This is a genomic window from Streptococcus infantis, from assembly GCF_047464215.1.
Classification (GTDB): domain Bacteria; phylum Bacillota; class Bacilli; order Lactobacillales; family Streptococcaceae; genus Streptococcus; species Streptococcus infantis_P.
This window is the reverse complement of the sequence record NZ_JASHCG010000005.1, coordinates 1-57,671: the sequence shown is the minus strand read 5'-3', so window position 1 is coordinate 57,671 and position 57,671 is coordinate 1. Positions and strand designations below refer to the sequence as shown.

Here is a 57,671-nt window from a genome sequence, read left to right as displayed (position 1 = left end):
CTAAGAAGGACACTATCCTCCCACTCTGGCACGAAAGCCTTACGAATGAGGCGACCTTGTTCCAAGCGAACAGGAATATTTTGCAAGTTTGGATCAACACTAGACAGACGCCCTGTCTGAGTCAAATCCTGAACATAGCGGGTATGAATCTTGCCATCCGCTAAAATCCAATCCTGCAAACCAATCACATAAGTCGATTGAATCTTAGCAATCTGACGATAATCTAAAATTTTCTTGACAATTGGGGCAATCGGAGCTAGGCGCTCTAACACATCCACTGCTGTTGAGTAACCTGTCTTGGTTTTCTTGGTGTATTCTATAGGGAGACCTAGCTTTTCAAAAAGTAGTTCACCCAACTGTTTAGGTGAGTTGATATTAAACTCCTCACCAGCCAATTCATAAATCTCTTGAGTCAGTTTCTCAATGACAAGCTCATTTTCAGCTTGCATCTCGAGTAGAGTTTCTTTTTTAACCTTAATCCCAGCGATTTCCATCTTAGCAAGAACAAAGGCCAGAGGTTGCTCCATGTCATAGAGAAGGTCTAATTGTCCGTTTTCACTTAATTTTTCAAGTAAGACAGGCTCAGTCTCAACCAGCACAGCAGCCTTGCGAGCTAAGTGCTCCAAGAATGTTTCTCTCTCAGGGACAGCTTTCTTGACCCCCTTGCCGTAGAAGGACTCATCATCCATCAAATAAGTTTGGCCGTAGAGACTAGCGATGGTTGAAATTTCATTATTCTCTACAGTAGAGAGAAGGTATTTGGCCAAGCGACTATCAAAAGCTGGAGCCTGCAAGTCCAAATCAAAGCGATTTAAGAGAACTTTAGCTTTCTTAAAGTCATACACTTTCAGAGCTATTTTTTCTAGAAAATCCTTGAGAATCGGATCCTGCAGAAGTTCCAGCTTATCTGTAGCATAGAGCTTGTCTCCACAAGACCAAGCAAAACCAATCAAGTCATCTGTATGGTAGTTTTCACCAAAAAGTTCAAAGTGAAAGATGGAGTCCGCGCTTAGCATATCTTGACTGACTTGGTCAACAATAGTAAAGTCCAAACTCTCAGCCACATCAGCTGATGATACATTTAAAGCCTGCTTGAGTTGTTTAAAGCCCATCTCATCGTAGAATTTTCCGAGTTTTTCAATATCTGGACCGCTATAGACCAAATCATCTAGACCTATCTCGATTGGCGCTTTCGTGTCGATGGTCGCTAGTGTTTTAGACAGAAAGGCTTGTTCCTTGTCATTGACAAGATTTTCCTTCATCTTGGAAGCCTTCATGCCATCTATATTTTCATAAATACCTTCCAGCGATCCGTGTTCTAACAAAAGCTTGATACCAGTCTTCTCACCAATCTTAGTGACCCCAGGGATATTATCCGACTTATCCCCCATCAGGGCCTTGAGGTCTATAAACTGAGCTGGTGTGATTCCCATCTTTTCCATGAGATATTCTGGTGTAAAGGCCTCAAACTCAGCCACACCTTTCTTAGAAATCTCAACCACAGTATGCTCATCTGTCAACTGAATCAAGTCCTTGTCTCCGCTGACGATAGTTACATCAAAAGAATCCTTTTCAGCCAAACAACCCAGAGTCCCGATGATATCATCTGCTTCATACTGAGCTAACTCATAATGACGAATCCCAAGATGGTCTAGCAACTCACGAATAAAAGGAAATTGCTCACGAAACTCATCCGGAGTCTTGGCACGACCACCCTTATAGTCTGCATACATCTCTGTACGGAAGGTCGTCTTCCCCGCATCAAAAGCAACCAAGATATGACTCGGTTGAACACGCTCCAGTAGGTGATTTAGCATCAGGTGAAAACCGTAGATAGCATTGGTATGAAGTCCATTGTCATTTTTAAAACGATCCAGTTGCTGGTAAAGTGCAAAAAATGCTCGGAAAGCAACTGAAGAACCGTCAATTAGTAGTAATTTTTTCTTGTCCATACACCCATTATAAAGGAAAGCAGGGAAAAATACCATTAGGAAGAGCCCAAATGCTGAATAACACTTATGATGCTGGATTTTCTACTCGCGCACCACTGCTATCAACTTGGAAACCATCGATAGTCGTATTGACTGCTAAAGCTCCCGATGAATTTACATAGTAATATTTCCCTGAAACCTGAAACCACTGGCTAGCCTTCATAGCACCTGAGCTTTCAAGATAGTACCATGTTCCGTTATCCTTTAACCAGCCTGTCTGCATTTCGCCAGACGATTTCAAATAATACCACTTAGAACCATCTTTTAACCAACCTGTCGTCATTGTACCATCAGCTTGCAAATGATACCAGTTTCCATTAATCTTCTTCCAACCGACTGCTTTCTGACCATTTTCATAATAATACCAAACAGTTCCTTCTTTTTCCCAACCATTCTTAGAGGTTTCCGTTTTAATTAACGGGATATAACGTCTGTTCCCACTTCGTGAAATATAACTAATCCATTTATAGCCATCTTTTTCAAGAGTCTGATCATAATGAACACTTTCTCCCGCATAGTAATAATCGATAATCGTTGCTGTTAGTGATGGCTGATCCATAATGGCTGCTTTTTCTGTAAAAATATGTGTCCCGCTAGAGACAGGAGCAGACTGATAATTCCCTGCGCTAGCATTCCCCACGTCTTTAAAATGAATGAATCCAGTCATAGAATTGGCCTTTACCGTTCGTCGATTGTACCTTTCTCTGACTCCATAATTGTATTCTTCAATTTCAATCATATCACCAAAAACATTGGATACCCAAGCGACATGACCATACTGTCCACTCGTATCCCAAGCGATAGAACCAATTGCTGGGCGCTGATCTACGCGATAACCTTCTCGTTTAGCACGATATCCCCATTCATTAGCATTTCCATAAGCCGCCGGAATTTCAAAACCATTGATATTGCTCAAACGAAAGGCTGCAAAAGAAGTACACTGACGAGAATACATGCGCCATTTATCAATCTCCTGACTCCCATTTTTATAATAAGTAGGATAATCATCTCCTCGTGCTAGTGATCCATTGTTTGCCTGGTTGGCATGAACAGTTCCTCCACTAAATAAAAAAATACCTGCTAAAACTAGTGAAGCTGAGCCTACAGCTGTCTTTCTGAGAAAAGTTCCCTTTTTATGTCCTGCTTTAGTAAATGTCATGCATTCTCCTTCAAATAATTAGATTTTTGAGGTTGACCTCATCTATATCATTCGAAAGAAAAAGAAAAAAGTGAGAAACTTCCCACTTTCATGAATATCCTTAATCTAAATAATGAATTAAGTTCTTTTCCGTTAAAATATCTGAATAAGTGAAAGATTCAACATAGACATTAGCCTGTTTGTCTCCTTCAACATTTCCAAACTCAACGATGAAGAGCGATGGGTAAACCTCAATTAGTTTTCCTAAACGATTTTTTTGGCGTTTACGACCATTTTCTAAGGTCATTTCTACCACTTGTCCCTCATGCGCCTTAATTTCTTCTTTGATTTTTTTCATTTTAGCCACATCTGTAAATGCGTCTGTCATCTTGGTTCCTCCATCTTCGAAATACTTGAAAATTTATTATATTCTTTTTGGAAAATCAATTCTACCGTTCCGCGAGCACCGCTACGGTTTTTCTCGATAATCACTTCTACTTTATTATTTGGAATGCCTTCCTCCTCTTCACCACCACGCTCATAATAGTCATCACGATAGAGAAAGGCTACGATATCAGCATCCTGCTCAATAGATCCAGATTCACGAATATCAGACAAAACTGGTCTCTTATCTTGACGTTGCTCTACACCACGAGAAAGCTGACTAAGAGCTATAACTGGAACTTTGAGTTCTTTTGCTAAGATTTTCAACTGACGGGAAATCTCAGATACTTCTTGTTGACGATTTTCTCGACCAGTCCCTGTGATCAGCTGAAGATAGTCAATCAAAATCAAGCCTAGATTACCTGTTTCTTGAGCCAGTTTACGAGAACGAGAGCGAATTTCTGTGATCCGAATCCCTGGTGTATCATCAATGTAGATACTTGCATTAGCCAGATTACCCTGAGCAATCGTATACTTACGCCATTCTTCCTCAGTCAATTGACCTGTACGGATAGAATGCGACTCTACCAAGCCTTCCGCAGCCAACATACGATCGACCAAACTTTCAGCACCCATTTCCAGAGAGAAAATAGCAACTGTCTTGTCTAGTTTGGTTCCGATATTTTGCGCAATATTCAAAGCAAAGGCTGTCTTACCAACCGCAGGACGAGCTGCCAAAATAATCAATTCTTCCTCATGCAGACCTGTCGTCATGTGATCTAAATCTCGATAACCTGTCGCAATACCCGTGATATCTGAAGTCTGTTGCGAACGAGCTTCTAAATTCCCAAAGTTGATATTCAATACATCGCGAATATTTTTAAAGCCATTTCGATTGGCATTCTCACTAACGTCAATCAAGCCTTTTTCTGCACGAGCAATAATTTCGTCAGCAGGTTGAGAAGCTTCATAGGCTAGGTTTACAGACTCTGTCAACTTAGCAATTAGACGTCTAAGCATAGCCTTTTCTGCTACAATTTTAGCATAGTATTCCGCATTGGCAGAGGTTGGCACTGAATTGACAATCTCAACCAGATAAGACAAGCCTCCAATAGTTTGTAAATCACCCTGGCTATCTAGTATCGTCCGAACTGTGGTTGCGTCAATAGCATCTCCACGATCAGATAAATCAACCATAGCTTGAAAAATCAAACGGTGAGCATACTTAAAGAAGTCCTGTGAATCGATATATTCTCGGACAAAAACGAGTTTAGTCTCATCAATAAAAATGGCTCCTAAAACAGATTGTTCTGCCAGGATATCTTGAGGCTGAACACGCAGTTCTTCAACTTCTGCCATCAGACTTTCCTTCCTTTTACAATATTGTCAACCAATCGTAAATTAAGCTTCCTTGACACGAAGATTGATTACACTTGTTACATCTTGATAAATCTTAACCGGAACATCAATCAAACCAACTGCTCGGATTGGTGATTGAACTTGAATGTGGCGTTTATCAATTTTAATACCAAATTGTTTTTGCAATTCTTCTGCAATTTTCTTGTTGGTAATAGATCCAAAAGTTCGTCCATCTGGACCAACTTTTTCAACAAATTCAACGATTGTTTCTTCTGCTTCCAGTTTTGCTTTAATTTCCTTAGCTTCTGCAAGCATCTCTGCATGTGCTTTTTCTTCTGATTTTTGCTTACCACGCAACTCACCAATGGCTTGAGCGGTAGCTTCCTTAGCAAGGTTTTTCTTAATTAAAAAGTTTTGTGCATATCCAGTTGGTACTTCTTTAATTTCACCTTTTTTCCCTTTACCTTTAACATCTGCTAAAAAGATTACTTTCATTCTTCTGACTCCTTTTCTTTTGTTTCATTAAAAATAACTGTTTTCAGTTTATCTCCTGCTTCTTGCAGGCTCATATCTGTCAAACGTGCCGCAGCTAAGTTAAAGTGACCACCGCCACCTAACTCTTCCATAATTCGTTGGACATTAATCTTACTTCTGCTTCGCGCAGAAATGGAGATTGCTCCTTGACTATTCTTAGCAAGTACAAAGCTAGCCTCTATACCAGACATAGCAAGCATAGCATCAGCAGCCTTACTAATAACAACCGTATCGTACTCTTTATCCTCCAAAGCTTGAGCAACCAGGATTGATGGTTGTACCATTTGCCCCTGCAAAATGAGTTCATTTACCAATCGATATTCTTCAAAATCAGTGGCCGAAATTTCCTGAATGACAATGCTATCACTCCCTCTCGTTCTGAGATAACTTGCAACATCAAAAGTTCGACTAGTTACCCGAGAGGTGAAATTTTTAGTATCCAACATCATTCCCCCCATAAGAACACTAGCCTGAATACGACTCAAACGTTTCTTCTTAGAGTTTTGAAATTGAATCAACTCAGTTACAAGTTCACTAGCACTACTAGCTCCACTCTCGATATAGGTAATGACCGAATTATCTGGAAAATCTTGGTCACGACGATGATGGTCAATGACAATCGTCTGGGTAAACAAGTCATAAAACTCTTTGGATAAGGTTAAAGCTGTCTTAGAATGGTCAACCATCACCAGTAAGGAGCGTTTGGTAACCATTGTCATCGCTTGATTTAAAGGAAGAAGTTTTGAAACACCCTCATCTTCCAAATAATTGACCGCTCGAGCGATATCTGGAGACATCTGTGTAGGATCATAAATCACATAACTATCTTCCAGTACATTACTCGAAAACAACTGCATTCCAACTGCTGAACCAAGAGCATCCATGTCAAGATTCTTGTGACCAACAACAAAAACTCGATCGACACTTTTAAGTTTATCTGAGATAGCTGTCATCATAGCACGAGTTCGTGTCCGAGTACGTTTAACAGATGCTGCTGAACCGCCTCCAAAGTAGATTGGATTTTTGGTTTCATCATTCTCTTTTACAACTACTTGGTCACCACCACGAACTTCCGCTAAGTTGAGATTGAGGAGAGCAACCTTCCCAATCTGGTCATGATTCCCATCACCATAGGAAACTCCTATACTCATCGTTAGTGGCAAATTTCGTTGCTTAGCTTCCTCACGAAAGGTATCAATCACAGAAAATTTATCCTGCATCAAGTGATCAAGTACGGTATAGTCCGTAAATAAATAGAAGCGATCCATGCTCACTCTACGAGAAAACATGGCATGTTTCCCAGCAAATTCTGAAACAAAATTTGCAACAAAACTATTGATATGACTAATATCTGATTCAGACGTTTCATTTTCCAAATCATCATAGTTATCAACTGAGATAATTCCAATTACAGGACGACTTGTTACCAATTCAGCAGTCGCCTCATACTCACCAGAAACATCAAAAAAGTATAAGACACCCGAATTTCTATCCAAATGCACTGCATAACGTTTCTCCCCAACAATGGCATAAGCCCCTGGAGTAGAAATCGAACTCTTTAAAATCTTTTGAAATTGAGGAAAATCAATTTCTCCATCCTCGGTTGTCAAAATTAACTCCGCATAGGGATTGAACCATTCAATCTCACTGCTGTTCATATTTAATTTAACAACCCCGACAGGCATTTGCTCTAGGAGGGCACTCAAACTATCCGTAGCCTGATGATTGACATACTGGATTTGCTCGATATCTGTTTTTTTGTAATATTTTTTCTGGAAATTAAATAGCAAAACATAGAATACAATAAATAAAAATAGACTTGCTATAGTGATAAGATTATCCTTTACTAACACAATCAAAATGGTCATAATCGTAAAGGTTACCATAGCAATCAGATACATAAAAAAGGGATTTATTTCATTTTTTTTCATTACAAACCTCTTGCGCATTATTATACCACAAATGTAGCCAAAAAGCGACTTTTAAAGAGGGAACCCTATATTCAGATAATCGTAAAATATCTAAATCATAACCACCCGTCTAACGGGTGGTTTGCACCAGGGCTATAAGCCCAAATTACCAGCCAGCGCCTAAAGACGCTGGCTTTCACGTTGTTCAAGCCTCATTGCTCTTGACTCGTCACTTGCCTCTTAAAGAGGCGTGAGTATTACTTGCCACTATCCCTAAAGGGATTCTCATATTCTTTTACACTTAATTTATCTAGTGCTATATCATGCTTTTCCTGATCTGGTATGTATTTCCTTATCGTGGCTTCATTAAGCCCTACTGTACTCACATAATAACCTTCTGCCCAGAAATGCCGATTCCCAAACTTGTACTTGAGGTTGGCGTGTTTGTCAAACATCATGAGTGCACTTTTACCTTTTAAATAACCCATAAAACTCGAAACACTTATCCTTGGTGGAATACTTACTAACATATGTACATGGTCTGGCATTAAGTGACCCTCGATAATTTCAACACCGTTATAACTACACAAACGATGAAATATTTCACCTAAACTACTCCGATATTGATTATAGATGACTTTTCGTCTATACTTAGGGGTGAACACAATGTGATACTTACAGTGCCACTTTGTGTGTGATAAACTATGAGACTTTTGTGCCATGGTTTTCTCCTTTCGCTTTACAATTGGCTTGAACACCTTTATTGTATCGCGTTTGGAGTTTTTTTGGTATAACTTTTGATGCGCACCTAACGGAGCGAGACGGACTAATAGTCACATAACTAAAAAGTGGTTTACACTAGTGTAAACCACTTTTACAAACTAATTATTAAGATTATTTAACTTCTAGAAGACCGATATCTCCATCTTCACGACGATAGATAACATTTGTTGTTTCATCTTCAACATCTACATAGATAAAGAAGTCATGTCCCAATAAATCCATCTGTAAGATAGCTTCTTCCAAATCCATTGGTTTCAAATCAATTTGTTTTGAACGAACAACTTTTGGTTGTGCTACATCTAAGTCCTCAACTAAAGCATCTGTAAAGAGTTGACTTGTTGATACTTTATTTCTGTTCTTACGTTCAATTTTAGTTTTGTTTTTACGAATCTGACGTTCAATCTTATCTGTCACCAAATCAATAGAACCGTACATATCTTGAGAAATATCTTCTGCACGAAGAGTAATAGATCCAAGCGGAATGGTTACTTCTACTTTAGCAGTCTTTTCACGGTAAACTTTCAAGTTAACACGCGCATCCAATTCTTGGTCTGCTTGGAAGTATTTTTCGATCTTTTCGAGTTTAGAAACTACATAATCACGAATTGCTTCTGTTACTTCTAGGTTTTCACCACGGATACTATATTTAATCATATAAGTACCTTCTTTCTAAACATATTTGTTTTTCTAATTATATTATAACGCTTTCATATTTTTTTTGCAAACTTTTTCCTCATCTTGCGAGGGAAAAAGTTTTAATATTCTGACAACCAGCTGCTAAAAGCATACTTTTAAGACGATTCAAGGTAGTTCCAGTTGTATAAATATCATCAAAGAGTAAGATATTTTCTGGGGGCTTCACTCCACCTTTCAATAAAAATGGAAACTCTGCAAGTAAGCGATCCGATCGATTTTTTGAAGAACTAGCCTCAACTTCTTTTTTAACCAAAATATCCAGATATGCTAACCCAGTATCCTTTATCAAACCCTCAACTTGATTAAATCCTCTACTTGTAAAACGCTCGTCACTCAGAGGAACAATCACAATCTGATAGTCCTTATACTTCTTTAACTCTTTTTGCAATATCTCAGAAAATACCTTTCTAAGAAGATAATCACCATCAAATTTATAGTGACTAAAATATTCTTTCATGGCCTGATTATAGGAATAAAGAGCCACATGATCAACCTTTACACCTTTTTTACACCAAAATTGACAATCTTGACAGATGATTGACATTCCTTTTTTAAAACAACTAGGACAATGATTACCACCAATGCTCTCGAAAGACGAAATACAGGATTCACAAACTAGTTCCTCCTCCTTTTTAAAACAGAGGAGGTTAGTAAAAGTTATCTCTGTTTGCAAGCTTTTACCACACAATAAACACTTCATACTCCTGCCTCCTGATTCATTTGCTTAATCTCCTTTATGGCTTTCTTAATGGACAGATTGAGTCCGTCATGGAAAAATATCAGTTCTCCGGTAGGACGATCCATGCTTCTTCCAACTCGCCCACCAATTTGTACTAAACTTGACTTGGTAAAGAGTTGATGATTGGCTTCCACCACAAAAACATCTACACGAGGGAAGGTAACTCCACGCTCTAATATAGTTGTGCTTATTAATATCGTCAACTCTCCATCTCGAAAGGCCTGTACCTGCTCTAATCGGTCTTCCGTAATTGAGGATACAAAGCCTATTTTCTCATTCGGAAACTTCTCCTGCAAAATTTCTTTTAGTTTTTCTCCCTTTTTAATCTCAGAGGCAAAGATTAGTAAGGGATAGGCCGTCTTTCTCTGTTTCTCAATGTAAAGTTTTAATTTTGGAGGTAAGCCATTTTTTTCTAAATATCTATTAAAATGCGATAACCAGATTGGCTTGGGAACAATGAGAGGATTTCCATGAAAACGACGAGGTAAACTGAGACGCTTTAACTCCCCTTGTTTAACTTTTCTATCTAACTCATCAGTTGACGTTGCTGTTAAAAATATTCTCAATCCGGTCTCCTTTACACAATTATTGACAGCATGGTAAAGTACAGGATTATCAACATAAGGGAAGGCGTCTACTTCATCCACAATCAATAAATCAAAAGCTTGATAAAATTTTAATAGCTGGTGAGTGGTTGCTATAACCAAAGGAGTACGAAAATAGGGATCCGACTCCCCATGTAATAGCGCAATATCACATGCAAAATCATTTTGTAGTCGTTTATGGAGCTCTAGGCAAACATCAATTCGTGGACTGGCCAAACAAACAGCTCCACCTTGATCAATCACCTTGGCAACAACTTGGTAAATCATCTCTGTCTTACCAGCTCCTGTCACTGCATGTACCAAGGTAGCCTCCTTCTTATCTACCGCCTGAAGGAGTCCTTGTGATACCCGCTCTTGAAATGGAGTCAGTTGACCTGACCATTTTAGTACATCTTGCTGTGGAAACCTTTCTTGCGGAAAATAATAGAGATTTTGATCACTTCTTATTCGCTTCATAATCAAGCATTCTCGGCAATAAAAAGCACCAATAGGCAAATGCCATTCTTCTTCTATCTGACTACCACAACGCTGACAATATTGTTGACCCTTTTCTTTTTTCATGGATGGAATTTGTTTTGCTTGTTGTCTCTCCTCATGACTTAATTCTTGCTCGGTAAAAAGGCGACCGAGATAATTTGGATTTACTTTCATATTTCTTTATTCGTAAAATGTAGAACTTTACGCTATTTTTTAGTACAATAAAAATATGGAATACAGAACTATAAAAGAGGACGGACAAGTCCAAGAAGAAATCAAAAAATCACGCTTTATCTGTCATGCCAAACGTGTCTATAGTGAGGAAGAAGCTCGTGACTTTATCACAGCTATCAAAAAAGAACACTATAAAGCTACCCACAACTGCTCTGCTTTTATTGTCGGTGAGCGTAGTGAAATCAAGCGAACTAGTGATGATGGAGAACCTAGTGGGACTGCTGGCGTTCCTATGCTAGGAGTTCTGGAGAATCACAACCTTACTAATGTCTGTGTGGTAGTTACTCGTTATTTTGGTGGTATCAAACTAGGAGCTGGTGGTTTGATTCGCGCTTATGCTGGTAGCGTTGCTCTAGCAGTTAAGGAAATTGGCATTATTGAAATCAAAGAGCAAGCTGGCATCTCCATTCAAATGTCTTATGCCCAATATCAAGAATACGGTAATTTTCTTAAAGAGAATAATCTTATAGAATTAGAGACAAACTTTACAGACCAAGTTGACACAATGATTTTCGTTGACAAAGAAAGGAAAGACGATATCAAGGCTGATCTCATTGAATTTTTCAATGGAAAAGTTACTCTAACTGACAAAGGTTTACGTGAAGTTGAAGTACCTGTAAACCTATCGTAAAGAAAGGAAATATCATATGGCTTTTGGAAGATTAATTCAGGGACTCGCTGGAAACTTCAGTGAGCAAAGTAAAGAAACTCTTACCAAGGAGTTTGGACAATATTTATTAGAAAATGAAGAAATTCAAAGCGGATATAAACTCATTCGTGACTCAATTATCTTTACAAATATCCGAATCATCTTTACAGATAAACAAGGGGCAACCGGACGGAAGATGTCTATCAAATCAATTTTCCTCATGAACATTGTCAATGTTGAAATGGAAACTGCTGGACTTGGGATTGATGATAGTGAGATTACGATTACTTATTTAGAAAATGCCTTTTTAAAATCTCACAATGAGCATTTTAATTCTCACAAATTTGAATTTCCAAAGAAAACTGATATTGTACCTCTTTACACCTATCTATTTGACTTAGCTTATCATAATCGTTTGAATATGAATGGTTTGAATCATTGATATAAAAAAATCCTATCACTCCGATAGGATTTCTATATTTTACAAAAGTTAAAGTTAGCGTTATACTAGTAGCATCTTATATAAAGAGGTGCTAATATGGCAATTTATAACAATATCACAGAACTCATCGGTAGAACACCGATTGTTAAATTGAATAACATTGTACCAGAAGGTGCAGCAGATGTTTATGTAAAACTTGAAGCTTTTAACCCAGGATCGTCAGTTAAGGACCGTATCGCCCTAAGCATGATTGAAAAAGCAGAACAAGAAGGTAAATTGAAACCTGGTTCTACCATTGTAGAAGCAACTAGTGGGAACACTGGTATTGGTCTCTCATGGGTTGGTGCCGCTAAAGGTTACAAAGTTGTTATCGTTATGCCTGAAACAATGAGCGTGGAACGTCGTAAAATTATCCAAGCTTATGGAGCTGAACTAGTCCTCACTCCTGGTAGCGAAGGAATGAAAGGTGCGATTGCAAAAGCGCAGGAAATTGCTGCTGAGCGTGATGGTTTCCTACCATTACAGTTTAATAACCAAGCTAACCCAGAGGTTCACGAAAGAACAACAGGAGCTGAAATTCTAGCTGATTTCGGAGCTGATGGTTTAGACGCCTTTGTTGCCGGTGTTGGTACTGGAGGAACTATTTCTGGTGTTTCTCATGCTCTTAAAACTGCTAACTCAAACATTCAAGTTTTTGCTGTTGAGGCAGACGAGTCAGCTATCTTGTCTGGTGAAAAGCCAGGTCCTCACAAAATTCAAGGTATTTCTGCTGGATTCATTCCAGATACACTTGATACAAAAGCTTACGATGGTATCGTTCGTGTAACATCAGATAACGCTCTTGCACTTGGCCGTGAAATCGGTGGAAAAGAAGGATTCTTAGTCGGTATTTCTTCTGCAGCAGCTATCTATGCAGCAATTGAAGTCGCTAAAAAACTTGGAGCAGGTAAAAAAGTCCTTGCGCTTGCACCAGATAACGGAGAACGTTACCTATCTACAGCACTCTATGAATTCGAAGTATAGTCTCCTAAATACACTAAGCCCTTGTATAGGGCTTTTTGTTTACCGTTTAAAATAAAAAAAGGATTCCTATGAATCCCCTCTAACAAAAGAAAAGGAAGCAAATTAGCTTCCTTACTTTTTTATTAGTTATTCAAGGCTGCTGCCATTGTAGCTGCAACTTCTGCTTCAAAGTCGTTTGCAGCTTTTTCGATACCTTCACCAACTTCAAAGCGAGCGAACTCAACTACTGAAGCGTTAACTGATTCAAGGTAAGCTTCAACTGTCTTGCTGTCATCCATGATGTAAACTTGTGCAAGAAGTGTGTATGCTTGGTCAACTTTAGTGTTGTCAAGCAAGAAACGATCCATTTTACCTGGGATGATTTTATCCCAGATTTTTTCTGGTTTGCCTTCTGCAGCCAACTCAGCTTTAATATCAGCTTCAGCTTGAGCAATCACTTCATCAGTCAATTGAGCTTTTGATCCATATTTCAAGTGTGGAAGAGCTGGTTTACCAACCATAGCACGGCTTTCGTTATCTTGGTCGATAACGTGGTTCAATTGTGCCAACTCATCTTTAACAAATTGCTCATCCAATTCTTTGTATGAAAGAACTGTTGGTTTCATAGCAGCGATGTGCATTGAAATTTGTTTAGCAAGTGCTTCGTCTCCACCTTCGATTACAGAGATAACACCGATACGTCCACCGTTGTGTTGGTATGCTCCGAAGTGTTGTGCATCTGTTTTTTCAATCAAAGCAAAGCGACGGAATGAGATTTTTTCTCCGATAGTTGCTGTTGCAGACACATAAGCCGCTTCAAGAGTTTCACCTGAAGGCATTGTCAAAGCAAGAGCTTCTTCGTTGTTAGCTGGTTTTCCTTCTGCAATCGCTTTAGCTGTTGCGTTTACCAACTCAACAAATTGAGCGTTTTTCGCAACGAAGTCAGTTTCAGCATTTACTTCAACAACTGCTGCAACGTTACCGTCAACATAAACACCAGTCAAACCTTCTGCAGCAACACGGTCAGCTTTCTTAGCTGCTTTTGCCATACCTTTTTCGCGAAGCAATTCGATCGCTTTTTCGATATCGCCTTCAACTTCAACCAATGCTTTTTTAGCGTCCATAACACCAGCACCAGATTTTTCACGCAACTCTTTAACAAGTTTAGCTGTAATTTCTGCCATTTTGATTCTCCTATATTTTTTAAAAATAGGAGAGCCGGGCTAAGCCCCGCCCTCCTAGGTAATTACTATTTATTATGAATTAAGCGTTGTCGCCTTCTACAACTTCAACGATTTCTTCGATTGAGTCTGCTTGAGCTTCTGAAGCTGCAAATTCTGCTTCAACTGCTGCAACAGCATCTTCACCTTGGCGACCTTCGATGATAGCGTCTGCCAATTTAGCTGTGATCAACTTAACTGCGCGGATAGCGTCATCGTTAGCTGGGATGATTACATCGATATCGTCTGGATCAGTGTTTGTGTCAACCATCGCTACAACTGGGATTCCCAATTTTTTAGCTTCTTTAACAGCGATTTGCTCTTTATGTGGGTCAACTACGTACATTACATCTGGAATACGAGGCATATCTTCGATACCACCCAAGAATTTTTCAAGACGTGCACGTTGTTTGTTAAGAAGTGCAACTTCTTTCTTAGGAAGAACTTCAAAAGTTCCATCTTCTTCCATACGTTTGATTTCTTTCAAACGAGCGATACGTTTTTGGATTGTTCCCCAGTTAGTAAGAGTTCCACCCAACCAACGGTGGTTGATGAAATATTGACCTGAACGTACTGCTTCTTCAGCAACTGCGTCAGCAGCTTGTTTCTTAGTACCAACAAACAATACAACTGCATCATTAGCTGCAGCATCACGCATGAAGTCGTATGCTTGGTCAGCGTATTTTACAGTTTGTTGTAAGTCGATAACGTGGATTCCGTTACGCTCAGTGAAGATGTACTTAGCCATCTTAGGGTTCCAGCGACGAGTTTGGTGACCAAAGTGTACACCAGCCTCAAGAAGTTGTTTCATTGAAATTACTGCCATGAGTATTTCTCCTTTTTGTTTTTTTCCTCTTCTTGATTTCAGCTTGCAAAACGACCTGAAGGCAACAGCTTCACAATTCATCAAGAATGAGTATTATCGTTTACACGACAAGTTACATTGTATCATAGTTGAGCCTTTTTTTCAAGTAATTTTGCTAGTTTTTCAATGAAAACTCAAACGTCTCACACTAACTTCTACCATAGTGGAACTGACTCTGACACGGAATTCCACTGTTTTTTGCAATTTTTATCAGATTAACTTCCACTCGTACTAGCGGTGGAACTTAGTTTGGGTATTTAGCGAAAACTCAAACTTGGGATTTCACCATCTTATAAATAAGAAAAGAGACCCAATCTGAGTCTCAATTTTTTCATTAGTTTGGATAGATGTAAGTAACATAACCTTCAGAAGTTGTAGTTGGGTTGAACCATCCACGTTTGTTACCAATTGTACGATCTCCACCGTAGTTAGATTCAGATACCTGAATACTTGATGATGATGAAACAGCTGTAACAACCGCTACATGTCCATATCCTCCATCATTCCAACATGCAATCGCACCAACTTGTGGTTGAGAACCAGTACGGAATCCTGCTGCAGCTGCACTTGTTGCCCACTGCGCTCCGTTACCCCAGTAATCTCCAGCCCAAGGTGCCAATGTTTTAGCTCCCCAAGTACATTCACCAGTTGGATAACTTGAAGCATTTGTACTATATGTTGGACGTGATGTTGTACGAGTAGCTACAGGTGTGTAGCTTGAATCATCATCTGATGATGAAGAACTTGAAGTTGCTTGCACTTGTGCAGCAAAGCTTGTATTTGCTGATGCTGCAACTGATTGTTGTTGACTTGCTTGTCTAGCTTTATAAGCTGCTTCTGCCTCTGCTGCCGCTTTAGCTTCTGCCTCTGCTGCTGCTTTTTGCTCCAACAAGCTAGTTTTTTCATTTTCTGCTGTAGCTTTTTCAGCTGCAAGATTTAACTCAGCTACTTTCAATTCTGCTTGTTTTGTTGTCAAAGCTTGAGCATCGTCAGCAAGTGTTTGTTGGTTAGCAATGACTGTATTGATTGCTTCGTTGTTTGCAACTTGTTTTTCAGAGATAGCTTTCTTATCTTCTTTTTGTTGCTGCAACATTTTATTGTTTGCTGATACGATTTCACTCATAGCTGCTACACGAGAAATAGCTTCTGTGATTGAGTCAGAGTTAATAATCGTATTGATGTAGCTTGTAGCAGTTCCGTTCGTTTGTGCACTACGAGCTTGGTTTTCAAGCGATGCATTACGAGCTACAATATTTTTTGAAAGCTCTGCGATTTCACCTTCAAGTTTTTTAGATTCTTCTTGAAGTTTTTCGTTTTCAGATTGTAATTTTTCTTGCTCTGATTGAATAGCTGAAACTTTAGTTTGAATTTCGTCTACTTGTTTTTGAGCTTCTTTCTGTTGAGCTGTCAAGTTACTAATTTTACTATCTTGAGCAGCAATTTTTTCATCTGTTGTATTTGCTTTAACACTTGAAAGAACAGCTCCTTGTGAGACCAATACTGTACTTAACAAAAGTGATGCTAGGATTTTTTTCTTCATAAGTGTGAATACTCCTTCTTTTAAGACAATACTAGTATATCAAAAAAAGGCCTAATAAATATTACGCCTTTATTACAGTTTTGTTTCTTTCTTATAGATATATTTTTTCAAAAATAAACTGGAAAACTAACATCCATAGACAGTTTAATATCATTGATGGAACTAGACCATAAACGATAAAGACTGTTATACTTTCAGCAGTTAGGCCAATCATTTGCGCTAGAAGAAAACTACCAAATTCAAACAAGAAAGTCATCATTAAAATTGCTAATAGTCTAGTCCATCTATTTGATAGAATGATAGAATTATTTTTATAAATGATTGCACCAATAATAACAAAAAGAAGACTGGCAATCCCTATCAAATGAAAGAAATATATATCATAGATAAGCCCTATGATTAAGCAATAAGCCAAAAACAAATATTCGGATACTTCTATCGTCTCAAATAATAAAAAGATGAAGATAAAGTGACTCACAATTTGAAAATGTGGAAAAAAACTATTTACACATTGCCCTAAATGACTGTCTATTAAGACAACTATAGGCAAGAGCAAAAACATTCCTATCTGCTTCAACAGTCTCATGATGGATTCCCCACTAACTCTACGACTTTGGTATTCATTGAATCAGACTGAAGTTTGACTAACACTTCTCTTGTCAGATAGTCATTGCTATGCGTCACAGATTCGACCTCACCTACTGGAATGTCAGTAGCATTAAAATTACCAAGACCACCAGTTACTACCTTGTCTCCTTGACTGATATCACTACTACTATTTAACTGGCTTATTTTAAGCAAGTCTTTTTCTTTGTCGTACCCAATGATAATACCATATATACTAGTAGAACCGTGCTGAATTTTAACGGAGATTTTCTCCGTATTTTCAGCGTTGGTTAATAAGTTGACCACAGTAGAGTTATCTTCAATCTTTCCCACGCTTCCAATCAGTCCCCCACCAGCAATCACAAGCATATTGCTTGTCACGCCTTGTTGAGAACCTGCATCAATTGTCAACTCTTGTTTCCAGGTTGCAGGAGTTCTCATGATGACGTCAGAAGCAATTAACTTGGTTGCACTCAATTTTGACTTCATATCCAATAACTGACGTAGTTGCTCATTTTCTTCCTTCAAACTGTCTGCTTCATTCGTTTCCTTCTTCATCTGATAGAGTTCTTTTTTGAGAGTTTCATTCTCGTTATAGGTTCTGGTCAAACGACCTAAATCAGATTTTACGGAAGAAAGCCATTGAAAAGGCTTTTGTACTATTCTATCGACTAATGAAATGCCATCTCCAGCTTTTGTTACAACTGCACTTGATTGTGTTGTCACTAAAAAAACGGATACTACTAATACAATGACAAATAGAACAATGATATATTTTGATTTTTTAAAACGGTTCATACCTCTACCTTATATTACATTCTAAGATTTTAGCAAAAATAGAATTGCACCCAATACACAAACAAATAATAGCGCTATACTGTCTCTGTTCATCCAATTTAACTGTCGATACTGACTGCGTCCATTCCCACCTTGATACCCCCTAGCTTCCATGGCTGTAGCAAGAGAATCTGCTCTCTTCAAACTGGTAGCGAACAAAGGAATCAAAATAGGAATCATAGCCTTAACCTTTTGAATTACATTTCCTTCTCCAAAATCAACACCACGCGCCTTTTGAGCATTCATAATGCGAATCGTATCATCCATCAAGGTTGGTACAAATCGCAAACTCATAGATAACATGAGCCCAATCTCATGAACTGGAACTTTAAATCTTTTTAAAGGTCCGAGCAAGGATTCAACCGCTGTTGCCAAGCTCAATGGCATGGTTGTCAAAGTAAGCAAGGTTGAGAAAAAGATAATCAACACAAAACGACAAAAAATAATTCCTGCCTGCTCAATACCATAGCTTGTGATTTTTATAAATCCCATCTCGAACAAGACGTGACCGCCAGAGATAAAAAACAGTTGAAAAAGGGTTGTAAAAGCAATCAGAAAAAACATAGATCGCAAACCTTTTATAAAAAAAGATAAGGGAACTTCTGATAAAACGACAAATATGCCTGTTGCAATGAAGAGTATGAGATTTGTAATTGGATTATTGGCCCAAAAAGCGATGATGATCAATAAAATCATTGCTACTAACTTACTACGAGGATCTAGGCGATGAATAATCGAATTTCCTGGTATGTATCGACCTAAAATCATATTATCCATTGATAAACTCCTTAAACTCTTCTATCGTTATCGGCAATTGTTCGAAAGAAATTCCTCTGTCAACTAGCCTTTGAGCAAATCGTGTGATTTTAGGAACACCCAATTGGATATCTTCCATAAACTCCAGATTTTGAAAGACAAGACCTGGTTTCCCACCCTTAACTAGTTTCCCTTTTTCCATCACATAAACTTGGTCAGCAAATTCAGCCACATCATCCATAAGGTGGGTTACTAAAACAATTGTTATGCCATCTTGATGAAGCTTTTTAAACAAGGCCATCAACTCTTTCCGACCAATTGGATCCAAACCAGCTGTTGGTTCGTCTAAGACCAGAATGCTAGGATCCATCGCCAAAATTCCAGCAATAGCAACCCTTCTCATCTGGCCACCTGAAAGTTCAAATGGACTTCGTTCAAAGAGTGATTCATCGATTCCTACTAGAGCTAGTTTTTCACGCGCAATAGCTTCTGCCTCTTCTACAGAAACTCCAAAATTTTGAGGGCCAAAAGCCACATCTTTTAAGACAGTCTCCTCAAAGATTTGATTTTCTGCAAACTGAAATACCAACCCGACTTGTTTACGAATTTGACGAATTTGCTTATTGACAGATGTTGGTGTAATCAATGTATCAAAGACACGAACACTTCCCTTTGTAGGAACCAACAAACCATTCAAAAGTTGAAGGATTGTAGACTTTCCGCTTCCTGTATGCCCAATAATGGCCGTATAGGAACCATCTTCTATGGTGAGACTCACATCTGATAAGGCTGCTGAGGCAAAGGGTGTTCCTTCCTGATACGTATAACAAACATTGTCTAGAATAATTCCCATAAAGCCTCCTCAAGCTCCTCCTCGGTCAGGTAGTGCTCTGGTAATTTTAAGCCATTATCACTCAGTGATTGTTTTAATTGGTTGACAAAAGGTTGATCTAAGCCAATTTGATCTAAATCTGATCTAGAAAATAACTCTCTAGGAGTGCTAGTTGACTCGACTTCTCCTTTTTTCATCACCAAAACTCTGTCACTCATGGACACCTCATCCAAATCATGCGTAATGGAGATGACTGTCATCTGATGGTCTTTGCGAATCTTCTGGACTATCTTAATCAACTCTAATCGTCCCTCAGGGTCCAACATACTTGTAGCCTCATCCAAGATTAAAATATCTGGTCGCAGAGCAACAACTCCTGCAATAGCTACTCTCTGTTTCTGACCTCCTGACAGGCGAGCTGGTTCCTTTTTAGCAAATTCAGCCATCCCAACCAATGATAAAGCCTCAGAAACACGTTTCTTCATCTCTTCAAGTGGGATTCCTTGATTTTCCAATCCAAAAGCAACGTCGTCTTCAACAGTTGCTCCTACGAATTGGTTATCAGGATTTTGAAAGACCATACCAATCTTACGTCTTTTTTCCCAGACATTTTCTGGAGTTAGGCAATCACCGTCTATCCAAATTTCCCCTGATTCGGCCTCAAGTAAACCGTCAATCAAGCGAACAGTCGTTGACTTGCCACTACCATTATGACCAACGATAGACAACCACTCTCCACGTTTCACGTGAAACGTAATATTATGAACATCATAGTGTTCTTGATCTGCCTGATATCGAAAAGACAGATTTTTTATCTCAATAATCGATTCCATATCTAGCGAAAGGTTCCTTTAAATAAATACGCACTTCCCTTGAAATAATCATAACCAGAATAAACTGTGAAGAACAAGGCAATATAAAGAGTTATCTGACCAAACACATTCCAGTGAAGCAACAAGAAGATAATCGCAAACATCTGACTAAATGTCTTTATTTTTCCAGGCATTGCAGCAGCTAGAACAGTCCCGCCTGTTTCGACTAAGAGCAGGCGCAACCCGGTAACTGCAAGTTCTCGACAAATAATAACTGCTACCACCCAAGCTGGTGCCATATTTAGACCAACTAGCATAATAAATGCTGACATAACCAATAATTTATCAGCCATCGGATCCGCAAACTTACCGAAATTACTAACCACCTGCCATTTTCTAGCTAAATATCCATCCAAATAGTCCGTGATGCTAGCAATAGCAAAAATAATTGCTGCTGTTATATGTAATACTGGAGACGGTCCAAATGATAGAAGAAGAACAAAAATGGGAATAAATAAAATTCTACCAATCGTTAGTATGTTAGGAATATTCTCTTTTTTCATATTATCCTTCCTTAATTTGAACTCATTGTCAGTTTAATCCAGCCAGTTTCCCCAGCCAATTTTGAAGTATCGATTTCCTGATTATCGATTTTCACTGTTACTCCTTTAACAACTCCCAATGTAATTGTTACAGGATTGTCTTTCGAAATCGTTGTTTTAGCTGTTTTATTATTAGGTTCGAGAGTCACTCCTCCTGCCAAGTCAGTATTCGAAACACTGATCCAGCTCGTTACATCGCTAACAGAAAATTGAAGCTCAACTGAATCTTTAGAAGTTTTGTATTCTGCTGCTATCGTATCTCCCTGACCAGAAATGATCACAGAAGAGGCATCACTCGAACTTGATGAACTAGTAGATTGGCTACTACTTGATGGCTCACTACTGGAAGTACTTGTTGAACTCACAACACTATAACTTGCTGTAGCTGGCGTAGTTGGTTGGGTTTGAATGTAATTCCACACATAGTAGGTTACAAAAATTAAAATTAATGAAGACAAGAGAACAAAGTAAAATAGCGGGAGAAATGAATTCTTCTTGCGAATAGAACGTCTACGTCCTGAAAGCTCAATCTCATCAACATCTACTTCCTCATAGGTAATCATACTACCTGAATCATAGGCATCTAGAACGATATTTTCATCTAATTCAACAGCCCAAGCATACTTTCTCAAAAATGAACGAGCATAAAAAGTACTCGGTAGTTTGTCAAAATCATCTGACTCCATTGCCTCCAACAAATCCAGCTGAATATCTGTCTTTCTGTGCAATTCCTCTAAGCTCAGTCCTTGGTTAATCCTTGCAAGGCGTAAGACCTCGCCAATTGTTTTTTTTCTCATACTTAACATTCCTTCTTTCTAGTGTATTTTCTAGCGATTATATCGGAAAAATTGTACAATCAACCATGTCGCTATTATCTATCAAATCATGTCCTGCTTCTAGAACATCCTCAAGAGTAATTTCCTGCAAAAGTTTAGGAAGGTCAAACAGGGTAGAACCTGTATCGGTTGGATGATACTGAGTGGCAATGTATTCTAGGGAATCCATACTATGAAGAAATTCTCCATACATCTCAGTTTTTACAATATCCAAGTGATCCTCAGTTACATCCTCATCTTTCATAAAATTGCGAATAGCTTTACGAAATTGATGAGAAAGTGCCACAGGTTCCTTTGTATCCATTGTTAATATCACAAAATGGAAACGAGGATCAACTTCTATTTCTAGAGACAGGGAAGCATCCAGTTTACCTGTCTCATATAATTTTTGAAATCTTTGTGAAGTCCAACCAAACATCATTGTAAACAACAATTTCAATAAAAGATGATAACGATACTGATCTCGACTTCCGATATCTTCATTTCCTCTAATACCGATTGCTAGTTTTGGAGAAGCCACGTCCATCCGTAAACTTTCAGTAGTCTTTACAGGATGTAAAGGTATTTTTTCTCTCTTAAACTCATGTTTTTTTTCTTGAGGATGAGATTTCTTAGCAAAATAATCTTCAAGGAGTTCAAAATCAAAATTCCCCACTAAAAAGATATTACTATTGACAGGTCTGTAAAACTCTTTAAAGTTCTCTTTTAAATCCTCCAAACAAATAGCATCAATAGAGTTTTCACTACCAACAATATCTGAAGCTAAAGAACTTTCTGGATAGAGATTTGCCAAAGTCTTGAAAAATAGACAAGAATCCGGATCATCCTGATACATTTCTCTTTCCTGTTGAATGATATCCTTTTCGCGTTCCACAGATTCTTCAGTCATATTGAAAGTAGTGACAAGTTCTTCTAGCAAATCTAAACACTCTAGAACATTTTCAGAAGTCGAGAAAAGATAGCTAGTGTTCGTAAAGCTCGTAAAGGCATTACTTTCAGCACCCAACTCTGTAAAAGCTGCCATAACATCTCCAGAATCTTCTCTTTCAAAAAGCTTATGTTCTAAGAAATGAGCGATTCCTTGTGGATATTGTTGTAAGTCCTTATCATCCACTGTAAACCTTGTGTCAACAGAACCGACTTGGACACTTACAACGCCATAAACCTCGTTAAAGTCCTTTTTAGGTAGTAAAGTAACTGTCAAACCATTTTCTAATCTAGTTTGATACAAAGTTTCTTTTACAGCAGGATAATATTTCTTTTGAAAAGTAGGTCTGGTCATTCTGCTCCTTCCATAAAATAAATAGCCTGCAACTTAAAACTGTTTGCTGCTTCACAAATTGCTTCTCTATCAACTTGTTCAAGCTTATCGATTAAAGATTTTGTGTCAAGATTCGCCTTCCCAAAAAAAGTTGACAGATAATATTTATCGACGATAGAATCTTGATTATCCTGAGCAAGTAGTAAGGATCGACGAATCATTTGTTTGGTCTGATCAATTTCCTTATCTGTAAACTTGCCATTTTTTATGTCAAGTAACTGATGATTCATCAATTTTCTTACTTTGTTTCGATTTTGCCGATCAATTCCAGCAAACAATCGTAAAAATCCACTAAAGAGATCCAAATGACTTGATACCGTATAGGCTAGTCCTTCTTTTTCTCTCACTTGGGTAAATAGTTTCGAATGAGGAAAGGCTCCTAAAAGACCATTGACAAAAAGCACTGCCATCTGTTCTTCATCACCATATGCCACTGAACTATGGTAGCCCATCTCTAAAACAGACTGTCCTAATCTCTTTCTAACAATACCTTCTCTAAGAATATTAGAATAGGGTTGCTGATATTGAATGTTTACAGCTGATTTACGACCTATTAACGGAAATTTATGTAAAAACTCTAAAACTTCAATTTCATTAAAATCGCCTAAGAAGAAAATATCTATTTGGTCTTCTTTTAGCATTTTTTGATAGCTTGAAAAACATGTTTTTGAATTCTCTTCTGAAATTCTAGAAATCAAATCTTTTGGAACTAGCTGCATTGATTCTTCTTGGAAAAACAATTGATCTAACTCTTTATGTGCAAAGAAGAATGGGTCTTCCAATTCTGATTCTAGCCTTGATAAGATCTGTTTTTTCTCGATGTCAAAAGCATTTTTCTCAAATCCATCCTCATCCGACAATGGTGTAAACAGAACCTGGTGCAGTAATTCTAAAATTTGAGAAGTTAATACGTTTTTCTTACTTAAAAATTCATCACGCACATAGGTAATATTCAAATCCACAAGATGACTTTGTCCTCTTCGATAGGCGTGCGCTGACAAATCAGTTCCATACAAGGTTGCTAAACGTTTTCTAAACAGTTGAGCAGTTGGATAACTTTGGTTGGCAGTTTCAAACATACTGGCACTTAACATGCGACTTGAAATTGAATCCAAAGACAATGGAGCTGTGAAACGCACAGTAATTTTATTAGTTTTAAATTTTTTTGATTGGATAAAATGCACTGCAATTCCAGGTACTAACTCCATCGCTTACCTCCTTCTACATAGAGTTCTATTATACCATGAAAAGAGAAAATTTTCTTGTTCTCTTTATTCCTTTTAGAATTAAAATCGCTTTCATTTCTAATGAATTTACCTCTGCCATTTCAAGGTAAAATATGGTATAATACCAAAGATTGAGGTGAACTATGGAATACAAATTATTTGAAGAATTTATCACTCTCCAAGCTCTCTTGAAAGAACTTGGTATTATACACAGTGGCGGAGCCATTAAATCCTTTTTAGCTGAGCATCTTGTCTACTTTAATGGCGAATTGGAAAATCGTCGTGGGAAAAAAGTAAGAATCGGAGACTCCATCGACATTCCTGATTTGAAAATCCACATCATTTTGACTCAACCTAGTCAAGAAGAACAGGAAGAATATCTTCAAGAAAAACTTGAGAAAGAACGTGTGGCTAAACTTGTCAAAGAAATGAATAAGACGGTCAAAAAAAAGCCAACAAAAAAGACCCAGAAAGCTGAAACAAAAACTGCGCCACGTTTCCCAGGTAGATAAGTATGTGGCTGAAAAATTTATCCATCAAACAATTTCGAAACTATCAGGATACTGAAATTGAATTTAATCCTAAATTGAATGTATTTGTTGGTCGAAATGCACAAGGCAAAACCAATCTCCTGGAAAGTATTTACTTTTTAGCTTTAACTAGAAGCCATCGGACAAAGACAGACAAAAATTTAATTCAATTTGAAGAAGAACAGCTTCAAGTTTCTGGAATTCTTCAAAAACGAACGGCTACTGTTCCACTTGAGATTGACTTGACTCCAAAAGGTCGGATTACTAAAGTTAATCACTTAAAACAAGCTCGGCTATCTGACTATATTGGACACATGAATGTTGTTCTATTTGCACCCGAAGATTTACAACTTGTCAAAGGAGCACCTGCTATCCGACGTAAGTTTATAGATATGGAACTAGGACAAATCAAACCCATATACTTGTCAGACTTGTCAAGCTACAACCATGTGCTCAAACAAAGAAATACCTACTTAAAATCAGCGAATCAGATTGACGAAACATTTTTATCTGTTCTAGATGACCAGCTAGTAGACTACGGTTGTCGGGTGATGGTCCACAGAGAAGAATTTATAAAAAAAATGGAATCTTTTGGTCGTGAAAAGCACTTTGATATTTCAGACCAATTAGAAGAGTTGTCAATTCGTTATCAACCATCCGTAAACTTCACTGACAAGGGAAAACTAGCAGAATCTTTCTATGCAGCACTTCAAAAAAGTAGATCAAGAGATTTATTTAAGAAGAATACTGGAGTTGGTCCTCATCGAGATGATATGATTTTCTTAATCAACGGTATAGAAGCAAGTTTTGGCAGTCAAGGACAGCATCGTAGCCTTGTCCTCTCTATCAAACTAGCTGAAATTGAGTTGATGGAGAGTATTACCAAGGAAGCGCCTATTCTTTTACTTGACGATGTTATGAGTGAACTTGACAATACTCGTCAACTTAAATTATTAGAGACTATATCTCAAAACATTCAAACCTTTATTACTACAACTAGTTTAGAGCATCTTCAGAACTTACCTGATAATCTCAGTGTATTTACAGTAAAAGATGGTCAATTGTCTGTAAACTAATATTTACAATATTGTAATAAAAAAATCTCCTGTCAAACAGGAGATTTTTTTATTACATTGAGTAGTTTGGTGCTTCATTTGTGATTTGCACATCGTGTGGATGGCTTTCTTTTAGACCAGCACCAGACATTTCGATAAACTGAGCATTGTCATGTAATTCTTTTAGGTTAGCAGCACCACAGTAACCCATACCAGAACGAATACCACCAATCATTTGGAAGACGATATCGGCTGCTGCACCTTTATAAGCAACACGACCTTCGATTCCTTCTGGAACCAGTTTGTTTGCTTCATTGACAGAACCTTGGAAGTAACGGTCGCTTGACCCCTTCTTCATAGCAGCAATTGAGCCCATACCGCGGTATGTCTTGAACTTACGTCCTTGGAAGATTTCAGTTTCACCTGGAGCTTCATCTGTTCCCGCGAACATTGAACCAAGCATTACTGCATTTCCACCAGCAGCAAGAGCTTTTACAATATCGCCAGAATACTTGATTCCACCATCAGCGATGATTGTTTTGCCATATTCACGCGCAACTGCTGCCGCATCATAGATAGCTGTAACTTGTGGAACTCCGACACCTGCAATAACACGAGTTGTACAGATTGAACCTGGTCCAATACCAACTTTAACAACGTCAACTCCTGCGTCATAAAGGGCACGCGCACCTTCAGCAGTAGCGATGTTCCCAGCAATCAGTGTACGGTCTGGGAAATGCGCACGGATTTCAGCGATTTTACGAAGAACACCCGCTGAGTGACCATGAGCAGTATCGATAACAATGGCATCAGCCCCTGCTTCAAAGAGGGCTTCAGCACGTTCAAATGTATCAGAAGTAACACCTACCGCACCAGCAACAAGAAGACGACCAAATTCATCTTTTGCAGCATTTGGAAATTCAATCACTTTTTCAATATCTTTAATCGTAATCAAGCCAGAAAGACGACCTTCTTCATCAACCAAAGGGAGTTTTTCAATACGGTGTTCTTGAAGAATGCTCTCAGCTGTTTCAAGATCTGTTCCAACAGGAGCAGTAACAAGATTCTCACTGGTCATATGATTTGAGATTGGTTGATTGTAATCTGAAATAAAACGAAGGTCTCGGTTTGTTAAAATACCAACCAATTTACGATTTTCAAGAGTTTCAACCACTGGAACACCACTGATACGGTAACGTCCCATGAGTTCATCTGCTTCTGCAATTGTATGCTCTGGAGTCAAGAAGAATGGATCAATGATAACACCATTTTCAGAACGTTTTACCTTACGAACTTCATCTGCCTGCTGTTCAATAGACATATTTTTATGGATAACACCAAGACCACCTGCACGCGCAATAGCAATAGCCATTTGGCTTTCTGTTACAGTATCCATGGCTGCTGTAATAATTGGGATATTTAAAGTCAAATTATCTGCCAATTTTGTTGTTAAATCTGCATCATTAGGCAATACATGACTCTCTGCTGGAATAAGCAATACATCATCAAAGGTAAAACCTTTTTTCAAAAATTTAGTGTCCCAATTAGACATTGAAGTTTCCTCTTTTCTTTCTTTTTGAGCTTGACGCTTTTTGTATTGTATCTATCATACCATTCTATGAAAATTTGTCAATTATATTGATAATAGATAATGTAAAAAACTATCCCTTTAATTTTAAAGAAGAGATAGTTTTAGAGTTCATATTTTATCTATTAATGAAAGTAATTTAGACCCATTGCAGCTTTTACTTCTGAAAGCGTTTGACCAGCAACTTCTCGAGCTTTTTCACTGCCTTTTTGAAGCATATTATACACTTCACCCATATCTTTAGCATATTCTAGGCGACGTTCACGGATTGGACCAAGTTCACGTTCTAGGATTTCCAGTAGATACCGTTTAGTCTTGACATCACCTAAACCTCCACGTTGATAATGCTCTTTCATGTCAACAATTTCTTGAGCATCTTCAGGACGTCCAAAAACATCTAAATAATGGAAGACCATATTTCCTTCAATCTTACCTGGATCCTCGACACGAATGTGATCTGGATCTGTATACATACTCATTACTTTCTTACGCAAAGTATCTGCATCATCTGACAAGTAGATACCATTATTAAGCGATTTAGACATTTTGGCATTTCCATCAAGACCAGGTAAGCGACCTGCTCCTTCATTTTCAGGATAAATTCCTTCCGGTTCTACTAAAACATCACAATTATAGGCGTGATTGAATGAACGCACAATCTCACGCGTTTGTTCAATCATCGGTTTTTGGTCTGTACCTACAGGAACATAGTTAGCCTTAAAAGCTGTGATATCTGCTGCTTGAGCAATTGGATAAACTAAAAATCCAGTTGGAATACTTTCTCCAAATCCTTTCTGAGCAATTTCTGTTTTTACAGTAGGATTACGCTCCAGACGAGCCAAAGACACTAGATTCATGTAATACATAGACAACTCTGCCAATTCTGGAATTTGACTTTGAATGAAAATCGTTGATTTGTTAGGATCCAATCCCACTGCAAGATAGTCCAAAGCAACATTCCCAATAGACTCTACAATAGTTTGTGGATCTTTTGCATGGTCAGTTAAAGCTTGCTGGTCAGCCAAAAAAACAAACATGTCATATTTATCTTCTTGCTGTAATAAGACACGATTTTTTAAGCTACCAACGTAGTGCCCAATATGTAATTTCCCCGTTGGACGATCTCCTGTTAAAATAATGGGTTTATTCATCTTATTCTCCTTTGATATGGTCCTTTCAATTATAGCATTTTTTTGATAAAAAGACAGGTAATTTTTTTATCAAATAATTACGATTTCAACTCCTCAACTGTAAACTATCTGTAAACTTAATTTACAAATAATTGACAGATAAAAATTTGAATATTTGCTGATTTTCTAGTAGAATTAGAGTATTACATATAATAGGAGAAAAAAATTGCTAACAGTATCTGATGTTTCACTACGTTTTAGTGATCGCAAACTTTTTGATGAGGTCAACATCAAATTTACAGAAGGAAACACATATGGTTTAATTGGTGCTAACGGTGCAGGTAAATCAACATTTTTAAAAATCTTAGCTGGGGATATTGAACCTACAACTGGTCATGTTTCTCTTGGACCTGATGAACGTCTTTCTGTGCTTCGTCAAAATCACTTTGACTATGAGGATGAACGTGTTATTGATGTTGTTATCATGGGTAATGAAAAACTATACAACATCATGAAAGAAAAAGATGCTATCTATATGAAAGCAGACTTTACTGATGAAGATGGAGTTCGTGCAGCTGAGCTTGAAGGAGAATTTGCTGAACTAGGTGGTTGGGAAGCTGAGAGTGAAGCTTCACAACTCTTGCAAAACTTGAATATCCCTGAAGATCTTCATTACCAAAATATGAGTGAACTCGCAAATGGAGACAAAGTGAAAGTACTCCTTGCTAAAGCTCTATTTGGTAAACCAGATGTACTTCTTCTAGACGAGCCGACCAACGGTCTTGATATCCAATCTATTACTTGGTTAGAAGATTTCTTGATTGACTTTGATAACACCGTTATTGTCGTATCCCATGACCGTCACTTCTTGAACAAAGTATGTACTCACATGGCCGACCTTGACTTTGGAAAAATCAAACTCTATGTCGGAAACTACGACTTCTGGAAAGAATCTTCTGAGCTTGCTGCTAAATTGCTAGCAGACCGTAATGCTAAAGCAGAAGAAAAAATTAAGCAATTACAAGAATTCGTTGCTCGTTTCTCTGCTAATGCTTCTAAATCAAGACAAGCAACATCACGTAAGAAAATGCTTGATAAGATTGAACTTGAAGAAATTGTGCCATCTAGTCGTAAATATCCATTTATCAACTTTAAAGCTGAACGTGAAATCGGAAACGATCTCTTGACAGTAGAAAATCTATCTGTCAAGATTGATGGTGAAACTATTCTTGACAACATCAGCTTTATCTTGCGTCCAGGTGACAAGACAGCTCTTATCGGTCAAAACGACATTCAAACAACTGCATTGATTCGTGCTATTATGGGTGATATTGACTATGAGGGAACTGTCAAGTGGGGGGTTACAACTAGTCGCTCTTACTTACCAAAAGACAATTCAGCTGATTTTGCTGGGAGTGAATCTATTCTTGACTGGCTCCGTCAATTTGCAAGTAAAGAAGAAGATGATAATACCTTCTTGCGTGGTTTCCTTGGTCGTATGCTCTTCTCTGGAGATGAGGTTAACAAACCTGTAAATGTCTTGTCAGGGGGAGAAAAAGTGCGCGTGATGCTATCAAAACTCATGCTTTTGAAATCAAATGTTCTAGTACTTGACGATCCTACTAATCACTTAGATTTGGAATCTATTTCAAGTTTGAACGATGGATTGAAAAACTTCAAAGAATCTATCATCTTCGCCAGTCATGACCATGAATTCATTCAAACATTGGCTAACCACATTATTGTCCTATCTAAAAACGGTGTAATCGACCGTATCGATGAAACCTATGATGAATTCTTAGAAAATGCTGAAGTACAAGCAAAAGTCAAAGAACTTTGGAAAGACTAAATAATACTTTAAAACTCAGTTGGATTAACCAACTGAGTTTTCTAACATTCTATGAGGTAACATGAAAACATTTTTCAGAAACTATTGGACCTATCTTATTTCTTTCATTATTCCCCTAGTAATTATATTCGGAGTCTATCTTTCTCAAGGTATCTACTGGAATAGTGATACTTCACCTTTATTGGGGGATGGATTTCATCAATATGTTATTTTTGATCTAAATCTTCGTAATATTTTACATGGGAGTGATAGCCTATTTTATACTTTTACCAGCGGTCTAGGTCTCAATTTTTATGCCTTGTCCAGTTATTACCTTGGTAGTTTTCTATCTCCTCTTGTTTATTTTTTTGATGTATCAAGCATGCCAGATGCAGTTTATTTGTCAACCTTGTTGAAATTTGGCTTGATAGGTCTGTCAACCTTTTTTAGCTTGAGTAAAATATTCAAAAATATATCTGCCCTACTTCGATTAGCTCTATCTACCTCATATGCATTAATGAGCTTTACAGTTAGTCAAGTAGAGATTAAGACCTGGTTGGATGTTTTTATTTTAATCCCCTTAATTTTAACTGGTTTACATCTACTCATAACGGAAAAAAAACGTATTCTATACTTTACAAGCTTGTCAATCTTATTTATCCAAAACTACTATTTTGGTTATATGACTGCCCTGTTTTTGGTAGTTTGGTATTTTTGCCAACTTTCCTGGGATTTTAAAAGTCGCAAGTATTCTTTCCTTGATTTTTTCCTAACATCCTTACTCGCTGGTTTAATAAGTTTCATCATGACACTCCCAACCTTGTTTGATTTAAGAACTCATGGTGAAAAACTAACCGCTATTACAAAAATAAAAACAGATGCCAGTTGGTATCTAGATCTATTCGCTAAACAATTTATTGGTGCTTTCGATACAACTAAATATGGTTCTATCCCAATGATTTTTGTAGGCCTCCTTCCTTTTATCTTAACAATTGTATTCTTTACATTAAAATCAATTAAGTTTCACGTGAAACTATGCTATGCAACTCTACTCATTCTCATCATTGCTAGTTTTTATCTAGAAGCCTTAGATTTATTTTGGCAAGGAATGCACGCACCAAATATGTTTCTTCATCGCTATGCTTGGATTTTCTCTACTCTCTTGATTTATATTTCAGCAGAAGTTTTAAATAGATTTAAGGATATTAAATTATGGAATATTTTATTCTCAATGACCTTCCTTTTATTTGGCTATCTGGCAACCATTTATTTTAAAAATCATTATTCATTTCTAACTAAATTAAATATACTCTTAACGATTGAGTTCTTAGTGGTATACTTACTATTGTTATTAGCACTTATCCGAAAAATGATTTCTCTAAAAATCTTTTCAATTCTTATTTTGATCTTTACAGTAAGTGAAGTTAGTTTTAATGCTTCATCTCAACTAAATGGAATTACGAAAGAATGGGGATTTGCTTCTCGTAGTACCTATGATAAAGATATTCCAAGTATGGAAGCTATTTTGGAGTATACCAAACAGCAACCAGATACATTTACACGAACTGAAAAGTTACAAACTCAAACTGGAAACGATAGCATGAAATTTAACTACAATGGCATCTCACAATTTTCATCTGTTCGTAATCGTTCTGCAAGTACAACGTTAGATAAGTTGGGTTTTAAATCTTCAGGTACCAACCTTAATCTTCGTTATGCAAATAATACTATCATTGCAGATAGTTTATTTGGAATCAGCTACAATATTTCTGAAACCTATCCAGATAAATATGGTTTTCATCCAAGCTATCAAAAAGATAATCTAACCCTTTATAAAAATCAATTCGCTCTCCCAATTGCTTTTGCTACACAGTCTCTTTACAAAGATGTCACTTTTAATGACCATACTCTTGATAACCAAACTCAATTTTTAAATCAAATTGCTGGCTTAAATGAAGAGTACTTTTATCCGATAAATCATTATACAGACTCTGATAACAACGTTGTCAATCTAAACGGAACTGATACTGAAGATGCAACTATCAGCTACAGCATTGAAGTACCTGATAATAGTCAGGTTTACCTTTCCATGACCAAGCTAAATTTTTCAAATGATAAGAAAAAGCAAGTTGACATCATTATCAATGGTGAAAAAAAATCCTTTACCACAGACAATGCTTTTACATTTTTTAATCTTGGATATGCAGAACATAAACAAACTTTTGATATCCAAGTTAAGTTTCCAGGAAATGCTCAAGTATCATTTGAATCTCCAACTTTCTATCGCTTAGATACTAAGAAATATACGGAGGCAATTAGCAAAATAAAAGAAAATCCAGTAGAAGTGAGCTCTTATAAAAATAAAGTCATTGTTAATTATAAGGTAAAGAATGAGACATCAATTTTTTTCACAATTCCTTATGACCAAGGATGGTCTGCTTATCAAAATGGTAAAAAATTACAAATTCAACAGGCACAAACTGGATTTATGAAAATTGATGTTCCTGAAGGTGAAGGAACTATTACCCTTTCCTTTATACCAAAAGGATTTGTTGTTGGTGCAAGTTGTTCTCTTATAGCCATTATTGTCTTTATTTTTTATGATATTCAAAGAAAAAAATATTCTAGATAAAAAAACAATCGACCGAATCGGTCGATTGTTTTTAGTCTTCTTCAGCTTTTTTAGGTTGATAGGCTAGCATTCCTAAAGCAACAAAAATCATTACTGTAAAGATAAGGAAAATAATCTGACTATGAATATTACCTGTCATAGAAATGGTTTGTCGTAAACCTGAAACTGAATAACTCATAGGTAACCATGGATTAATAGTTTTAAAGAATTGATTCGTCAAAGCTAAAGGATAAGTTCCTGCACTTGATGCTAATTGAAGGAGTAATAAAATTAAGGAGAAGAAGGCGCCTAGGCGAGAATTCCAGGTTGTCAATGCTGTTACCATCGCCATGAAAGCAAGACTAGTTAAAATAATCAAAGCAAAAGTTTTGAATTCGTGAACTGCAGTCAGTCCGATTAAATGTACCCCACCATAAACTAATACTCCTGCCAAACCAGCAATGATACCGTTAACTTCAAAGCGAGACTTAAACCAAGCCCAGCGACTTTCTGGATGGCGCCCAGAAGGCAATTTAGCAAAAATCATATTAGTTGAAATAGCAGCAACAAAAAGAGCAACTGATATCATATACGGAGCCATGGCAATCCCATTAACAGCTACTTGATCCGCATCAGTTTTTGAAAGACTTAAAGGATCAGCCAGTAAGTCTGCATTTGTTGGTTCAGTTGAAGCCTGTTGCAATTGCCCCTCAGCCTCTGTCAAACCTTGATTTAATTGACTTGAACCATCACTTAATTTTCCAAGTCCTGATTGTAAAATTTCAGATCCTTGAGCAAGTTGATCTGCTCCACTAGCTATTTTTTCAGAACCATTAGCTAGTTGATTTGCTCCTGAAACTAGCTGGTCTGATTTATCAGCTAATTGTTGAGAACCCGCTTGTAATTGATTAAATCCAGCAGTTAAATCTGATGTTTTATTATTTACTTGGTTGACACCTGATGCAAGTTTATCAATTCCTGTTGCTAATTCTGGCCCATTCGCTGCTAACTTAGCAGTTGCACCTGTCAATGTAGAAGATTTTTCTGTCAACTGATTAGAGCCTTGTAGCAACTTATTGAAACTTCCTGTCAAGTTCGAATTTTTCGAACTCAACTGACTTGCTCCTAAAGCTACTTGGTCTACAGATTTTGTATAGCTGTCAATACCAGATAGAGTTTGACTAGCTGGCAATAACTGACCATCAATTGCTGTTTGAATCTGTGTTAATCCACTTGACAAACTTGTCAAGGTAGCAGTAGTAGTTGGCAACAATTTCGCTGAACTTGTTTTTAAGCGACTAAGGCTATTTGCTTGATTATTTACATTCTCTAAAGAAGATTGTAACGTTTGAACTGTAGTTAAAATTGTTCGTGCTGACTCACTAGTAGAAGATGATTGATTAGAAACCACAGAAGTTATCTCTGCCTGTTGGTCAGGAGTTAAGCTTTGATAAGCACTCGTAGATTGAATAGCTGATAAAGTAGTTTCTTTTTCAGATTGATTTGAAGTAACGATGCTTTGTGCTGAATTTGCAATCGTTGATAGACTACTAGAAAGCTGATTTGTTAACTCTGTTATTTCTCCTGTGTCTGACGTTTGAATATCATGATTCAGTTGCTCCAAGCCAGAAACTAATTGATGAATCTGAGCTCTTTGTTGAGTTGATAAACTTAATTGACTAGACAGTTCTTGAATTCCTTGATTAAGTTGGGTAAGTCCTGTACGCAAGGTCTCTGATTGTTTAGAAATCTGATTTGCACCTGATGATAGACTTTGAACTCTATTTGTATAAGTATCAATACCAAGTGAAAATTGATTTAATCCTGAATTAAGTTGAGAAACACCACCTGTATAGGCTTGTGTGCCTGCATCAAGTTGAGTCAATCCTGATACCAGAGCTGGTGTCTTTGAGTTCAGTTGGTTTAATCCATTATCGATTTGTGAAATAGCGCCTGTATATTGATTTAAACCAGTATTAAAATTACCAAGACCAAGATTTAACTGATTTACGCCAGCTGTATAGCTTCCTAATCCTGTAGATAATTGATCAGCACCATTAGAAAATATGAGACTTGATTGAGCTAGGGTTTGAAGATTGGTTGATAAGGTTTGACTACCATCAGAAAGCTTATTCGAACCATCAGCCAACTGTAAACTTGCATTTGCCGCTTGAGATAAACCAAGTTTTAAATCACCCATCTTCTCAAATAAAGCTTTGGTATAAGATTGAGTAACATTAGTAGCCACAGTCTGTTTGATTTGTGTCATGGCAGAATCACTCATCTTGCTTGCAATAAAACTATGACCACTTGATGTCTGATAGTCAATCGTCATCTGTTCAGGATGATTTGTAAGGATAGAAGAAGCTTTCTCAGAAAGATTACTTGGCAACGTTACAACCATGTAATAATCTCCATCCCGCAGTCCTCTTTCTCCCTCACCTTCATCTACAAAATGAAAATCCAGACTATCACTATCTTTTAAATTAGACACCATGTCTTCACCAATAGTGAGTTTTTCATCGTTATAAGTAGCAGCTTGATCCTTATTAACAATTGCTACAGGTAACTCCGAAAGTTTACCGTATGGATCCCACATTGATGATAAGAAAATGATATTGTAAAGAGCTGGAATTAAGGAAATTCCTATCATGACAATAATAAATGTCGGTTTTTTAAAGATTGCTTTCCATTCTTTAAACATATTGTCTCCTTTTTTTAAACTACTTGTCTAAATTTTTGATATAATAGATTATACATAAAAAATTTAAAAAGACAAGATAAAAAATCTATTTTTAAACATATTGTCTAAAATTGTTCATCTGGAGGGAACATGCAAGAAAGTAATAAACGATTAAAAACCAAGCGCATTATCGAAAATGCTATGGTAGAATTATTGATGGAACAACCATTCGATCAGATTACAACTGTTAAATTAGCACAAAAAGCTGGAATTAGCCGCTCCAGTTTCTATACTCATTACAAAGATAAATACGATATGATTGAACATTACCAAAGTAAACTATTTCATACCTTCGAATATATCTTTCAAAAACATGCTAATCACAAACGAGATGCCATTCTAGAAGTATTTGAATACTTAGAATCAGAACCACTCCTAGCAGCTCTTTTATCTGAAAATGGAACCAAGGAAATTCAAAATTTCCTGAGAAATAAGCTTCACATCCTACTGAGCACGGACCTTCAAAAACGTTTTATGCAACTCAAACTAAATGAAGTAGAATTAGAATACAGTAGCGTCTACCTAACAAATGCTCTCTTTGGAGTCTGTCAAACCTGGATTGCCCACGGAAAAAAAGAAAGTCCACAAGAAATCACGGACTTTTTAATGAAAATGTTAGGGGATACAAATTAATAAAAAGCTCTATAATAGTTATAGAGAATCAACCCCCTATGGATATTATGGAGCCTATTTTGTTGTTCTTATTAGGCTAATACTAATGCAATACAATTTCCTTAGTTTTATTTTCGGACACAAATCATTATCTATCCGTATGTTAGGTATGCCTCCCCTCATTACGTCGAACATAGAATCATAACCACCCGTCAAACGGGTGGTTTGTACCAGGGCTATAAGTCCAAATTACCAGCCAGCGCCTAAAGACGCTGGCTTTCACGTTGTTCAAGTCTCATTGCTCTTGACTCGTCACTTGCCTCTTAAAGAGGCGTGAGTATTACTTACCACTATCCCTAAAGGGATCCTCATATTCTTTCACACTTAATTTATCTAGTGCTATATCATGCTTTTCCTGATCTTGTATGTATTTCCTTATCGTGGCTTCATTAAGCCCTACTGTACTCACATAATAACCTTCTGCCCAGAAATGCCGATTCCCAAACTTGTACTTGAGGTTGGCGTGTTTGTCAAACATCATGAGTGTACTTTTACCTTTTAAATAACCCATGAAACTCGAAACACTTATCCTTGGTGGAATACTTACTAACATATGTACATGGTCTGGCATTAAGTGACCCTCGATAATTTCAACACCGTTATAACTACACAAACGATGAAATATTTCACCTAAACTACTCCGATATTGATTATAGATGACTTTTCGTCTATACTTAGGGGTGAACACAATGTGATACTTACAGTGCCACTTTGTGTGTGATAAACTATGAGACTTTTGTGCCATGGTTTTCTCCTTTCGCTTTACAATTGGCTTGAACACCTTTATTGTATCGCGTTTGGAGTTTTTTTGGTATAACTTTTGATGCGCACCTAACGGAGCGAGACGGACTGAAAGTCACATAATCAAAAAAAGGAACACCAAATTAGTGTTCCTTTCATCTGACTCCGCCAGTAGGACTCGAACCTACGACATCATGATTAACAGTCATGCGCTACTACCAACTGAGCTATGGCGGATTAAATAGTCCGTACGGAATTCGAACCCGTGTTACCGCTATGAAAAGACGATTTCTTAACCAACGGACCCTCTACCTGTAGCAGATATAACCATTATATCAATTTATCAAAAATTGTCAATTACTTTTTTTGGTTTTTAGCCATTACTTCTCTCAATTTTTTAGTTTTTAGGCGAGAGATAGGACAACGATGATCTTCATAAAATACAACTTCCATTTTTTTACGATCAATTTCTCTCACATTACCGATATTGACTAAAAATGACTTGTGAGCTAGATAAAAACGTTGGGTTTCCTTATCCTTTTCTTGAATATCTGTCATTGTTCCATAAAATTCTTTTGCAAAATTCTTACCTACAATTCGTAATTTATGAGAAGTTCCCGTTGTTTCAATGTAGAGAATATCATGATAAGGAATACAAAGATCATTTCCTTTATAACTATAATCAAAATAATCAACGACTGATTGGTTTTCAAGTAAAGTAGTCTTAGTGTAAAGCACACAGTCGGCAACTCTATTTTTAAAAACTTGATCACTGGTTTCTTTATCAATGAAATCCAATGCTGAAACTTTGTATTTATAAGTCAAAGTAGCAAATTCAGATCGACTTGTAATAAAAACAATAATGGCATAAGGATTGCGATGACGAATAAATTGAGCAACCTCAAATCCTTTTCTCTCAATCCCATTGATATCAATATCTAGAAAATAAAGCTGATTGACTTCATCATGCTCTACATATTCCATAAACTCTCTTACTTTTCCTGTTGTTTTATAGGAGATAGGAATATTTGTTTCCTTAGAAATTTTATTCAGAGTTGTTTCTAACCTTACTTGGTGTTCTATAATATCTTCTAAAATCAATACTTTCATATCAGTTCCCTCTTAAATCTAATCACTTGTTTAAATACATCATTATCAATTTCTGTTTCTAAAATAACATTGTCATATTTTCCTAAAATTTCTTTAACATTATTAAGTCCAAGTCCTCTATGTCTTCCTTTAGTTGAAAATCCTAATTCAAATAAATCTTCGGATTTTACCTTTCTTTTTTTACAAGAGTTTTGGATAACAACTAAGGTTTCAAGATCCAACTTGATGATAGCTACCTCTAGTTGTTTCTGATAGCTTTCAACTGCTCCCTCAACGGCATTATTGAGCAGAACACTCATCACGCGCACCAAATCTAACAGTTCCATGGACAAAGGAGTAATGATATCTTTTACCTCTAGTGTGTACTCTACATCATTAGTTTTCGCATTGACAATAGATTGGGCAATCAAACTTCGAAGCGCTGAGTCCTCAATATTGTTCAAATCGAAATAGGTATACTTATCTGAACGTAATTTTTGATTTGCTTTGACAAGAACTTCACTGTAAACTCTGTCAATCTCTTGTAAATCTTTACTTTCAATCGCCATTCTTAAGCTGATAAGCATGCCTGTATAATCATGACGAAAACCACGAATTTCATTATATAAAGTAACAATCTCATCCGTGTAAGTTTGTAAATGTTTTTGCTCAAACTTCTTTTGTTCCAATTCAATCTCTTTTTCTATCTGAACCTTGTGAGAATTCATAGAAAAGAAAGTCAAAAGTAGGCCAACAAAAATAATGGATGATAAAATACTTCCAAAACCATTTAAGTGACGAATCGTACTCACAATATCTGAAGTGAAAGAGACAACGTGTAGAAAAATAAATGTAAAGAGCACTTTTTTCAGAAAAGGATATAGATAGTCTTTATCAAAATATTTAAATTCGAGATGGAAATAAGAAACAACAACTTTAATAACCAAATAAGTTAAGATCAGGATAAATAGAGAAAAATAATTGTTATACTTCAATGCAAACTCATCTCCTGTAATAGATGATAAGGTTACTGATAAAAAGTTATTAGTACTATTATATAAAAGAGAAAATAATAGACTGATAAAAATTCCCTTAGATTTCTCATACTTCTTAAATCCAACAAAGTAACCAAATAGGAGGAAAGGAAATAAAAATTTAGACAAACCAAAACTATCTAAGTTCAAGAAATGGAGAGTTACTTCTAATACTAATGGTAGTAGAAAGATATAAAGACTAAAAAAATATTGGTCTTTTCTAGTTGCTTTACAAACCCATTCATGAATTTTACTAATAATAAAAACATAAACAATAGCAATTACTAATCCGAATAAATCCATTATTTCCCACCTTTATTTTTACTTACTTACTTTTTGAAAAAAGAAAATTGTTTATTGTATACATAGGTCTCCATTCCCCACCTCTGATTTTCTGCAGTTCTTTTTCATTCAATTCTTGGAAATCTTTCATTTGAGCAAAATCTGTATTCTTTTTCATAATATAAACTCCTATAATGTTTTTCTTGTAAATTAACTTACAAAAATATTATATAAAATATACGATACCTATAGAGAATTATTTCTCAAATGCTCAAATTTTATTCTGAAATGTCAAATTTTTACAAAAAAAGCTGGGATTTTTTCCCAGCTTACGATTTAACACTGATCCCAGCAGGATTCGAACCTGCGACCGTTCGCTTAGAAGGCGAATGCTCTATCCAGCTGAGCTATGAGACCTTACTAATCTATCTTATCAAAAAAAGCTAGCTTAGTCAATCATCTATTTGTGATAAGGTGAGCCTTGTTGAATCGAAAACGCTCTATAGATTTGTTCTACTAAGACTAATCTCATCAGTTGATGAGGAAGCGTCAATCTCCCAAAACTAACAGAGAGACTGGCTCTTTTTTTCACCTCTGGAGATAGTCCTAAACTCCCACCAATGATAAAAGTGATTGTCGAAAATCCATTGATAGAAGCCCTTTCAAGCTGCTTACTGAACTCTTCAGAAGAAAAAGTTGTTCCTTCAATAGCTAAAACAACTACAAAATCACGTTCCCCTACTTTAGCAAGAATGCGGTTCCCTTCCAACTCCAAAATCTTTTGATTTTCAGATTCTCTGGCCCGATCTGGTGTTTTTTCATCGGCCAACTCAATCATTTCTAGATTAGCAAATCGTGAAATTCTCTTGGAGTATTCTGCTATGCCATCTTTGAGATATTTTTCTTTCAGTTTTCCAACTGTTACCACTTTAATTTTCATTCTTCTATTCTAACATATTCACACTCAATTTCACATCTTATTCACAGATAAGATTTTGAAAAACTTCAATAAATTCACAGGTTTTTGAAAGTTATCCACAAGTTGTGAAAAACTTTTTGTTTTTAAGCTTGGATTAAGCTAGCTATTTTATACTTTCATTGATTAAAAAACATGGAGGCTTCTATGAAAAACTTACAAACTAGTTCCAAAAAATGGGGACAACTTTTATTAGTCATTCTCATTAGCTTTTTTAGTGGTGTTTTAGGTACTTTTACGACATTGCAGCTCAGTCAAAAACAAAACACTAGTCCAACAAATACCACCACTGTCAGCAAAACCGCTGTAAAAAATGAAAACTCAACCACACAGGCAGTCGATAAAGTTAAAGATGCTGTAGTATCTGTCATTACTTACTCCGCAAACTCCCAAAATAGTTTATTTGGATCTACAGAGACTGATACAGATACAAATACTGAGCAAGTATCTAGTGAAGGTTCTGGAGTTATTTATAAAAAAGAAGGTAACTTTGCTTATCTCGTAACCAATACTCACGTTATCAGTGGAGCTAAAAAAGTTGATATTCGTTTAGCAGATGGGACTAAGGTTCCAGGTGAAATTGTTGGTTCTGATACTTATTCTGACATTGCAGTTGTAAAAATTGCTGCAGATAAGGTAACTACCGTAGCTGAATTTGGAGATTCTGATCAACTAACAGTAGGAGAGACTGCCATTGCAATCGGAAGCCCTCTAGGTTCTGAATACGCCAATACCGTGACACAAGGCATCGTGTCAAGTTTGAATAGAAATGTTTCTTTAAAATCTGAAGATGGACAAGCTATCTCTACAAAGGCTATCCAAACAGATACAGCCATCAACCCTGGAAACTCTGGCGGTCCCTTAATCAATATTCAGGGACAAGTAATCGGAATTACATCTAGTAAAATCGCCACAAACGGTGGAACGTCTGTGGAAGGACTTGGTTTTGCCATTCCTTCAAACGATGCCATCAATATTATCAATCAATTGGAAAAGAATGGAAAAGTCACTCGACCAGCCTTGGGTATTCAAATGGTCAACCTTTCAAATCTTAGTAGCACTGATTTACAAAGATTGAATGTACCATCAAGTGTCACTGCAGGAGTAGTTGTTCGTTCTGTTATAACTAGTATGCCTGCCAATGGACATCTACAACAATATGACGTCATTACAAAAGTGGATGATAAAGCTATTTCTTCCACTACTGAATTGCAAAGTGCTCTATATAGTCATTCTATTGGAGACAGTATGACTGTTACTTACTACCGTGATGGTAAGGAAGAAACAACTACCATTAAATTAGATAAGAGTACTAGTGATTTGGAACAATAGTTTACAGATATGTAAAGTTGCTTTACAGAATATCTAAGTTGTGTTAATGTAGAATTATGGAAGAATTTAAAATTGTTCAAATAAAAGATATTCAAAAAAATCCCTATCAACCTCGTAAGGAATTTTCAGAAGAAAAAATTCAAGAACTGGCACAATCTATTAAGGAAAACGGCTTGATTCAGCCTATTATCGTTAGAAAATCTCCAGTACTTGGATATGAAATTCTAGCTGGAGAAAGACGGTATCGTGCTTCAATAGCTGCTGGACTTTCAGAAGTTCCAGTCATTGTTAAGCAACTTTCTGATCAAGATATGATGCTTCATTCTATCATTGAGAATCTCCAACGAGAAAATTTAAATCCTATCGAGGAAGCTAAAGCATATCAATCCTTAATTGATAAAGGTTTTACCCACACAGAAATTGCTGAAAAAATGGGAAAATCTCGACCTTATATTACAAACCTAGTTCGATTGTTAGGGCTACCTAAACATATCCTTATAGAGGTTGAAAGTGGAAAACTTTCCCAAGCTCATGCTAGACTCCTCATTCAATTATCAAGCGACAGACAAGATACACTCTTGCATCGCATTCAAACAGAAAATCTCTCTGTTCGACAAGTTGAACAAATACTACAAAAAACTAGGAAGAGCAGCAAAAAGGAAAAAGACAACTTTGTCAAAGAGGAAGAACAAAAATTGAAAAAAATACTCGGATTAGATGTTCAGATTAGCCTTCAAAAAAAAGATAGCGGTAAAATCTCAATTTCCTTCCATAACCAAGAAGAATACCAACAATTTATTAACAGCCTGAAATAAGGCTGTTATTTTAGTATTCTTAACGAACATAGTTATCCACTGCATTTTAGTTTTTAAAAGCCCAGTATTTCAGAAATTTTCTTAGTTATCCACATTTTGTGGATAACAGTTAAAAACATTGTTAATTGTTTTCAACAACTTGTGGAAAAATAATCTTATCTATGGTAAAATGATTCTATCAATAAACCTTTTAAATTCTATAGTAAAGGAGGAGGAAATCATTGAAGGAAAAACAATTTTGGAATCGTCTTTTAGAACTTGCACATGATAAATTAACTCAGTCAGTTTATGATTTCTATATTTTAGACGCAAAACTGGTTAAAGTTGAAGAGAATACTGCAACGATTTTCTTACCCCGCGATGAAATGCAGATATTCTGGGAACGAAATATCAATGGAATGCTTTTAGCAGCAGGTTTTGAAATCTATGATACTGAAATAAAAGCCCATTATGTCTTCACGAAAGTTGAAGAAGCTAGCTCACAAGTATCTTTCGAGTCTGAACCTGGCAACGATTATCAACCAATTCCATCCACTATTCCATATTCTGAAACTGGACTGAAGGAAAAGTATACTTTCGATAATTTTGTTCAAGGGGATGGTAATGTTTGGGCTAAGTCTGCTGCTTTGGCTGTTTCTGAAGATCCAGGATTAACTTACAATCCTCTATTTATCTACGGAGGGCCTGGACTTGGAAAAACTCACCTGTTAAATGCCCTTGGAAATGAAATTCTAAAAAAGAGCCCAAATGCGCGTGTAAAATACATACCTGCTGAAAGTTTCATTAATGAATTCCTAGAGCATTTGAGACTTAATGATATGGAAAAATTCAAGAAAACTTACCGTAGTTTAGACCTCCTACTCATTGATGATATTCAATCACTTAGTGGAAAGAAAGTACAAACTCAGGAAGAGTTTTTCAATACATTTAACGCCCTTCACAATAATAATAAACAGATTGTTTTAACGAGTGACCGTAGACCTGAACATTTAGAGAGTCTACCTGAACGTCTGGTCACGCGCTTCTCGTGGGGATTAACGACAGATATCACACCACCTGATTTTGAAACACGTATTGCTATTTTACAGAGTAAGACTGAACATCTCAACTATCATTTTCAGAATGATACACTCGAATATTTGGCTGGACAGTTTGATTCTAACGTGCGAGAACTCGAGGGAGCACTCAACGATATCAGCCTAATGGCCAAAGTCAAAAAGATTAACGATATCACAGTTGACATTGCAGCTGAAGCTATTCGTGCTCGTAAACAAGACGTCAGCAAAATGATCGTGATTCCAATTGATAAAATCCAGACAGAAGTTGGAAACTTCTATGGTGTTAGTGTCAAGGAAATGAAGGGAACCAGACGTGTTCAAAATATCGTTTTAGCCCGTCAAGTTGCCATGTATCTAGCCAGAGAAATGACTGATAATAGCCTTCCTAAGATTGGAAAAGAGTTTGGTGGTAAAGACCACACAACAGTCATTCACGCTCATGGAAAAATCAAATCCATGCTTGAAACAGATGATAATTTACGTATAGAAATTGAGAACATCAAAAAGAAAATTAAATAACTTGTGGATAACTTTTCAAAAAGGCTCTTATTTATCCACATCTTTTAAACAAGGCTCTGTCCTTGAGTTTTCTTGATTACAAGTGTTTTTCCACAGATTTCACACGCTCTATTATTACTATTATCCTTCTAATAATAAAAAGAATAAAGGAGAATCCATGATTCATTTTTCAATTAATAAAAACTTATTTTTACAAGCCTTAAATACAACAAAGAGAGCTATTAGCTCAAAGAATGCAATTCCTATTTTATCGACTGTAAAAATTGATGTTACCAATGAAGGAATTACCTTGATTGGATCAAATGGTCAAATCTCAATCGAAAATTTTATATCGCAAAAAAATGAAAATGCAGGTCTCTTGATTAACTCTTTAGGTTCAGTTCTACTGGAAGCTTCTTTCTTTATCAATGTTGTTTCAAGTCTTCCAGATGTAACACTTGATTTTAAAGAGATTGAGCAAAAGCAAATTGTCTTAACTAGTGGAAAATCAGAGATTACTCTTAAAGGAAAAGATAGTGAGCAATATCCACGTATTCAGGAAATTTCTGCAAGCAATCCTTTGGTTCTTGAAACAAAACTTCTTAAAAAGATTATCAATGAAACAGCTTTTGCAGCTAGTACCCAAGAAAGCCGTCCTATTTTGACGGGGGTACATTTTGTTTTGAGCAATCATAAAGAATTAAAAACAGTTGCGACAGACTCTCACCGTCTTAGTCAGAAAAAGTTGACTCTTGAAAAAAATAGTGATGATTTTGATGTTGTCATCCCAAGTCGTTCGCTACGCGAATTTTCAGCTGTTTTTACGGATGATATCGAAACAGTAGAGATTTTCTTCGCCAATAATCAAATTCTCTTTAGAAGTGAAAATATTAGCTTCTACACACGTCTTTTAGAAGGAAATTATCCAGATACAGATCGATTGATTCCAACAGATTTCAATACAACAGTGACTTTTGATGTTGCTAAACTACGCCAGTCTATGGAACGTGCTCGCCTCTTATCAAGTGCGACACAAAATGGTACTGTTAAATTAGAAATCAAAGAAGGAGTTGTAAGTGCCCATGTTCATTCTCCAGAAGTAGGGAAAGTAAACGAAGAAATTGATACTGAAAATGTAAGTGGTGCTGATTTGACAATTAGTTTCAACCCAACTTATTTGATTGAGGCACTAAAAGCTTTGAATAGCGAAAAAGTTACAATCAGCTTTATTTCAGCAGTTCGTCCATTTACTCTGGTTCCAGCTGATACAGATGAAGATTTCATGCAGCTCATCACGCCAGTTCGCACAAATTAATGGAAAGAGGTTGAGCCTAGCTCGCCTCTTTTATGATATAATCGAAAAGGAAAAAGGAGATTAACTATGTATCAAGTTGGAAATTTTGTTGAAATGAAAAAACCACACGCTTGTACAATCAAATCAACAGGTAAAAAAGCCAATCGTTGGGAAATTACCCGTGTTGGTGCAGATATCAAAATAAAATGTAGCAATTGTGATCATGTGGTCATGATGAGTCGCTATGATTTTGAAAGAAAAATGAACAAAATCATCGACTAGGAACCCCATAGTAAGAGGGTTAGCAAGTTTTCCCTTTTTGTGTTATAATATTGAAGATTGAAATGTGAACGGAGAATGAGAAACTATGGCTTTAACAGCAGGTATTGTAGGTTTACCAAACGTTGGTAAATCAACCCTATTTAATGCAATTACAAAAGCAGGAGCAGAGGCTGCAAACTATCCTTTTGCGACCATTGATCCAAACGTTGGAATGGTAGAAGTTCCAGATGAACGCCTCCAAAAATTGACGGAAATGATTACTCCTAAAAAGACAGTTCCAACAACCTTTGAATTTACAGATATTGCAGGGATTGTAAAAGGAGCATCAAGAGGAGAAGGTCTTGGGAATAAATTCTTGGCCAACATCCGTGAAGTTGATGCGATTGTTCATGTGGTTCGTGCCTTTGATGATGAAAATGTCATGCGTGAGCAAGGTCGTGAAGATGCCTTTGTGGATCCGCTAGCAGATATTGATACCATTAACCTAGAGTTGATTCTTGCTGATTTAGAATCAGTCAATAAACGCTATGCGCGTGTGGAAAAAATGGCGCGTACGCAAAAAGATAAGGAATCAGTTGCAGAATTTAACGTTCTCCAAAAGATTAAACCTGTTCTTGAAGATGGAAAATCAGCTCGTACCATTGAATTTACAGATGAAGAGCAAAAAGTTGTCAAAGGACTCTTTCTCTTGACAACGAAACCTGTTCTTTATGTAGCTAATGTTGATGAGGATGTGGTTGGAGACCCAGAATCTATCGATTATGTGAAACAAATTCGTGAATTTGCAGCAACAGAAAATGCAGAGGTAGTAGTCATTTCTGCGCGTGCTGAAGAAGAAATTTCTGAGTTAGACGATGAAGATAAAAAAGAGTTTCTTGAAGCCATTGGTTTGACAGAATCAGGCGTTGACAAGTTGACTCGTGCAGCTTATCACTTGCTTGGGCTTGGAACTTACTTTACAGCTGGTGAAAAAGAGGTTCGCGCTTGGACCTTTAAACGTGGTATGAAGGCTCCTCAAGCAGCTGGTATTATCCACTCAGACTTTGAAAAAGGCTTTATTCGTGCAGTGACCATGTCTTATGACGATTTGGTAAAATACGGCTCTGAAAAGGCTGTAAAAGAAGCTGGACGTTTGCGTGAAGAAGGAAAAGAATATGTCGTGCAAGATGGCGATATTATGGAATTCCGCTTTAACGTTTAATCAATATTTAAAATAATGTCAATTAGGTTGGAAAAAAATTCCAACCCTTTTGACTTTTGAAAGGAAATATAAATGACAAAATTACTTGTAGGATTGGGAAATCCAGGAGATAAATATTTTGAAACTAAACATAATGTTGGCTTTATGCTGATTGACCAACTAGCCAAAAAACAAAATGTTACCTTTACACACGATAAGATATTCCAAGCTGAACTAGCTTCATTTTTTCTTAACGGTGAAAAAATTTATCTGGTGAAACCGACGACTTTTATGAATGAAAGTGGAAAAGCTGTTCATGCATTGTTAACCTACTATGGTTTAGATATTGAAGATTTACTGATTATTTACGATGATCTTGACATGGAAGTCAGAAAAATTCGTCTTCGTGCTAAAGGATCAGCTGGTGGTCATAATGGAATTAAGTCGATTATTCAACATATCGGTACACAGGTTTTCAATCGTGTAAAGATTGGCATTGGAAGACCTAAAAAAGGAATGTCTGTTGTTAACCATGTTTTGAGTAAGTTTGATCAAGAAGATTATATTGGTATTTTACAGTCTATTGACAAGGTTGACGATGCTGTAAATTATTATTTACAAGAGAAAAACTTTGAAAAAACGATGCAGAAATATAATGGGTAAGGAAATGGCATTAATCGATTTCTTTTTAGAGAATAAACAAATTCTATCTTGTCATGAGAACTTACCACAGAAACAAAGACAATTATTACTAGGTCTTTCTGGCTCAGCAAAATCGTTAGCGATTGCTAGTAGTCTGAAGAGTCAGGATAAGGTTTTCGTGATGACTTCCACATATGGAGAGGCTGAGCGTCTGATTAATGATCTAATCTCCATATTAGGTTCGGATCTGGTTTATCCATTTCTAGTAGATGATTCACCAATGGTTGAATTTTTGGTATCATCTCAGGAAAAGATTTTTTCTCGGGTTGAAGCTTTGCGTTTTCTAAGAAATGAGTCTCAAAGAGGGATTTTAGTTTGTAACGTCGCAGCTAGTCGAGTATTCTTGCCGAATCCTCAAGTTTTTGATGATAGTATCTTAGAACTTCAAGTGGGGCAAGAATGCGAACAAAGAGAATTAAAAAATCACTTGATTTCTCTTGGTTATAAGAAAGTTACACAAGTTCAAAGTCAGGGAGAATTTAGCCTTCGTGGAGATATTCTAGATATATTTGAAACTTCACAAATATGTCCTTATAGGATTGAATTTTTCGGTGATGAGATTGATGGCATTAGAGAATTTGATACTGAAACTCAATTATCAAAAGATAGTCAAACTCAAGTACTAATCTATCCAGCTAGTGATATTTTGTTAACGAATGAAGATTATCATCGTGGTCAGAAATTTTTAGAACATGAGATTGATAAGGCACTTTCTCCAACTTTAAAGTCTTACCTAGAAGAAGTTTTTAGTTTTACGAAAGAGCAAGTTCTTCATGCGGATATTCGCAAGTTTTTGTCTGTATTTTATAAAAAACAGTGGACCTTGATGGACTATTTGAATCAAGTTCCTGTTATATTTGATGATTTTCAAAAAATCATGAACCAGTACGATGCTTTTGATAAGGAAACAGCTAGCTACTTTACAGATGATTTACATAATAGTAAATCAGTGTCAAATTTACAATATTTTGCTGATGTAGAAAGTCAGTTTAAAAAATATGTACCAGCGACTTTCTTTTCAAATTTTCAAAAAGGGCTTGGAAATTTGAAATTTAATAATCTGTACCAGTTCAATCAATATCCTATGCAAGAGTTCTTTAATCAGTTTTCTTTTCTGAAAGAAGAAATTGAACGTTACAAAAAATTAAAGTATACGATTGTTCTTCAATCAAGTAGCAAAACTGAACTAAAGAAACTGTCAATGATTCTTGATGAATACGATATTAAAGTTGATAATAGTAATGAAAGTGAAATCTGTAAAGGAACTGTCAATCTTATTGAAGGAAATCTGCGACATGGGTTTCATTTTGTAGATGAGAATCTTGTATTTATTACTGAATATGAAATTTTTAAAAAGAAGATTAAACGCAAGTATCGAAGACAAAATATCAGTAACGCTGAACGATTAAAGGATTATAATGAACTCCAAAAAGGAGACTATGTTGTTCATCAAATCCATGGTATTGGTCAATATTTAGGGATTGAAACGATTGAAATCAAAGGAATTCATCGAGACTACGTAAGTGTCCTATATCAAAATGGTGATCGTATTTCTATTCCTGTAGAACAAATTCAAACCTTATCTAAATATGTTTCAAGTGATGGAAAAGCTCCAAAGTTAAATAAACTAAATGATGGACGTTTTAAAAAAGCGAAGCAAAAAGTAAAGAGTCAAGTTGAAGATATTGCAGATGATTTAATTAAGTTATATGCAGAGAGAAGTCAACTTAAAGGTTTTGCATTTTCAAAAGATGATGAAGACCAAAACGCTTTTGACGAAGCTTTCCCATATGTAGAGACTGAGGACCAACTTCGAAGTATCGAAGAAATAAAAAAAGATATGCAGGCTCCTCAACCGATGGACCGACTATTAGTTGGAGATGTTGGTTTTGGTAAGACAGAAGTTGCCATGCGAGCTGCATTTAAGGCTGTCAATGATCATAAACAGGTTGTCGTTTTAGTGCCAACAACCGTTCTTGCTCAGCAACATTACAGTAATTTTAAGGAAAGATTTGAACAATTTGCTGTCAACGTAGATGTTTTGAGTCGTTTCAGAAGTAAAAAAGAACAGACTGAAACACTTGAGAAATTAAAAAAAGGTCAAGTAGACATCTTGATAGGGACCCATAGAGTCTTGTCTAAAGATGTTGAGTTTGCTGATTTGGGGTTGATGATTATTGATGAAGAGCAACGTTTTGGTGTTAAGCATAAGGAAGCTTTGAAGGAATTAAAAAAGAAGGTTGATGTCTTAACCTTGACAGCTACACCAATTCCTCGAACTCTTCATATGTCTATGCTAGGTATCCGAGATTTATCAGTCATCGAAACTCCTCCAACCAATCGATATCCTGTACAAACCTATGTCCTTGAACAGAATGATCGTGTCATTCGTGATGCTGTATTGAGAGAAATGGATCGTGGTGGTCAAGTTTACTATCTTTACAACAAAGTTGACACTATTGAAAAGAAGGTTTCAGAGTTACAAGAACTGATTCCAGAAGCTTCTATTGGATTTGTCCATGGTCAAATGAGTGAAATTCGCTTAGAAAATACACTTCTTGATTTCATTGAAGGACAATATGATATTTTAGTGACTACAACAATCATTGAAACAGGTGTAGACATTCCAAATGCTAATACCTTGTTTATAGAAAATGCAGATCATATGGGCTTGTCAACCTTGTATCAATTAAGAGGTCGTGTTGGTCGTAGTAATCGAATTGCTTATGCTTATCTCATGTATCGTCCAGATAAAACTTTGACAGAAGTTTCTGAGAAGAGATTAGAAGCTATCAAAGGTTTTACTGAACTGGGTTCTGGTTTTAAAATTGCTATGCGTGATTTATCCATTCGTGGAGCTGGAAATCTTTTAGGAAGCTCTCAGTCTGGTTTTATTGATTCTGTTGGTTTTGAGTTGTACTCTCAGTTGTTAGAAGAAGCAATAGCTAAGAAAAATGGAACTGACAAAAAACGTGAAAAAGGAAATGCTGAGTTACTCCTACAAATCGATGCCTATCTCCCAGATGATTATATATCGGATGAAAGACATAAAATTGAGATTTACAAGAGAATTCGTCAGATTGACAATCGTGTCAACTATGAAGAATTACAAGATGAGTTGATCGATCGTTTTGGAGAATATCCAGATGTGGTTGCTTATCTTTTAGAAATTGGATTAGCTAAAGCATATCTTGATAAAGTATTTGTTAATCGAGTTGAAAGAAAAAATAATAAACTTATCGTTCAATTTGAAAAAATTTCGCAACAATTATTTTTAACACAAGATTATTTCCAGGCTCTTTCTCAGACAAGTTTGAAGGCTAATATTTCAGAAAATCAAGGTTTAATCGAAGTTGTTTTTGATATTCGTAATAAAAAGGATTATGAGATTTTAGAAGGGCTTTTAACTTTTGGAGAATCATTAGCAAACATAAAAGATTCAAAAGAGTCGAATTAGGTATGACATTTTTCTTCTATAAAATGGATAAAAATGGTACAATAATAATTTGAGGTAATAAAGATGAGATTAGATAAATATTTAAAAGTATCAAGAATTATTAAGCGCCGTACAGTGGCTAAGGAAGTTGCAGATAAGGGACGTATCAAGGTAAATGGTATTCTTGCTAAGAGCTCTACAGATTTAAAAATCAATGACCAAGTTGAAATTCGTTTTGGAAATAAATTGTTGCTCGTAAAAGTGTTAGAAATGAAAGATAGCACTAAAAAAGAAGATGCTGCAGGTATGTATGAAATTATCAGTGAAACAAGGGTAGAAAACGATGTATAAAAAAATAGTCCAAATGAATAATTCCTTTATTCAAAATGAACATCAGCGTCGTAAATACTTGATGGAAGAACGACAAAGACGAAATCGTTTTATGGGTTGGGTGTTGATTTTGATTATGTTGTTGTTCATCTTACCAACCTATAATTTGACTCAAAGTTATCAGCAACTACTCGAACGTCGCCAACAGTTAGCTGATTTGAAAAAGCAGTATCAAGAATTGAGCGATGAAAAAGATAAAGAATCAAATCTTGCAACAAAACTAAAGGACGAAACTTACGCAGCTAAATATTTGCGTGCTAAATATTATTATTCAAAATCATGGGAGGAAGTATACACCATCCCGGACTTGCTTCCTAGGTAATGTAAAATGGAAAATTTATTAGATATTGTAGAAAAGTTTTTAAGTCAATCAGATGAAAAATTAGAAGAGTTAGCTCAAAAAAATCATCTGTTACGGCTACAGGAAGAAGAGGAAAAAAAGAATGCGTAATTTTTTAGTGATATTACTACTTCCTATTTTTTTTAAAAGTGTACAAGTAGTAAGCACTGAGAATCCAGTTATCATTCCAAACCAAGAAGTTTATTCCTTAACCCACGCTTCGTATCATTTTTACTATCAAGATGTTATAGAATCTCCAAAATTTTATGGTGAAACGTCAGTTTATTCTACAGAAGATTTGATTAAAGAATCAGGAAAAGTCAATGCAGATACAAAATTATCTGTTTTAGAATGGAGATTAAATAAACAAGGACAGCCTGTCTTTAAATTGTCAAATAATCAATTTGTGATGGCTGATAAACGGCTTTTATACGATAGTTCAATTGTCAACGATTTTTCTAAACGAGTATGGTTAGAACCAGGATTTGTCGTTTATAATAGTCCTTATGATCAACAAGAATTAAAGTCTACTTTAGCAGCTTATCAAGAGGTTGAAGTAGATATGTCTATTTTTGCTGAAGGTCGTGAATTCTTACATATCAAACAAATTGGTTGGGTTTCGACGGATTACATTTCCAACGATGACAATCGTATCCAGAAAGTACAAGAGTTGTTATCTGCGAATTATCAAAATGAACAGTTTTCTATTTATGTTAAACAATTGAGCACGGGTAAGGAAGCTGGGATTAACGAAGATCAAAAAATGTACTCTGCTAGTGTTATGAAATTGCCTTATCTTTATTATGTTCAAGAAAAAATCAATCAAGGTGATTACCAACTTGACACGAAATTGAAGTACGTTTCTGAAGTAAATGATTTCCCTGGTTCTTATAAACCCGAAGGAAGTGGAAGCCTCCCTAAAACAGCGGACGATAAAGAGTACACTCTCAAAGATTTAATTACAAAGACAGCGAAAGAATCTGACAATGTAGCTCATAATATTCTTGCTTATTATATTACGAATAAATCAGATGAAGCTTTTAAAAAAGAAATGGCTACTATCGCAGGTGAAGAGTGGGATGTGACAGATAAGTTGGCTTCAGCTAGAATGGCTGGTCAAGTTATGGAATCTATTTATAATCAGAATGGTTTTGTTTTAGAATCTCTATCGCAAACAGCTTTTGATAATCAGAGGATTGCTAAGAATATTTCTGCTAAGGTAGCCCATAAAATTGGGGATGCAGATGAATTTAAACACGATGTAGGAATAGTCTATACAGATTCTCCTTTCATCATTTCAATCTTTACCAAAAATTCTGATTATGATACCATTTCTAAAATTGCTAAGGATGTCTATGAGGTCCTAAAATGAGAGACCAAGATTTTTTAAATCATTTTCTAGAAAAAGGTTATTTTAAAGATCATTCACGAGTTGTACTAGCCTTGTCTGGTGGATTGGATTCGATGTTTCTCTTTCACCTCCTAGTAACCTATCAAGAAGAACTCGGGATTGAATTATTTTTAGCTCATGTAAACCATAAACAACGATTAGAATCGGATAATGAAGAATATGAATTAAGAAAACTAGCTGAACAAGTTGGAGTTCCAATTTACGTAGCTCATTTTACTGGAGATTTTTCAGAAGCAAACGCTCGTCAATTTCGCTATGATTTTTTTAGAGAAGTGATGGGGAGAACTTCCTCTACAGCCCTTGTAACAGCTCATCATGCAGATGATCAGGCTGAAACGATTTTTATGCGATTGATTAGAGGTGTTAGACTACAACACTTATCAGCTATTAGAGAAAGACAAGAGTTTGATAAGGGAGAATTAATTCGTCCTTTGCTGTCTTTTTATAAGAGGGATTTTCCTGAAGTTGAGCATTTTGAAGATAGGACGAATAAAGAAAATCATTATTTTCGCAATCGAGTTCGTAATATTTACTTACCACAACTGGAAAAAGAAAATATTCAGCTAAAGAGAGCGTTTTTAGAGTTTGGAAAAGAAGTATCTGACTATCAAATTGCTCTGACTGAATTATCTCAAACAGTCAATGTGGAAGATTTAACTCAGTTTTTATCTTTTAGTGAAGCAACACAGCGAGTTTTACTACAACAATACCTTAGTTGTTTTGCTGATTTAAATGTAACAAGAGAACAATTTCAACAGATCCATCATATATTGAAAACCAAGAGTCAATATCGCCATAGTTTAAAAAATGGTTATGAGCTTGTAAAGGAATACAATCACTTTCAGATTTGTAAAATCAGACCAAAGTCTGATGAAAAAAGTAGTGATTGTGTGTTAGACTATCAAAATCAAGTTCATTATGAAGGTTATTTATTCTCATTTGGAATCCCTCGAAAAGGGGAAAATGTTCAAAAGATAAATGTTTCCCGTGAAACATCGTTGATTATACGGCATCGACAGCCTGGTGATTATTTGATAAAAAATGGTCATCGTAAAAAACTAAGACGACTTTTTATTGATTTAAAAATTCCTAAAGAAAAACGGGAAAAAGTGATAATCATTGAGCAATCAGGTCAAATTTGTTCAGTTTTAGGAATTGAAACTAGTGATTTGAGTAAAAAAATGAAAAATGATATAATGAACACTGTACTTTATATAGAAAAAATAGATAGGTAAAATCATGTTAGAACAAGACATCAAGAAAATTTTGATTTCACAAGATGAAATTACAGAAGCAGCTAAGAAATTAGGTGCTCAGTTGACAAAGGATTATGAGGGAAAAAATCCGATTTTAGTTGGAATTCTAAAAGGTTCTATTCCTTTTATGGCAGAATTAGTGAAATATATTGATACACATCTTGAAATGGACTTTATGATGGTCTCTAGTTATCATGGTGGGACTGTAAGTAGTGGTGTCATTAATATTAAACAAGACGTAACTCAAGATATTAAAGGTCGACATGTTGTCTTTGTAGAAGATATTATTGATACTGGTCAAACCTTGAAGAGTTTGAGAGATATGTTTACTGCAAGAGAAGCAGCTTCTGTTAAGATTGTCACAATGCTTGATAAACCAGAAGGTCGTAAAGTAGAAATCGAAGCAGATTATACATGTTTTACAATTCCAAATGAATTTGTTGTAGGCTACGGTTTAGACTATAATGAAAACTATCGTAACCTTCCTTATGTAGGTGTATTGAAAGAGGAAGTTTACTCAAAATAGAAGGGTAAGTGTTTGAATGCAAAAACAAAATAATGGTTTCATAAAAAATCCATTTCTTTATTTGTTGATGATTTTCTTGCTAGTGACAGGATTCCAGTACTTTTTTGCTGGCAGATCTGCTGGTCATAGTCAACAAATTAAGTACTCAGAATTGGTTCAGGAAATCACTAACGACAATGTAAAAGAAATGACATACCAACCAAGTGGTAGTGTTATTGAAGTGTCTGGTGTCTACAAAACTGCTAAGACAGAGAAACAGGAAACGGGAATTCAATTTTTTACACCATCTGCTACAAAAGTAGAGAAATTTACAAGTATTGTCCTCCCATCAGATACAACTGTAGCGGATTTGCAAAAGTTAGCAAGTGAACATCAAACAGAAATTGAAGTGAAACACGAAAGCTCAAGTGGTATGTGGATTAACATCCTGGTTTCAGTAGTACCATTTGCTATCTTATTCTTCTTCCTCTTCTCTATGATGGGAAATATGGGCGGAAATAGCGGACGTAATCCAATGAGCTTTGGACGTAGTAAAGCTAAGGCTGCTAACAAAGAGGATATTAAAGTTCGCTTTTCAGATGTCGCAGGCGCAGAGGAAGAAAAACAAGAACTTGTTGAAGTTGTTGAATTCTTAAAAGATCCAAAACGATTTACAAAATTGGGTGCCCGGATTCCAGCTGGTGTTCTCTTAGAGGGGCCTCCGGGAACTGGTAAGACATTACTTGCCAAAGCAGTCGCAGGAGAAGCTGGTGTACCATTCTTTAGTATTTCAGGTTCTGACTTTGTAGAAATGTTCGTCGGTGTCGGTGCGAGCCGTGTACGTTCTCTCTTTGAGGACGCAAAAAAAGCAGCACCAGCTATTATCTTCATCGATGAAATTGATGCCGTTGGTCGCCAACGTGGTGTCGGTCTTGGTGGGGGTAATGATGAACGTGAACAAACCCTAAACCAACTCTTGATTGAAATGGATGGTTTTGAAGGAAATGAAGGAATCATTGTTATTGCAGCAACCAACCGTTCAGATGTTCTAGATCCAGCCCTTCTTCGTCCAGGTCGTTTTGATAGAAAAGTATTGGTTGGCCGTCCAGATGTTAAGGGACGTGAAGCAATTCTAAAAGTCCACGCCAGAAATAAACCTTTAGCTGAAGATGTAGATTTGAAATTGGTAGCACAACAAACTCCAGGTTTTGTTGGTGCCGATTTGGAAAATGTATTGAATGAAGCAGCCTTAGTTGCAGCTCGTCGTAATAAATCAGTGATTGATGCTTCTGATATTGATGAAGCTGAAGATCGTGTTATCGCTGGACCATCTAAGAAAGACAAGACAGTTTCACAAAAAGAACGTGAATTGGTTGCCTACCATGAGGCAGGACACACCATTGTCGGTCTAGTATTGTCAAATGCCCGTGTTGTTCATAAAGTTACCATAGTACCACGTGGACGTGCAGGCGGATATATGATTGCACTTCCTAAAGAAGACCAAATGCTTTTATCTAAAGAAGATATGAAAGAGCAATTAGCAGGCTTAATGGGGGGACGTGTAGCTGAAGAGATTATCTTTAACGTCCAAACAACTGGAGCATCTAATGACTTCGAACAGGCTACTCAGATGGCGCGTGCAATGGTTACAGAGTATGGTATGAGTGAAAAACTTGGTCCAGTACAATATGAAGGAAATCATGCCATGTTTGGTGCACAAAGCCCTCAAAAATCAATTTCAGAACAAACAGCTTATGAAATTGACGAAGAAGTTCGTTCATTATTGAATGAAGCACGAAACAAAGCTGCTGAAATTATCCAGTCAAATCGTGAAACTCATAAGCTGATTGCAGAAGCATTATTGAAATACGAAACATTGGATAGTACACAAATTAAATCTCTATACGAAACAGGAAAGATGCCTGAAACAATAGAAGAGGAATCACATGCACTATCTTATGATGAAGTAAAATCAAAAATGAGTGAAGAAAATTGATTATCTTAAATACTATAAACAGAGGAAGCGCAAGTTTTCTCTGTTTTTTTTAAAAAAGTTGAGGGAACTCGAATTTAAATCAAAGATTTTGATATATAGAAAACAAAATACAAGTTCACCTATGTCAATGCTCTCCTAAAGGAAATGATTCAAATTTTCTGAAAATAAGAATGCAACAGTTACTTGAGTAATATGAAAAAATGTTTCAAAAAATGATATGTGCTTCATAAAAAAACAATTATTGTAAGAAAAAAATTAACCGAAACTCTGGGCAGACGAACGATTTAAAGGCCGCAAAGCTCTTCTCATAGAGCTGAAGGAAACATTACAAGACTTCTAAAAAAAAAATTAAAAAAAGGTGTTGACAAAGTAAGAAAAGTCGGTATAATAGTAAGAGTTGAAAATAACAACTCCGGTCCGTTGGTCAAGGGGTTAAGACACCGCCTTTTCACGGCGGTAACACGGGTTCGAATCCCGTACGGACTATAGTATGTTACAGAT

53 protein-coding genes and 3 tRNA genes (1 of these 56 running past the window's edge) are annotated in these 57,671 nt (G+C 36.3%); 24 read left to right on the top strand and 32 right to left on the bottom strand.

Translation table 11 applies throughout. The features are described 5' to 3' along the window. The 10 genes from polA to QM469_RS04245 form a co-directional block, all read right to left on the bottom strand. A protein-coding gene (polA, locus tag QM469_RS04290) for a DNA polymerase I (protein WP_414276116.1) crosses the window boundary here: on the bottom strand, window positions 1-1,952 show its 5' portion. Its footprint begins 682 nt before the window's first position; only the first 1,952 of its 2,634 coding nucleotides appear in the window; it begins with the start codon at window positions 1,950-1,952; its stop codon lies off the left edge, out of view. 64 nt (window positions 1,953-2,016) lie between these two features. Then, complete coding sequence (locus tag QM469_RS04285) at window positions 2,017-3,150, bottom strand: N-acetylmuramoyl-L-alanine amidase family protein (RefSeq protein ID WP_075231027.1); 1,134 nt, start codon at window positions 3,148-3,150, stop codon at window positions 2,017-2,019. Between the two features lie 100 nt (window positions 3,151-3,250). After that, a complete protein-coding gene (locus tag QM469_RS04280) occupies window positions 3,251-3,517 on the bottom strand; it encodes a Veg family protein (protein ID WP_000128621.1) in 267 nt (88 codons plus the stop codon). Further along, window positions 3,514-4,872 (bottom strand): replicative DNA helicase, encoded by a 1,359-nt coding sequence (gene dnaB, locus QM469_RS04275; RefSeq protein ID WP_000852500.1) that lies wholly within the window; start codon window positions 4,870-4,872, stop codon window positions 3,514-3,516. The genes QM469_RS04280 and dnaB overlap by 4 nt, the downstream gene beginning before the upstream one ends. Window positions 4,873-4,914: 42 nt before the next feature. Continuing rightward, window positions 4,915-5,367 (bottom strand): 50S ribosomal protein L9, encoded by a 453-nt coding sequence (gene rplI, locus QM469_RS04270; RefSeq protein WP_000864204.1) that lies wholly within the window; start codon window positions 5,365-5,367, stop codon window positions 4,915-4,917. Next, a complete protein-coding gene (locus QM469_RS04265; RefSeq protein WP_414276115.1) occupies window positions 5,364-7,337 on the bottom strand; it encodes a DHH family phosphoesterase in 1,974 nt (657 codons plus the stop codon). The genes rplI and QM469_RS04265 overlap by 4 nt, the downstream gene beginning before the upstream one ends. A 236-nt stretch (window positions 7,338-7,573) precedes the next feature. Further along, on the bottom strand, window positions 7,574-8,038 hold the full coding sequence (gene tnpA, locus QM469_RS04260; RefSeq protein ID WP_414276114.1) for an IS200/IS605 family transposase: 465 nt from the start codon (window positions 8,036-8,038) through the stop codon (window positions 7,574-7,576). Between the two features lie 172 nt (window positions 8,039-8,210). Then, the gene (gene hpf / locus QM469_RS04255; protein ID WP_045762429.1) at window positions 8,211-8,753 is read right to left on the bottom strand and encodes a ribosome hibernation-promoting factor, HPF/YfiA family; all 543 of its coding nucleotides are present in this window, start codon (window positions 8,751-8,753) and stop codon (window positions 8,211-8,213) included. Window positions 8,754-8,832: 79 nt separating this feature from the next. Beyond that, on the bottom strand, window positions 8,833-9,495 hold the full coding sequence (locus QM469_RS04250; RefSeq protein ID WP_153224655.1) for a ComF family protein: 663 nt from the start codon (window positions 9,493-9,495) through the stop codon (window positions 8,833-8,835). Beyond that, entirely contained in the window at window positions 9,492-10,790 is a 1,299-nt protein-coding gene (locus tag QM469_RS04245; RefSeq protein WP_153224654.1) for a DEAD/DEAH box helicase, read from the bottom strand. The genes QM469_RS04250 and QM469_RS04245 overlap by 4 nt, the downstream gene beginning before the upstream one ends. Before the next feature lie 55 nt (window positions 10,791-10,845). Here QM469_RS04245 and QM469_RS04240 point away from each other — a divergent pair, with 55 nt between their 5' ends. The 3 genes from QM469_RS04240 (at window position 10,846) to cysK (ending at window position 12,964) form a co-directional block, all read left to right on the top strand. Then, entirely contained in the window at window positions 10,846-11,481 is a 636-nt protein-coding gene (locus tag QM469_RS04240; RefSeq protein ID WP_153224653.1) for a YigZ family protein, read from the top strand. A gap of 16 nt (window positions 11,482-11,497) precedes the next feature. Beyond that, complete coding sequence (locus tag QM469_RS04235) at window positions 11,498-11,941, top strand: PH domain-containing protein (RefSeq protein WP_153224652.1); 444 nt, start codon at window positions 11,498-11,500, stop codon at window positions 11,939-11,941. 96 nt (window positions 11,942-12,037) lie between these two features. Next, window positions 12,038-12,964: a cysteine synthase A gene (gene cysK / locus QM469_RS04230; RefSeq protein ID WP_153224651.1), complete on the top strand. Its 927-nt coding sequence runs from the start codon at window positions 12,038-12,040 to the stop codon at window positions 12,962-12,964. 122 nt (window positions 12,965-13,086) lie between these two features. Here cysK and tsf read toward each other — a convergent pair whose 3' ends face one another. From tsf to yfmF, 12 genes are all read right to left on the bottom strand, one after another. After that, window positions 13,087-14,127 (bottom strand): translation elongation factor Ts, encoded by a 1,041-nt coding sequence (gene tsf, locus QM469_RS04225; protein ID WP_000808094.1) that lies wholly within the window; start codon window positions 14,125-14,127, stop codon window positions 13,087-13,089. 79 nt (window positions 14,128-14,206) lie between these two features. After that, on the bottom strand, window positions 14,207-14,989 hold the full coding sequence (gene rpsB / locus QM469_RS04220) for a 30S ribosomal protein S2 (RefSeq protein WP_000268462.1): 783 nt from the start codon (window positions 14,987-14,989) through the stop codon (window positions 14,207-14,209). A gap of 373 nt (window positions 14,990-15,362) precedes the next feature. Beyond that, window positions 15,363-16,568: a peptidoglycan hydrolase PcsB gene (gene pcsB / locus QM469_RS04215; RefSeq protein ID WP_153224650.1), complete on the bottom strand. Its 1,206-nt coding sequence runs from the start codon at window positions 16,566-16,568 to the stop codon at window positions 15,363-15,365. Between the two features lie 91 nt (window positions 16,569-16,659). Further along, entirely contained in the window at window positions 16,660-17,154 is a 495-nt protein-coding gene (gene mreD, locus QM469_RS04210; RefSeq protein WP_414276113.1) for a rod shape-determining protein MreD, read from the bottom strand. Continuing rightward, window positions 17,151-17,972: a rod shape-determining protein MreC gene (gene mreC / locus QM469_RS04205; RefSeq protein WP_075231079.1), complete on the bottom strand. Its 822-nt coding sequence runs from the start codon at window positions 17,970-17,972 to the stop codon at window positions 17,151-17,153. Before mreC ends, mreD begins: the two co-directional genes overlap by 4 nt. Before the next feature lie 21 nt (window positions 17,973-17,993). Next, window positions 17,994-18,788, bottom strand: coding sequence for an energy-coupling factor transporter transmembrane component T family protein (locus QM469_RS04200; RefSeq protein ID WP_000369587.1), 795 nt, complete (start codon window positions 18,786-18,788; stop codon window positions 17,994-17,996). Further along, window positions 18,781-19,620, bottom strand: coding sequence for an energy-coupling factor transporter ATPase (locus QM469_RS04195; protein ID WP_414276112.1), 840 nt, complete (start codon window positions 19,618-19,620; stop codon window positions 18,781-18,783). Before QM469_RS04195 ends, QM469_RS04200 begins: the two co-directional genes overlap by 8 nt. After that, window positions 19,605-20,432 (bottom strand): energy-coupling factor ABC transporter ATP-binding protein, encoded by an 828-nt coding sequence (locus QM469_RS04190; protein ID WP_414276111.1) that lies wholly within the window; start codon window positions 20,430-20,432, stop codon window positions 19,605-19,607. Before QM469_RS04190 ends, QM469_RS04195 begins: the two co-directional genes overlap by 16 nt. 2 nt (window positions 20,433-20,434) lie before the next feature. After that, window positions 20,435-20,974 carry a CDP-diacylglycerol--glycerol-3-phosphate 3-phosphatidyltransferase gene (gene pgsA, locus QM469_RS04185; protein WP_371608102.1) on the bottom strand — a complete coding sequence of 180 codons (540 nt, stop codon included), beginning with the start codon at window positions 20,972-20,974 and terminating at the stop codon, window positions 20,435-20,437. An 11-nt stretch (window positions 20,975-20,985) separates the two neighbouring features. After that, on the bottom strand, window positions 20,986-21,810 hold the full coding sequence (gene rodZ, locus QM469_RS04180) for a cytoskeleton protein RodZ (RefSeq protein ID WP_371608103.1): 825 nt from the start codon (window positions 21,808-21,810) through the stop codon (window positions 20,986-20,988). A 37-nt stretch (window positions 21,811-21,847) separates the two neighbouring features. After that, window positions 21,848-23,131, bottom strand: coding sequence for an EF-P 5-aminopentanol modification-associated protein YfmH (yfmH, locus tag QM469_RS04175; protein WP_371608104.1), 1,284 nt, complete (start codon window positions 23,129-23,131; stop codon window positions 21,848-21,850). After that, window positions 23,128-24,378: an EF-P 5-aminopentanol modification-associated protein YfmF gene (yfmF, locus tag QM469_RS04170; protein ID WP_371608105.1), complete on the bottom strand. Its 1,251-nt coding sequence runs from the start codon at window positions 24,376-24,378 to the stop codon at window positions 23,128-23,130. The genes yfmH and yfmF overlap by 4 nt, the downstream gene beginning before the upstream one ends. A 161-nt stretch (window positions 24,379-24,539) precedes the next feature. Between yfmF and yaaA the strand changes: the two genes are divergently transcribed. Together yaaA and recF are read left to right on the top strand one after the other, a co-directional pair. Continuing rightward, window positions 24,540-24,908 carry a S4 domain-containing protein YaaA gene (gene yaaA / locus QM469_RS04165; protein ID WP_075231086.1) on the top strand — a complete coding sequence of 123 codons (369 nt, stop codon included), beginning with the start codon at window positions 24,540-24,542 and terminating at the stop codon, window positions 24,906-24,908. 2 nt (window positions 24,909-24,910) lie between these two features. Beyond that, on the top strand, window positions 24,911-26,002 hold the full coding sequence (recF, locus tag QM469_RS04160; protein ID WP_371608106.1) for a DNA replication/repair protein RecF: 1,092 nt from the start codon (window positions 24,911-24,913) through the stop codon (window positions 26,000-26,002). A gap of 52 nt (window positions 26,003-26,054) precedes the next feature. On the opposite strand, the gene guaB is transcribed toward recF, so the two are convergent. Then, entirely contained in the window at window positions 26,055-27,533 is a 1,479-nt protein-coding gene (guaB, locus tag QM469_RS04155; RefSeq protein ID WP_045762410.1) for an IMP dehydrogenase, read from the bottom strand. Between the two features lie 161 nt (window positions 27,534-27,694). Then, entirely contained in the window at window positions 27,695-28,720 is a 1,026-nt protein-coding gene (gene trpS, locus QM469_RS04150) for a tryptophan--tRNA ligase (RefSeq protein ID WP_414276110.1), read from the bottom strand. A gap of 205 nt (window positions 28,721-28,925) precedes the next feature. On the opposite strand from trpS, the gene QM469_RS04145 reads away from it, so the two are divergent. Both QM469_RS04145 and QM469_RS04140 read left to right on the top strand, forming a co-directional pair. Then, window positions 28,926-30,548: an ATP-binding cassette domain-containing protein gene (locus QM469_RS04145; RefSeq protein WP_000958799.1), complete on the top strand. Its 1,623-nt coding sequence runs from the start codon at window positions 28,926-28,928 to the stop codon at window positions 30,546-30,548. 61 nt (window positions 30,549-30,609) lie between these two features. Next, entirely contained in the window at window positions 30,610-33,159 is a 2,550-nt protein-coding gene (locus QM469_RS04140) for a YfhO family protein (RefSeq protein WP_414276109.1), read from the top strand. 31 nt (window positions 33,160-33,190) lie between these two features. Here the strand turns inward: QM469_RS04140 and QM469_RS04135 are convergent, their stop codons facing one another. Next, window positions 33,191-35,842, bottom strand: coding sequence for a YhgE/Pip family protein (locus QM469_RS04135; protein WP_414276108.1), 2,652 nt, complete (start codon window positions 35,840-35,842; stop codon window positions 33,191-33,193). Between the two features lie 129 nt (window positions 35,843-35,971). Here QM469_RS04135 and QM469_RS04130 point away from each other — a divergent pair, with 129 nt between their 5' ends. Next, complete coding sequence (locus QM469_RS04130) at window positions 35,972-36,514, top strand: TetR/AcrR family transcriptional regulator (RefSeq protein WP_001158257.1); 543 nt, start codon at window positions 35,972-35,974, stop codon at window positions 36,512-36,514. A 319-nt stretch (window positions 36,515-36,833) separates the two neighbouring features. Here QM469_RS04130 and tnpA (QM469_RS04125) read toward each other — a convergent pair whose 3' ends face one another. The 7 genes from tnpA (QM469_RS04125) to rlmH form a co-directional block, all read right to left on the bottom strand. After that, window positions 36,834-37,298, bottom strand: coding sequence for an IS200/IS605 family transposase (gene tnpA / locus QM469_RS04125; RefSeq protein WP_414276107.1), 465 nt, complete (start codon window positions 37,296-37,298; stop codon window positions 36,834-36,836). A 159-nt stretch (window positions 37,299-37,457) separates the two neighbouring features. Beyond that, a tRNA-Asn gene (locus tag QM469_RS04120) sits at window positions 37,458-37,531 on the bottom strand. Between the two features lie 120 nt (window positions 37,532-37,651). Then, the gene (gene comE / locus QM469_RS04115; RefSeq protein WP_414276106.1) at window positions 37,652-38,404 is read right to left on the bottom strand and encodes a competence system response regulator transcription factor ComE; all 753 of its coding nucleotides are present in this window, start codon (window positions 38,402-38,404) and stop codon (window positions 37,652-37,654) included. Beyond that, entirely contained in the window at window positions 38,401-39,720 is a 1,320-nt protein-coding gene (gene comD / locus QM469_RS04110) for a competence system sensor histidine kinase ComD (RefSeq protein WP_315640220.1), read from the bottom strand. The genes comE and comD overlap by 4 nt, the downstream gene beginning before the upstream one ends. 22 nt (window positions 39,721-39,742) lie before the next feature. Next, window positions 39,743-39,877 (bottom strand): ComC/BlpC family leader-containing pheromone/bacteriocin, encoded by a 135-nt coding sequence (locus QM469_RS04105; protein WP_371561036.1) that lies wholly within the window; start codon window positions 39,875-39,877, stop codon window positions 39,743-39,745. A gap of 165 nt (window positions 39,878-40,042) precedes the next feature. Beyond that, window positions 40,043-40,116, bottom strand: a tRNA-Arg gene (locus tag QM469_RS04100). A gap of 43 nt (window positions 40,117-40,159) precedes the next feature. Next, entirely contained in the window at window positions 40,160-40,639 is a 480-nt protein-coding gene (rlmH, locus tag QM469_RS04095; protein ID WP_414276105.1) for a 23S rRNA (pseudouridine(1915)-N(3))-methyltransferase RlmH, read from the bottom strand. Between the two features lie 183 nt (window positions 40,640-40,822). Between rlmH and QM469_RS04090 the strand changes: the two genes are divergently transcribed. The 16 genes from QM469_RS04090 (at window position 40,823) to QM469_RS04015 (ending at window position 57,656) form a co-directional block, all read left to right on the top strand. Further along, complete coding sequence (locus tag QM469_RS04090; protein ID WP_414276104.1) at window positions 40,823-42,007, top strand: S1C family serine protease; 1,185 nt, start codon at window positions 40,823-40,825, stop codon at window positions 42,005-42,007. 56 nt (window positions 42,008-42,063) lie between these two features. Next, window positions 42,064-42,822 (top strand): ParB/RepB/Spo0J family partition protein, encoded by a 759-nt coding sequence (locus tag QM469_RS04085; RefSeq protein ID WP_414276103.1) that lies wholly within the window; start codon window positions 42,064-42,066, stop codon window positions 42,820-42,822. Between the two features lie 221 nt (window positions 42,823-43,043). Beyond that, window positions 43,044-44,399: a chromosomal replication initiator protein DnaA gene (dnaA, locus tag QM469_RS04080; protein ID WP_414276102.1), complete on the top strand. Its 1,356-nt coding sequence runs from the start codon at window positions 43,044-43,046 to the stop codon at window positions 44,397-44,399. A gap of 157 nt (window positions 44,400-44,556) precedes the next feature. Continuing rightward, the gene (dnaN, locus tag QM469_RS04075; protein WP_049508360.1) at window positions 44,557-45,693 is read left to right on the top strand and encodes a DNA polymerase III subunit beta; all 1,137 of its coding nucleotides are present in this window, start codon (window positions 44,557-44,559) and stop codon (window positions 45,691-45,693) included. 66 nt (window positions 45,694-45,759) lie between these two features. After that, on the top strand, window positions 45,760-45,954 hold the full coding sequence (locus QM469_RS04070) for a DUF951 domain-containing protein (protein ID WP_000285188.1): 195 nt from the start codon (window positions 45,760-45,762) through the stop codon (window positions 45,952-45,954). An 85-nt stretch (window positions 45,955-46,039) separates the two neighbouring features. Beyond that, complete coding sequence (gene ychF, locus QM469_RS04065; protein ID WP_045762398.1) at window positions 46,040-47,155, top strand: redox-regulated ATPase YchF; 1,116 nt, start codon at window positions 46,040-46,042, stop codon at window positions 47,153-47,155. Window positions 47,156-47,227: 72 nt separating this feature from the next. Further along, entirely contained in the window at window positions 47,228-47,797 is a 570-nt protein-coding gene (gene pth, locus QM469_RS04060; RefSeq protein WP_371561294.1) for an aminoacyl-tRNA hydrolase, read from the top strand. Next, window positions 47,790-51,293 (top strand): transcription-repair coupling factor, encoded by a 3,504-nt coding sequence (gene mfd / locus QM469_RS04055; RefSeq protein WP_371561308.1) that lies wholly within the window; start codon window positions 47,790-47,792, stop codon window positions 51,291-51,293. The genes pth and mfd overlap by 8 nt, the downstream gene beginning before the upstream one ends. 63 nt (window positions 51,294-51,356) lie before the next feature. Then, window positions 51,357-51,623, top strand: coding sequence for an RNA-binding S4 domain-containing protein (locus QM469_RS04050; protein WP_001234970.1), 267 nt, complete (start codon window positions 51,357-51,359; stop codon window positions 51,621-51,623). After that, the gene (locus QM469_RS04045; RefSeq protein WP_000277028.1) at window positions 51,616-51,984 is read left to right on the top strand and encodes a septum formation initiator family protein; all 369 of its coding nucleotides are present in this window, start codon (window positions 51,616-51,618) and stop codon (window positions 51,982-51,984) included. The genes QM469_RS04050 and QM469_RS04045 overlap by 8 nt, the downstream gene beginning before the upstream one ends. A gap of 6 nt (window positions 51,985-51,990) precedes the next feature. Further along, complete coding sequence (locus QM469_RS04040; RefSeq protein ID WP_045762396.1) at window positions 51,991-52,113, top strand: SP_0009 family protein; 123 nt, start codon at window positions 51,991-51,993, stop codon at window positions 52,111-52,113. Then, the gene (locus tag QM469_RS04035; RefSeq protein ID WP_414276101.1) at window positions 52,106-53,374 is read left to right on the top strand and encodes a serine hydrolase; all 1,269 of its coding nucleotides are present in this window, start codon (window positions 52,106-52,108) and stop codon (window positions 53,372-53,374) included. Before QM469_RS04040 ends, QM469_RS04035 begins: the two co-directional genes overlap by 8 nt. After that, complete coding sequence (tilS, locus tag QM469_RS04030) at window positions 53,371-54,648, top strand: tRNA lysidine(34) synthetase TilS (RefSeq protein ID WP_414276100.1); 1,278 nt, start codon at window positions 53,371-53,373, stop codon at window positions 54,646-54,648. The genes QM469_RS04035 and tilS overlap by 4 nt, the downstream gene beginning before the upstream one ends. A gap of 4 nt (window positions 54,649-54,652) precedes the next feature. After that, window positions 54,653-55,195, top strand: a complete 543-nt coding sequence (gene hpt / locus QM469_RS04025; protein ID WP_414276099.1) for a hypoxanthine phosphoribosyltransferase — start codon at window positions 54,653-54,655, stop codon at window positions 55,193-55,195. 16 nt (window positions 55,196-55,211) lie between these two features. Beyond that, window positions 55,212-57,170 (top strand): ATP-dependent zinc metalloprotease FtsH, encoded by a 1,959-nt coding sequence (gene ftsH / locus QM469_RS04020; protein WP_414276098.1) that lies wholly within the window; start codon window positions 55,212-55,214, stop codon window positions 57,168-57,170. A 414-nt stretch (window positions 57,171-57,584) separates the two neighbouring features. Then, window positions 57,585-57,656: transfer RNA gene (locus QM469_RS04015), tRNA-Glu, on the top strand. Window positions 57,657-57,671: the final 15 nt, after the last annotated feature.

Bases quoted from the DNA above. Each gene is read 5' to 3' on its own strand.
- QM469_RS04285 (WP_075231027.1), bottom strand. From the start codon at position 3,150: ATGACATTTACTAAAGCAGGACATAAAAAGGGAACTTTTCTCAGAAAG.
- QM469_RS04280 (WP_000128621.1), bottom strand. From the start codon at position 3,517: ATGACAGACGCATTTACAGATGTGGCTAAAATGAAAAAAATCAAAGAA.
- dnaB (WP_000852500.1), bottom strand. From the start codon at position 4,872: ATGGCAGAAGTTGAAGAACTGCGTGTTCAGCCTCAAGATATCCTGGCA.
- rplI (WP_000864204.1), bottom strand. From the start codon at position 5,367: ATGAAAGTAATCTTTTTAGCAGATGTTAAAGGTAAAGGGAAAAAAGGT.
- QM469_RS04265 (WP_414276115.1), bottom strand. From the start codon at position 7,337: ATGAAAAAAAATGAAATAAATCCCTTTTTTATGTATCTGATTGCTATG.
- tnpA (WP_414276114.1), bottom strand. From the start codon at position 8,038: ATGGCACAAAAGTCTCATAGTTTATCACACACAAAGTGGCACTGTAAG.
- hpf (WP_045762429.1), bottom strand. From the start codon at position 8,753: ATGATTAAATATAGTATCCGTGGTGAAAACCTAGAAGTAACAGAAGCA.
- QM469_RS04250 (WP_153224655.1), bottom strand. From the start codon at position 9,495: ATGAAGTGTTTATTGTGTGGTAAAAGCTTGCAAACAGAGATAACTTTT.
- QM469_RS04245 (WP_153224654.1), bottom strand. From the start codon at position 10,790: ATGAAAGTAAATCCAAATTATCTCGGTCGCCTTTTTACCGAGCAAGAA.
- QM469_RS04240 (WP_153224653.1), top strand. From the start codon at position 10,846: ATGGAATACAGAACTATAAAAGAGGACGGACAAGTCCAAGAAGAAATC.
- QM469_RS04235 (WP_153224652.1), top strand. From the start codon at position 11,498: ATGGCTTTTGGAAGATTAATTCAGGGACTCGCTGGAAACTTCAGTGAG.
- cysK (WP_153224651.1), top strand. From the start codon at position 12,038: ATGGCAATTTATAACAATATCACAGAACTCATCGGTAGAACACCGATT.
- tsf (WP_000808094.1), bottom strand. From the start codon at position 14,127: ATGGCAGAAATTACAGCTAAACTTGTTAAAGAGTTGCGTGAAAAATCT.
- rpsB (WP_000268462.1), bottom strand. From the start codon at position 14,989: ATGGCAGTAATTTCAATGAAACAACTTCTTGAGGCTGGTGTACACTTT.
- pcsB (WP_153224650.1), bottom strand. From the start codon at position 16,568: ATGAAGAAAAAAATCCTAGCATCACTTTTGTTAAGTACAGTATTGGTC.
- mreD (WP_414276113.1), bottom strand. From the start codon at position 17,154: ATGAGACTGTTGAAGCAGATAGGAATGTTTTTGCTCTTGCCTATAGTT.
- mreC (WP_075231079.1), bottom strand. From the start codon at position 17,972: ATGAACCGTTTTAAAAAATCAAAATATATCATTGTTCTATTTGTCATT.
- QM469_RS04200 (WP_000369587.1), bottom strand. From the start codon at position 18,788: ATGGATAATATGATTTTAGGTCGATACATACCAGGAAATTCGATTATT.
- QM469_RS04195 (WP_414276112.1), bottom strand. From the start codon at position 19,620: ATGGGAATTATTCTAGACAATGTTTGTTATACGTATCAGGAAGGAACA.
- QM469_RS04190 (WP_414276111.1), bottom strand. From the start codon at position 20,432: ATGGAATCGATTATTGAGATAAAAAATCTGTCTTTTCGATATCAGGCA.
- pgsA (WP_371608102.1), bottom strand. From the start codon at position 20,974: ATGAAAAAAGAGAATATTCCTAACATACTAACGATTGGTAGAATTTTA.
- rodZ (WP_371608103.1), bottom strand. From the start codon at position 21,810: ATGAGAAAAAAAACAATTGGCGAGGTCTTACGCCTTGCAAGGATTAAC.
- yfmH (WP_371608104.1), bottom strand. From the start codon at position 23,131: ATGACCAGACCTACTTTTCAAAAGAAATATTATCCTGCTGTAAAAGAA.
- yfmF (WP_371608105.1), bottom strand. From the start codon at position 24,378: ATGGAGTTAGTACCTGGAATTGCAGTGCATTTTATCCAATCAAAAAAA.
- yaaA (WP_075231086.1), top strand. From the start codon at position 24,540: ATGGAATACAAATTATTTGAAGAATTTATCACTCTCCAAGCTCTCTTG.
- recF (WP_371608106.1), top strand. From the start codon at position 24,911: ATGTGGCTGAAAAATTTATCCATCAAACAATTTCGAAACTATCAGGAT.
- guaB (WP_045762410.1), bottom strand. From the start codon at position 27,533: ATGTCTAATTGGGACACTAAATTTTTGAAAAAAGGTTTTACCTTTGAT.
- trpS (WP_414276110.1), bottom strand. From the start codon at position 28,720: ATGAATAAACCCATTATTTTAACAGGAGATCGTCCAACGGGGAAATTA.
- QM469_RS04140 (WP_414276109.1), top strand. From the start codon at position 30,610: ATGAAAACATTTTTCAGAAACTATTGGACCTATCTTATTTCTTTCATT.
- QM469_RS04135 (WP_414276108.1), bottom strand. From the start codon at position 35,842: ATGTTTAAAGAATGGAAAGCAATCTTTAAAAAACCGACATTTATTATT.
- QM469_RS04130 (WP_001158257.1), top strand. From the start codon at position 35,972: ATGCAAGAAAGTAATAAACGATTAAAAACCAAGCGCATTATCGAAAAT.
- tnpA (WP_414276107.1), bottom strand. From the start codon at position 37,298: ATGGCACAAAAGTCTCATAGTTTATCACACACAAAGTGGCACTGTAAG.
- comE (WP_414276106.1), bottom strand. From the start codon at position 38,404: ATGAAAGTATTGATTTTAGAAGATATTATAGAACACCAAGTAAGGTTA.
- comD (WP_315640220.1), bottom strand. From the start codon at position 39,720: ATGGATTTATTCGGATTAGTAATTGCTATTGTTTATGTTTTTATTATT.
- QM469_RS04105 (WP_371561036.1), bottom strand. From the start codon at position 39,877: ATGAAAAAGAATACAGATTTTGCTCAAATGAAAGATTTCCAAGAATTG.
- rlmH (WP_414276105.1), bottom strand. From the start codon at position 40,639: ATGAAAATTAAAGTGGTAACAGTTGGAAAACTGAAAGAAAAATATCTC.
- QM469_RS04090 (WP_414276104.1), top strand. From the start codon at position 40,823: ATGAAAAACTTACAAACTAGTTCCAAAAAATGGGGACAACTTTTATTA.
- QM469_RS04085 (WP_414276103.1), top strand. From the start codon at position 42,064: ATGGAAGAATTTAAAATTGTTCAAATAAAAGATATTCAAAAAAATCCC.
- dnaN (WP_049508360.1), top strand. From the start codon at position 44,557: ATGATTCATTTTTCAATTAATAAAAACTTATTTTTACAAGCCTTAAAT.
- QM469_RS04070 (WP_000285188.1), top strand. From the start codon at position 45,760: ATGTATCAAGTTGGAAATTTTGTTGAAATGAAAAAACCACACGCTTGT.
- ychF (WP_045762398.1), top strand. From the start codon at position 46,040: ATGGCTTTAACAGCAGGTATTGTAGGTTTACCAAACGTTGGTAAATCA.
- pth (WP_371561294.1), top strand. From the start codon at position 47,228: ATGACAAAATTACTTGTAGGATTGGGAAATCCAGGAGATAAATATTTT.
- mfd (WP_371561308.1), top strand. From the start codon at position 47,790: ATGGGTAAGGAAATGGCATTAATCGATTTCTTTTTAGAGAATAAACAA.
- QM469_RS04050 (WP_001234970.1), top strand. From the start codon at position 51,357: ATGAGATTAGATAAATATTTAAAAGTATCAAGAATTATTAAGCGCCGT.
- QM469_RS04045 (WP_000277028.1), top strand. From the start codon at position 51,616: ATGTATAAAAAAATAGTCCAAATGAATAATTCCTTTATTCAAAATGAA.
- QM469_RS04040 (WP_045762396.1), top strand. From the start codon at position 51,991: ATGGAAAATTTATTAGATATTGTAGAAAAGTTTTTAAGTCAATCAGAT.
- QM469_RS04035 (WP_414276101.1), top strand. From the start codon at position 52,106: ATGCGTAATTTTTTAGTGATATTACTACTTCCTATTTTTTTTAAAAGT.
- tilS (WP_414276100.1), top strand. From the start codon at position 53,371: ATGAGAGACCAAGATTTTTTAAATCATTTTCTAGAAAAAGGTTATTTT.
- hpt (WP_414276099.1), top strand. From the start codon at position 54,653: ATGTTAGAACAAGACATCAAGAAAATTTTGATTTCACAAGATGAAATT.
- ftsH (WP_414276098.1), top strand. From the start codon at position 55,212: ATGCAAAAACAAAATAATGGTTTCATAAAAAATCCATTTCTTTATTTG.